The organism is Pseudoalteromonas sp. SR41-7 (assembly GCF_014163935.1).
Taxonomy (GTDB): domain Bacteria; phylum Pseudomonadota; class Gammaproteobacteria; order Enterobacterales; family Alteromonadaceae; genus Pseudoalteromonas; species Pseudoalteromonas distincta.
Genome location: NZ_JACJEF010000022.1, coordinates 1 through 50,652 on the forward strand (window position 1 = coordinate 1; position 50,652 = coordinate 50,652).

The following is a 50,652-nucleotide window of genomic DNA, read 5'->3' on the forward strand; positions in this document are numbered from 1 at the left end:
AAAGAACGTTTGAGTCGCTTTAGCGTCTCAAGGGATGCGAATAATACACCCTTTATTTTTCGAGTCAACACTTTGTTTTAAACTTTCTTTTTAGAAGATTTAAAACCGAAGTTTTATTTAACTCTCTGAGTAGTTCGTGCCTTGCTATGCTTCAGCGTTTCCCGTCTCAGTGGGGTCGCATTATAGGGAGCGGCGGATTTTACGCAAGCGTTATTTGCATAAAATAGTAATTAAAATTAAGCCCCAAGCAAGCGCACACGATAAACACAAGTTACCCACAAAACCCTGTTGATAACTCTGTTTTTGAACTTTAAAACTAAACACTTTTATCCTGATGTGATAAGTTGCGGTCACTTTTTTTAACTCATGTATTTAGGCAGTATCCATGACAGACATAATAAATAGTATAAGTGCCCTTCTATGGGGGCAAGTTCTCGTCTACTTATTAATAGCAGCGGGCCTCTTCTTTACTTTTCGACTAGGCTTTATTCAATTTGTGCAATTCCCACATATGTTCAAAGTTATGTTTGGTTCTCGTAAATGTGCCGATAACGAAATTTCATCCTTTCAGGCTTTTTGTACTTCATTAGCAGCTCGTGTCGGTACTGGTAATATGGCAGGTGTTGCTGTTGCCTTATATCTAGGTGGCCCAGGTGCTATTTTCTGGATGTGGCTTATTGCATTAATAGGTATGGCTACAAGTTTTGCCGAGAGTACTTTAGCTCAGGCTTATAAAACAAAAGATGCAGATGGTAATTTTAGAGGTGGCCCTGCTTATTATATGCAAAACGGTTTAGGCAAACGTTGGATGGGAACTTTATTCTCGTTATGTTTAATTTTAGCCTTTGGTTTAGTATTTAACGCAGTACAGTCAAACTCTATTGCTGCAGCATTTGAAGTAGCGTTTGATGTACCTAAGTATATAGTAGGCATTTGCTTGGTTATTGGTTCTGGCATTATTATTTTTGGTGGCCTAAAAACAATTTCTCGCTTTGCTGAAATGGTTGTGCCATTTATGGCATTAGCTTACCTGCTGGTTGCTCTTTATGTATGCGCAATTAACTTTACTGCACTACCTGATGTGCTAGTGCTTATTATAAAAAGTGCTTTTGGTATTGAACAAGCTGGTGCTGGTGCTATTGGATACGGTGTCACACAAGCAATGATCCAAGGTATAAAGCGTGGTTTATTCTCAAACGAAGCTGGTATGGGTAGTGCAGCTAATGCCGCGGCTACTGCGACGCCTTACCCTCCTCACCCAGCATCACAAGGTTATGTGCAAATGTTAGGCGTATTTATTGATACTATTGTTATTTGTACAGCGACTGCTTCTCTTATTTTACTATCGCAGCAATTAGTACCTGAATCTGGTGTTATGGGGATTGAACTTACACAAGCAGCATTACAAGAACATGTCGGCGACTGGGGTACTTACTTTATTGCTATTGCTATATTGTTTTTTGCCTTTACTTCTATTGTGGCCAATTACTCTTACGCTGAAACAAATTTAATGTTTTTAGAGCACAACTCTAATAAAGGTATGTTTATCTTTAGACTTGTTGTTTTAGGTATGGTGATGTTTGGTGCTGTTGGTGAGCTTGGTTTAATTTGGACGCTGGCAGATATATCAATGGGTTTAATGGCCATTGTAAACGTTATAGCGCTATTTATGCTTTCAGGTGTTGTTGTATGGCTTTCAAAAGACTATAACGAACAACGCAAAAAGGGCTTAATACCCACCTTTGACAAAAGTAAGCATCCTAAACTTGCTAAAGAGGTTGACCCAGAGGCTTGGGAATAGAAAATAATCAGCGAGCTACGGCTCGCTTTTTTAGTTCTAAAAATAACAAATACTACGCTTAATCATCTCATTTCTTATAAATAAAAGTTATATTAATTTTAATACTATTTTATATTTAATTACGTAGTACGTAGTACGTAGGATGTATGAATTAAGTTATCTATAAAAAGGAGATCCGATGGATGACATGACAAAAAAATACAGTATAGACACTACTGATTACCAAGTTGGGCAAGATAATGTACAAAAGTGGGGGTTTGATATCCATAACCCAGTATTTGGTATAAGCGCCTTCTTAGTTGTTTTATTTGTAATACTTACCCTAGTTTTTGACCCTACCGTTAGCCGTGATGCACTAACCTCGACTAAAGACGCAATAATTAATCAATTTGATAGTTACTTTATGTTACTAGCCAATGCCTTTGTGATCTTTTGCGTTATTTTAGCATTTTCTCCTTTAGGTAAAATTCGGTTGGGTGGCGTAAAAGCTCGTCCTGAACATGGTTACATGTCATGGCTCTCAATGCTCTTTGCAGCAGGAATGGGGATTGGCTTACTGTTTTGGGGAGTTGCTGAGCCAACTGCATATTATACTGGTTGGTATCATATGCCTATGGGCGTTGAGCCAAACTCACCGCAAGCACACTCTTTAGCTTTGGGTGCAACCATGTACCACTGGGGTTTACATGGATGGGCGATTTACGCTGTTGTTGGATTAAGCTTGGCTTTTTTTGCATTTAATAAAGGCCTTCCTTTATCTATACGTTCGGTTTTTTATCCATTATTTGGTGATCGCGCCTGGGGATGGCTTGGTCATATCATAGATATACTCGCTGTACTGTCTACTTTATTTGGTTTAGCTACATCGCTAGGCCTTGGCGCTCAACAAGCTACCAGCGGGATAAATTACCTGCTAGGCACTGATTACGGGACCGCTTTTCAAATATCTGTTATTGGTTTAGTAACGTGCATTGCAATTTTCTCAGTTATTAGAGGTATTGAGGGGGGTGTTAAAGTACTGAGCAATGTTAATTTAATTTGTGCATTTATTTTATTATTAGCTGTTATTGCCCTTACTTTCTCTGATGCAATTACTGCTATTTGGTTTACCCTTGGGGCGTACGTAGAGCACTTTGTACCTTTGAGTAATCCATTCAATAGACCCGATGAAGATTGGATGCACTCTTGGACTGTGTTTTATTGGGCATGGTGGATATCATGGTCGCCGTTTGTTGGGATGTTTATTGCTCGAGTTTCAAAGGGACGCACTGTACGCGAGTTTTTACTCGTCGTCATTGGCCTACCAACGCTTCTTAGTTTGGTTTGGATGGGCGTGTTCGGAAATATGGCAATTACACAAGTTATAGATAAAGTTGGCCCACTTGGACAAAATGGTTTAACTGATATCTCAGTGACTTTATTTCAAGTATACGAGCAGTTACCTCTTTCTAGTTTTATTTCTATTATTTCTATAGCACTCGTTTTGGTGTTTTTTATAACGTCGTCTGATTCAGGATCGCTTGTAATAGATGGTATAACTGCGGGCGGTAAAATAGATGCACCAGTGCCACAACGTATATTTTGGGCTACAGTCGAAGGCGTGATTGCAGCAGTATTACTCTGGGTTGGTGGCTCGCAAGCATTGCAAGCGCTTCAGTCGGGCGTAGTTACTACAGCTTTACCGTTTTCAATAGTACTTATTTTAATGTGTGTTGCGCTTATCCAAGGCTTGTTGAGCGAGTATCCAATTTACAAAGCTCAGAGTAAACTGCAATAACAATTTATCCTTTATAAGCGATCCTCAAAGGTCGCTTATAAAATCTTCGCAATTCGTATAACTAAGTGCTTAACGCATTCCCTATACTCCCACCTTAAATTTATTTTAGACACCGCACTTCTATTACATTCATTAATGCCACCCCTCGTTAAAACTTAGGTACAGGAGTAATTGCCAAGAAAATTAAATAACCAGCGTTCTGATTTTTGCTTTGTTATAAACAGGTGCTCTTATACCAATTCAGTTAATTAACCAGCTGGGATAAAAGTAGTAACTGTTAAATACAAACAGGCAGCTTTATAAATGTATGATGGTGAAACTCTAAGATATTAAAAAGAAATAGATTTTAAAGGTAAGTAGGTATTAAAAATAAGATTAGAGAATTTAAGTAAGAATAATTTTTGAATGTTTTAAAATTAGAAGCAATTTAGAATTTAATCTGAGGATTTGAATAAAGATGGTGCCCGAGGCCGGACTTGAACCGGCACGACTTGTTAGTCGAGGGATTTTAAATCCCTTGTGTCTACCAATTCCACCACTCGGGCATCGAGTTTGCTAATTAAAGCGTGTGGAGTAAATTATATGGAGGCGGAACCCGGAGTCGAACCGGGGTAAACGGATTTGCAATCCGGTGCATGGCCACTCTGCCATTCCGCCTAAATGTTTCCAAATAATTTGGAGCGGTACACGAGGCTCGAACTCGTGACCTCGACCTTGGCAAGGTCGCGCTCTACCAACTGAGCTAGTACCGCAAAATACTATTTTATCAACTTTAAATTATCTTGGTTAAAAAATTTAAAGTGGTGCCCGAGGCCGGACTTGAACCGGCACGACTTGTTAGTCGAGGGATTTTAAATCCCTTGTGTCTACCAATTCCACCACTCGGGCATCGAGTTTGCTATTTAAAGCAAGTGGATAAAACTAATATGGAGCGGTACACGAGGCTCGAACTCGTGACCTCGACCTTGGCAAGGTCGCGCTCTACCAACTGAGCTAGTACCGCATCATATTAATTCTAAATTAACCATTTTATAAATTACACTTGGTAATGCAATTAAACCACAAAGTGGTGCCCGAGGCCGGACTTGAACCGGCACGACTTGTTAGTCGAGGGATTTTAAATCCCTTGTGTCTACCAATTCCACCACTCGGGCATCGAGTTTGCTAATTAAAGCGTGTGGAGTGTTGAAATGGAGGCGGAACCCGGAGTCGAACCGAGGTAGACGGATTTGCAATCCGGTGCATGGCCACTCTGCCATTCCGCCCCAGTACGGGGTATTAACCTTAAGATAAACTTGGAGCGGTACACGAGGCTTGAACTCGTGACCTCGACCTTGGCAAGGTCGCGCTCTACCAACTGAGCTAGTACCGCATTTTATTTATCAGTTATTTGAATTAGCACATGATGATTTATGTGAACATTCAGGTAACTGATTAATTACCGTTTTGTTTATCTCGGGGGCTATGCCCTCTCAACACGGACGCATTCTACAGAGATTATTAAACGCGTCAATACAAAAAATGCTAGTTTTGAACTGTTTGCTTGTTTTTTATCTAAAACGGTGCGTTATTATACATTTAGAGTTAATTTTTAGTCAATTCACCCCATGCTGCACGTAAATATTGCATCATAGAACTCAAGGTTAAAAAGGTCGCAATGTACAGTAGTCCAAAACTTAAATAGTTCATCCATGTATCATATTGCCAAATCAAACCGATAATGGCTAACATTTGTGCAGCCGTCTTGATTTTACCCATGTTTGATACAGCGACATTACCACGCTTACCCTGCTCTGCCATCCATTCACGAAGTGCAGATATGATAATTTCACGGCTTATTATAATAAGAGCAGGTATTGTCATGAACATTGACTGGTACTGATCAGATAACGCTACAAGTGCGGCACATACCATTACTTTATCAGCAACAGGATCTAAAAAAGCACCAAAAGGGGTTGATTGCTCAAGCTTTCTTGCTAAATAACCGTCTAGTATATCGGTGATTGATGCAAGCCAAAAAATAAAGGCGGCAGCAAAAAAAGCCCAGCTATAAGGCAAATAAAATATCACCAAAAAAACGGGGATAAGAAAAAGTCTAAATGTTGTGAGTGTGTTTGGAATATTCCACATAACTACTTGGATATGTCTTTTTTGCTATATTCGCATGTAGGGCTAGCCCTTGTCATGCAAATGGTTAAATATCTTCTCAGCCATGTCAGGGCTGATCCCAGGAACTTTCTTTAACTGTTCTATATTAGCAGCTTTTACTCCCTGCATGCCCCCTAAATATTTTAATAATGTTTGCCGACGCTTAGAGCCGACTCCATTTATTTCTTCTAGTAGTGATTGCGTACGTTGTTTTTGGCGTTTATTACGATGCCCTGCAATTGCAAAACGATGAGATTCATCACGTATATGCTGTATTAAATGTAGCGCAGGTGCATCTGAATCCATAGGAATGGTTTTTCGACCACCGTCAATTAATAGTGTTTCAAGGCCAGGCTTACGGCTAGTACCTTTAGCGACACCTACTAATAAAGGCATTTTTGTATGTGGCCAGTTAGAAAAGTACTGCTCCGCGCGCCCCAGTTGCCCCTTACCACCATCAATAAAGATAACGTCTGGAATTTTGTCTTCATCTACTAATTTGTTGTAACGCTTATTAAGTGCAAACTCCATTGCAGCATAATCATCACCACCGGTTATACCCGTTACATTATAGCGCCTATACTCTTTTGTATTTGGGCCTTGTGAGTCAAATACAACACAACTTGCAACAGTGTTCTCCCCCATAGTGTGGCTTATATCAAAACACTCCATTCGGGTAATATCATCAAGTCGCAATGTTGCTTTTAATTGTGCATAACGTTTATTAATAGAGTCTTGGGTACTTTGCTTAACTGCAATACTGTTTAATGCATTTTTATTGGCCAGTTGTAAGTATTGAGCACGCTCACCACGGGTAACTACTTTAAGTGTTACTTTGCGCTCACTTATTTGTGTGAGTGCTTCACCGAGTGCCCCGCTCTCTTCTATTTCAAACGGTAATATGATTTCTTTTGCAATACGCCCTGTTGCTCCTGGCGCTAAATAGTACTGTCCTAAAAATGAAGTCAATATTTCTTGTTCACTCGAATCTTTAGGTACTTTTGGAAAATACGTTTTACTACCCAATACTTTGTGATCGCGGATCATTAATAAATGAATACCATTTAAACCATTTAAATGAGCAAAACCAACTACGTCCATTTCAGCAAAATTACCTGATATAGACTGTTGCTCCTGCATTTTACGAAGTAGCATTATTTGGTCGCGAACTTTTGCCGCCAGTTCAAAGTTTAATTGTAGGCTGGCTGCTTCCATTTTTTTTATTAAATCAGCAATAACTTCGTGAGATTTACCCGTTAAAAACTTACGGACATAGTCAACTTGCTCGCTGTAATCATCATCCGTGACTTTATTCACACACGGAGCTGAGCAACGCTTAAGCTGATATTGCAGACACGGGCGACTTCTTGCGCGGTAATAAGCATCTTCACATTGACGAACAGGAAATATTTTTTGCATTAACCGCAAGCTCTCAGATACCGCTCCCGCGCTCGGAAAAGGTCCAAAGTACTCACCTTTAATTTTACGGCTGCCACGATGAAACGCTAAACGAGGGTGTTTATGGCTAGTTAATAAAATATAGGGATACGACTTATCGTCGCGTAATAATATGTTGTAGCGAGGCTGGTATTTTTTTATTAGATTATTTTCAAGCAGCAGCGCTTCTGTTTCAGTATTAGTGAGTGTGACTTCGATGTCACAAATATTACTCACTAAAACGCGTGTTTTGCTATCGGTAATGTTACTTCTAAAGTAACTGCTCACACGCTTTTTTAAATGCTTAGCTTTACCAACATAAATAACTTGGTTGTCACTATCAAGCATGCGGTATACACCCGGCTCACTTGATAGCGTTTTGAGAAAATGTACGTGATCAAATTCAGACATAAATTATAGTTAGTACGAAACGTCTATATCAATCATTTTATGACGAATTGCTAAATGGGTAAGCTCAACATCACCACCTACATTTAGCTTTTCAAACATACGATAGCGATAGCTATTTACTGTTTTTGAACTTAGGTTTAAACGCTCAGCTATATTTTGTGCTTTTTCACCTTTAGTGATCATAAGCATAATTTGCAGTTCGCGTTCAGATAAGCTCTGAAAAGGATTTTCGTCTGTGCGACCTGTCACTTGCGCAAGTGCTATTTGCTGTGCAATTTCAGGAGCAATATAACGCTGACCGGCATGAACACAACGAATGGCACGCACCATTTCGTCAGAGCCAGCACCTTTAGTTAAAAAGCCATGTGCACCAATTTGCATTACTTTACTCGGAAACGGGTCTTCACAGTTAACGGTAAGCACAATAATTTTTACATCAGGGCAGTAACGACAAATCTTTTTAGTCGCTTCTAATCCGCCCATGCCTGGCATATTCATATCCATTAATACTATGTTTGGCGCATGCTGACGACAAAACTGTACAGCCTCTTCGCCAGTTTTAGCTTCACCAATTACTTTAAACCCTCGTACATCATCAAGAATACGCTTTATTCCTGTTCGTACAAGTTCATGGTCATCAACTAAAAGTACATTAATCAATGGAACATCCTCACTTACCTAACAACATGCAATTTAATTAAATTAATTTGCCACAGTAACATACATAAAGCGAAACAATAACTAATATTATTGCCTCGCCCTAATAGTTTAAGATGACGATTTTTCGCTAAATCTGTCAACCCATAACGCAATGATACCATCACCCGTTACATTACACGCAGTACCAAAGCTATCTTGTGCCAAATAAAGTGCAATCATTAATGCAACCGCGCCTTCATTAAACCCAAGCATGCTTGTTAATAGGCCAAGCGCCGACATAACTGCGCCACCTGGAGCACCTGGTGCTGCAATCATCACTACACCTAACATCATAATAAACGGTAGCATACCCATTAATGAAGGGACTTCCATGCTTGGTGATAAAAACATAACAGCCATTGCACAGGTTACTATGGTGATAGTTGAGCCAGATAAGTGAATAGTCGCGCAAAGTGGCACTGTAAAGTTAGCTACATCTTCTTTAACGTTATTTGCCTTACTTGATTGAAGCGATACTGGAATCGTTGCTGCGCTTGACATAGTACCTAACGCTGTAAAGTAAGCTGGTAGCATATTTTTAACTAATTCGATTGGATTACGTTTTAATAGTATACCTGTCGCTATATATAAAACGCTTAACCATAACCAGTGCATAACAAGCGCTGCAATTAGTACTACGCCAAATGTTTGCAGTGTATCTACCACAGTACCCGCTACCGTCATTTCGGCAAATACACCTGCAATGTAAAATGGTAAAGCAGGGATAATTACTTTTGATAATAATCCGTCAATCACATCACGGCCCTGATCAGACACCTTTTTAAGCGTATCAAGCTCTAATTGGCTCATGCCTATACCAAATACAAAAGCAGTTACTAATGCGGTCATTACCCCCATCAAAGGTGGAATTTCTAAATCAATAAAGCTGCCAATTTCTGTAGCAACTTCTGCCTCGAATGTAATACCACCGCTTAAAAAAGGGATAACAGCACTTACTAATAAAAATGCAAGCGTACCTGCAATAATTGTAGAGCTATAAGCAAACCCGACTGTTTTACCAAGTAAGTGACCAGACCCTTTTGGTAGGCCTGCAATACCTGATGCAATAAAAAATAATATAATAAGTGGAATGGTAAAGGAGATAATTTGACCAATCAGCTCTTTTACTGTGAATAAAAGTTCAACACCAGTTATAGGTACATATAGTCCAACTAGGATACCGGCCACAATACCGGCAATTAATTTTAAGATTAATTTCATTGTGATTGCTTAATTGAATTTAGATACGTGTTTTTATCATGTTTTAGACGCATTGTGTGATAAAACTATTCAAGTTACATTCATATGCACAAATATTAAACAAACACAGCTTAATTCAATACTCTTTTGAACATTTTTTGACTAAACGAAGTTTTACTCTTTAAATTTTAAATTAAGCCCGCACCTATAATAACTAAAGCACCGCTAATAATTGATTTTTATTTCGACTGGTTATAAGCCCAATAGATATATGTTATAGCCAAACTTTACTTTAGTTTTTTTAAACTCACAGTAAAGTGTGTTTATATAGTTAGTAGCAAAGGCTATTAACACGTTGATCAGATTGCATCCAAAGGAACATTATGTCTACTATTTTTGAAGATAACTCACTAAGCATCGGTAATACACCGCTGGTAAAACTTAACCGTGTTACAGGTGGGAATGTATACGCTAAAGTTGAATCTCGTAATCCAAGCTTTAGTATCAAATGCCGCATTGGTGCATCGATGATTTGGGAAGCTGAAAAGTCAGGTCAGCTTGTTGAAGGTAAAGAACTTATTGAACCAACATCGGGGAACACCGGTATTGCACTTGCATTTGTTGCAGCAGCACGTGGTTACAAGTTAACGCTTACTATGCCAAACACCATGAGCCTAGAACGTCGCAAGCTATTAAAAGCATTAGGTGCAAATCTAGTACTTACCGACGGTGCAAAAGGTATGAATGGCGCAATTGAAAAAGCAAAAGAAATTCAAGCAACAGCACCTGATAAGTATATTTTATTACAACAATTCGAAAACCCTGCAAACCCAAAAATTCACTTTGAAACAACAGGCCCTGAAATTTATGATGCGCTTGATGGCAAAGTAGACTTTTTTGTAGCCGGTGTAGGTACTGGTGGTACTATTACAGGTGTTAGCCGTTACCTTAAAACAGAAAAAGGTCTAAACGTTAAGTCTATTGCTGTTGAGCCAACTAACTCTCCAGTTATTAGCCAAACGCTTGCCGGTGAAGAAATTAAACCAGGTCCTCATAAAATCCAAGGTATTGGTGCTGGCTTCATTCCTGGCAACTTAGATATGGACTTAATTGATGGCGCAGAGCTTGTATCTAACGAAGACGCAATTGCAATGGCGCATCAGTTAATGAAAAAAGAAGGTATTTTAGTAGGTATTTCGTCAGGTGCAGCGGTTGTTGCAGCTAAGCGAATTGCTGAAAAGCCTGAAAACGCAGATAAAAATATTGTTGTTATCCTACCTAGTGCAACTGAGCGCTACTTATCAAGCCCAATGTTTGATGAAGAGTTTAGTGAACAAGAACTAGTACAATAAGTAATTTTAAGATTTTTAGAAGGATGCTTTAGGCATCCTTTTTTATTATTTATTATCCAATTTTCTATTTATTGCCTGCCATACCTTTACATCTGCATAGATAAACCACACACTTTAAAAAAACTAATTAATAATAATTAATATGAAAAAAATCACGAGTTTATTAAGTTTGGTCATCTGTTTATTTTTATCAGCCTGTGGTGACGATACCAAAACACTTGGCGACACTCCTGGCGATACAGCAACCGCTTATTTTGATGCGCTTTATAACCAGCAAGACCTTCAAAAAGCCAGCACCATGGCAACCCCCAACCTTACACGTATAATGAAATCCTACGGCACCGCTAAACAGTTTTCCCGTAACTTAGTAAATATGCAATACGATGAAGTCACCATTGAAGTTGATATGACCAATATGAGCGTCCGTGAACAATACGGCGATAACGCTAAAATAAACCTTATTTTTACCGGCTATTTAAATGGTGATAAAATTGACGAAATGCGCAGTGTAAAAATGCTTCGTAAAAAGGGAAAATGGTATATAGATAAAATTGTTGCCGACCCTTACGCTCGTTAAAAATAAATGAATTAAACATAAAAAAGGCCTTACATTCGTAAGGCCTTTTTCGTTTTAGCAGGGCGTGTTGATCTTTGTGGATTGAAATTTGTTCAATCTAGGGGCGATTTAATCGCGGCGCGAGGTTTGTAACCTAGTGGGCTAAGTAAAAACCGAGCAACAAAGAGTTAATCGTCCCTAGAAAGAACCCAAAGGGCAGCGCATGTTTGGCATTTATGCTGCGTTATCGCCTATTTATGGGGAATAACCACACTACATAGGCTCTGCCTTGCCTAAAAACCAAACAGCCTGCTGCAAATTCAACCACGAAAGGTCAAAACGCCCTAGTATTTAAAGTAGTGCGCTACAGCTCACCTGGTTGAAAATTATCAACTGCAATGGCTTTCTTACGTAGCTTATTAGCATGATGCATTGCATCAGCATCCGTTTGCTCTAACAACTTATTTTCAAGCGCATAATTTATAGCACCTTCAATATCAAGCGTTGCAGGCACACTGCCCTTACGCTGCCATTGTTTTAAGTCTTTAAACTGCGCTTGCATATCATGCATAGCTAAAAATGCGCTTTCCATGACCCCTGTACCTGCATTTTCATCTACATAACATAAATGCGTTAAGCGGTTTCTAAATACACCAGGTTGAGTCATACGCTCGCAAATACTTTGTGCTATTTCATCACTTGGTCTGTGGTAATGGTTTCCAAGCGGGAACACTATACGTTTAAGGATAAAATTCACAACCGGATTTGAAAAGTTTTTAAAGAAGCCATTAAACGCTTGGCCAATTTCAAATAATGAGTTCTCAATTGCATATTTTACAAATGGTAAATCAGCTTGTTGGCGCCCTTCATCTTCATAACGTTTTAAAACAGTTGATGCTAAGTACAAATGACTTAATACATCACCCAAACGCGCTGATATCATTTCTTTACGTTTGAGCTCACCGCCAAGCATTAACATTGCAACGTCTGTACAAATAGCTAAGCCTCGGCTCATTCTACTCAGTTGTTTATAATAAATAGCCGTTTCACCACCTACAGGCGCTTTAGCAAAGTAGCTACGTGTTAAGCCATGCACAAATGCCATACCTGCATTACTTGCTGCAAATATTATATGGTTCATTAATAAACCATCAAATTGTTCAAGTGCTGCGTCGTCATCTTCCATTGCAGCGGCTTCCATTTCTTTTAAAACAAATGGGTGGCAGCGCGTTGCACCTTGACCAAATATCATTAAATTACGCGTTAGAATATTCGCGCCTTCAACTGTAATTGATACTGGAATCCCCATATAGCCATGCGCCAAATAGTTATTAGGCCCTACTTGAATTCCTTTACCTGAATGAATATCCATTGCATCATTCATTATCGTACGACCCATTTCAGTCATATGGTATTTAGCAATCGCTGTTACAACCGATGGGCTTAATTTTAAATCAATCGCACCTGCGGTCATTAATCTGCACGACTCAAGTGTGTAAGTTAAACCACCAATACGCGCAAGTGCCTCTTGCACGCCTTCAAATTGCCCTATAGATACACCAAACTGCTGGCGTACCATGGCATATGCCGATGTCATTTTTGAAGCTAAATGCCCAGTTGCTGCACTTAATGCTGGTAGTGATATTCCACGCCCTGCACTTAAACATTCAACAAGCATTCTCCAGCCACGCCCTGCACACTCTTGACCACCAATGATCCAGTCCAGTGGTATAAATACATCTTTACCGTAAGTGGTACCATTCATAAAGGCCATATTAAGGGGATAATGACGCTCACCCGTTTCAACACCCGGATGATCGGTTGGTATAAGCGCACACGTTATACCTAGCTCTTTTTTATCACCTAATAAAGCGTCTGGATCATACATTTTAAATGCTAAGCCGAGTACAGTAGCCACTGGTGCAAGCGTAATGTAACGTTTTGACCAATTTAAACGCAGGCCCATTACTTGCTCGCCATTGTGCTCACCCATACACACAACGCCTGAATCAGGAATGCTGCCAGCATCAGAGCCCGCCTCTGGGCCCGTTAATGCAAAACAAGGAACATCTGTACCATTAGCTAAACTTGGCAGCCAACGATCTTGCTGCTCTTTAGTACCATAGTGAAGAAGTAACTCACCTGGACCTAAGCTATTAGGCACCATAACAGTGACTGCGGCTGTTAAGCTTTTAGTCGAAATTTTTGACACTATCGTTGAATTAGCAATTGCCGAGAACTCACGACCGCCAAATTTTTCAGGAATGATCAGCGCAAAAAAACCTTCTGTTTTTAGGTAATCCCACACTTCTTTTGGTAAGTCTTTGTCTTTTTGTACAATTTGATAATCATCAAGCATCGCCAATAAGGTTTCTACTTGGTTAGCCATAAATGCGTTTTCTTTATCGCTAAGCTCTGGTTTAGGAAAGCGGTGCAGTTTTTGCCAATCTGGGTTACCACTAAATAACTCACCATCCCACCAAACATCACCTGCTTCCATCGCCTCTCGCTCTGTTTGCGATAATGGCGGAAGCACCTTTTTGAACATTTTAAACGTAGGACGACTAATCAAATTTAGGCGAATATCTTTAACCGCAAAAATAACCACCACCACGACCAGCAATATTATAAATATTAACATGCGCACATTCCTTACACATTGAATGAAAATAGTAACTTAATTATGACCCATCTTAATTTAAATACAATCATTGCACGACGAGTCGTGAGCCTTAACGCATCCATTTTATTGTTTTAAACATCACTGCTATTATCAACGTTTTAATAACAATAAATTAAAGGAATAGCATGACCCCCTTTCGATTTAAACTAAGTATGAGCGCCTTAATGGTAGCAAGTACTCTTGCTTTAACGGCCTGCGATGCAGAAGTAACGATAGACACTACCGATTCAGCACACACTAAAAAAGCTGTAACAGCTAAAGGTGCAAAAACATTTATAACAAACACAGAAAAAGAACTAAGTGCACTTTATTTAGAATCGAGCCGTGCAGAGTGGATTTACGCAAACTTTATTACTCATGATACGTCGGCTCTATCGGCTGAAGTTAACCGTAAAATGACCGAAACAGTCGTGCGTTTAGCAAATGAAGCTGCAAAATACGACGAACTAGAGCTTGATTACGATGCTCGCCGTAAGCTTGATAAACTAAAACTCGCACTTACACTTCCTGCCCCACAAGACGCTGATAAAACAGCGCAACTTTCACAAATTGTCGCAGAGCTTGGCGGGCTATACGGTAAGGGTAAATACTGTAAAGAAGACGGCAGCTGTTTAAGCCTTGGCGACATGACTTCAAAAATGGCCACCAGCCGAGATTACAACGAACTACTTGATTTATGGCAAGGCTGGCGTGAAATATCAAAACCCATGCGCCCACTTTACGAGCAACAAGTAGCACTTACCAACGAAGGTGCGAAGGAGCTTGGTTATGCCGATACGGGCGCTATGTGGCGCAGTAAATACGATATGCCTGCTGATGACTTTACCACTGAGCTTGACCGTATTTGGGGCCAAGTTAAACCACTTTATAACTCGCTACACTGCCATGTTCGCGCAAAGTTAGGTGAAAAGTACGGCACCGACAAAGTACCTCAAGATCAGCCAATACCAGCACACTTACTCGGTAATATGTGGGCGCAAGCATGGGGTAATATTTACGATGTAGTTGCACCAGAAAACGCCGACCCGGGTTACGACGTAACCGAGTTATTAGCTCAAAATAATTACGACGAACTTAAAATGGTCAAAGGGGCTGAAAACTTTTTTACCTCAATGGGTTTTGATGCGCTACCAGAGACATTTTACGAGCGTTCATTGTTTGTAAAACCAAAAGACAGAGATGTGCAGTGTCATGCATCAGCATGGAATATCGATAGCAAAGACGATTTACGCATTAAAATGTGTATTCAGCGCACAGGCGAAGAGTTTTCAGTTATTCACCATGAATTAGGTCATAACTTTTATCAACGCGCATATAACAAGCAGCCTTTATTTTATCAAGAAAGTGCAAACGATGGTTTTCATGAAGCCATTGGAGACACCATTGCCTTATCGGTTACACCGGGCTACTTAAAAGAAATTGGCTTACTAGAGCAAGTACCTGATGAATCAAAAGACATTGGTCTATTAATGAAAATGGCACTTGATAAAGTGGCTTTTGTGCCATTTAGCTTAATGGTTGATCAGTGGCGTTGGCAGGTATTTTCAGGTGAAGTAACCCCAGAGAACTACAATAAAGCTTGGTGGGAATTACGTGAAAAATACCAAGGAGTGCAAGCTCCTATCGCACGTAGCGAAAACGACTTTGATCCGGGTGCTAAGTACCACGTTCCGGGTAACACGCCTTATACACGTTACTTTTTAGCGCATATTTTACAATTTGAGTTTCATCGCAGCTTATGTGAAATTGCCGGTAACGATAAAGCCATTCATCGCTGCTCTATTTATAATTCAAAAGAAGCAGGGGATAGGCTAAACGCTATGCTTGAAATGGGTTCATCTCGCCCTTGGCAAGAAGCGCTTGAAACTGTAACAGGTAAACCGCAAATGGATGCCACAGCAATGCTCGATTACTTTGCACCATTACAAACATATTTAGATAAACAAAACGAAGGCCGCAACTGCGGCTGGTAAATAGCGCTGAATAAAAAGCCCGCTCAAATGAGCGGGCTTTTTATTCATATTCTAATTTTAGTTAAATTAGAACTGTAAGCTTACATTTGCAAAGTAAGCATCATAATCAGAATCATCCCAGTTATTGCCGTAACCTGCTTCTAAACCAACATTGTTGTTGAAAAAGTGTTGAGCACCAAGAGTGTAATCATCATTTTTATTAACTGTAACAAAAACCGATGTTGCTTTGCTGAAATAGTAGTTAGATGCTAATTCCCAGTTACTTGAACCGCCATCAACATCTTCAAATTTACCTTCAACAGTCAAGTAGTTACCTTGCTGTAAATCAACAAAGTACTTAGCTGCTACTGCACGGTAATCAAACTCATCATCTGCTGTTACTGTAAAGCCAATATAATCAGTGCTGTTTAACTGGTGGTTATATGCCAAATCAAACACAAACTGATTGTCAGCATCTTCTACATCAACAAACGTAGCTTTTAATACAAGGTTTGGGTTAAAGAAGTAACCAGCTGAAAGTTCAATTACATCCGTGCTTGAGCCAAAATCACTATCGAAATTATTGTACTGTGCACCTAATACAAAATCTTCTACAAAATACTCACCGCCAATGCTGGTAACATCTCCAAAATCATTATCACTGTATGCACCATAAACATTTGTTTGCTTATTGATGTATTCAAATTGATCGTAAGGACCTAAAGTCGCTTTTGGAGAAAAATAATAAGTTGAGTCAACAGTTATTGTGTCATCACCATCTACATCCACGTATCCTACATGGCTGATTGATTGGTAAGTATCTGCAGCTATTGCAGTGGTTGCAGCGCTTGATAATAAAATGCTCGAAATGATAACGGCTAATTTTTTCATTTTAAATTCCCTATAAATATTACTTTTTATGCCTCAGCTGTCTAGCTAAAGTCGGGGCGCATCCTAACGTCAAAAAAATGAACAAAAACTGAATAAGAGGGCAAATTAAAACCGCTTGAAATGTAAATAATTACAAGTGAATGTAAACAACAGGTATCAAAAAAATCTACGTAACAATAGTCTGTCATCATTTAAACTCAAAAAGTAACAAATAAGGTACAAGTTGTCGCTAAATTAAACACAACTTAATTATTCGATAAACCTCATCAATATAACCTCCCCTCACTAAATTTTTCTAATTTCTCAAAATAATGACTATATTAAATTCATTATTTCTGAATTTATAATAAAAACTAGGTTTGTATAAGTGCATATTTTTATCTGTTTTTTCCAATAACCATTATTTACCAGCAAAAAAAACTCCAATACTCATTATTTTATAGCTATTATCATCGACTCTACTTAATGGCTTTAATAACAATCTAGCCATTTATGGCAACTCTATTTATAACTTAAAGGGGTTATTTAGATGGGCATAATAAAAGCCGTAATTATGGTTGGTAAAAGAACAAACGTTTATAAACAACAAAGCCCGCTAAATTTAGCGGGCTTTTGATATTACTTTTGTATTAACTAAGTACGGGACTTAATTAAAACTGGAAACGCATGTTAGCAAAGTACGCATCGTTGTCAGAATCATCAGCGTTGTTTTCGTAACCCACCTTTACACCAATATTTTTATTGATAAAGTGTTGAGCACCAAAGCTGTAAGTGTCTTGCTTGTTGTAGTTAGCAAATACAGATGTTGCTTTTGAGAAGTAGTAGTTAGTTTCTGCTACCCATTGGTTTTCTGCGTCATCAATGCTTTCGTATTTACCTTCAAAAGTAAGGTAGTTACCTTGCTGTAAATCAATAAAGTATTTAGCAGCAACTGCACGGTAATCAAAATCGTCGTCTGATGTAAGTGTAACACCTACGTAATCAGTGCTGTTTAGCATGTAGTTGTAAGCTAAATCAAATAATGCGTAATCGTCGCCGTCTTTGTTTTCAACTAGTGTTACTTTTGCAAGTAAATCAGGGTTGAAAAAGTAACCACCCGTCAGTTTATAAAGCTCACTGTTAGAACCTGAATCTGGGTCTAGGTTTTCGTAAGATGCGCCAACAACAAATTCATTAATGAAGTATTCACCACCAACTGATGTTAAATCGCCAAAGTCGTCATCAGCATAGCCACCATATACGTTAGTTTGTTTATTGATGTATTCAAACTGATCGTACGGACCTAAAGTTTTTTTAGGAGATAAGTAGTAAATAGAATCTACAGCAACGGTGTCGTTGTTATCGCTATTTTTGTAGCTTAGGTTACTAATTGAATTATAGCTGTCTGCAGCAGCCGCAGTGCTAGATAATAAAATGCTCGAAATAATAACTGCTAATTTTTTCATTGTAAGACTTCCCTATGTACATTGCTTTTTATGCTCTAGCTGTATTGCTAAAGTCGAGGCACATGCTAACGTTAGGAAACTGAATGAAAACTTAACTAACCAGTTGTATTTATTAAGTTAATTGTAAGGAAGTGTTGTAAACTGTAAAATTAAAGTAGTTGCAACATCTAGTCAACAACTACTTAAAACATGTACCGTATTAAAGCGCGTGTTGGCTAATAATTCGGTAAACATCGTTAATATTATCGCCAGACTTAAACTCTTTACTAATTGGTGTTGGATCTGAGCCAACCCATATTTTTAGCTCGGCATCTAAGTCAAAATGGCCTGCACTTTCTTTACTAAACTTGGTAATTTTAGAGTAAGCAATACTCACCATTTCCATTTTAGAACCGGTCATACCTTGCTTATCAATTAAGATTAAGCGCTTATTAGTAAAAATAAACATATCACGTACTACTTTATATGCTTTTTCTACTTGCTCGCCGTCAATTAATGTATTGGCGAGGATTTTTTCTAAATCAGAATCGTCAACTTCGCTTGCATTACCCATAAGTCCGCTAAGTAAACCCATTATACTTTCTCCTGTTTAAATATTTGATTCTCTAATGTATGACCATTAACTAACTGCCGGTACTGCCAGTGTTGTTGATGACAAAAATTCAGTAGTGCAATATCAAGTGGATCGCTCGTTGGCTGATACTCAACTACATATTCTTTATGTTGGCTCATATACACACGACTCACACCTGCAATTGCTTGAAGCTGTTGCTCAACATTTTGATAAGCCTCGCTTAGCATTAATGTATAAAAGTGTTTATCGGTATTATTAGTTTTTGTTTGATGCTCGCTTAGTACGCCTTTATCTAAATGAAGTACCTGTGAGCATAGTCGCTCAAGCTCAGTTAAATCGTGAGAGCTTAAAATAAATGTAGCCTGTTCACTTAATTCTGATACCAGCTCACGTACTTCTCTGGCATGAATCGGATCAAGCCCTGCGGTTGCTTCATCAAGCATTACAATTTGTGGTGCGCCAATAAGTGCTTGCGCTATCGTAACGCGCTTGCGCATACCGTGCGATAAATCCCCCGCACGCTGCTTTGCAATTTCTTTTAAGCCAACTAAATCAAGTACACGTAGCGCCTCAGTTTGGCTTTGCTTTGCCCCCATACCTTGTAGCTTTGCATAAAAGGCGAGTTGCTTATCTATATTAAAACGAGGGTCAAGTTGCGCGTCTTGCGGTAATGCACTTACTTTATTAAATAAAGCAGCACTACCAGGTTTATGCCCTAATATTTCAAGGCTGCCTTTACTTGGCGCAATATAGCCGCACAACAAACTAAATAAGGTAGTTTTACCCGCACCATTTGGTCCAACAAGTGCCACTGGCGCGCCTTTATTAATCTCAAAGTCCACATTATTAAGCGCAAGTTTTGCACCATACGATTTACTCAAACCGCTAGCTGTAATTAATGGTCTCATAGTGAGCTCCTTGCAAAAATACGTTGAGCAACGCTTAGTAATACCGCAGTTTGCACAAGGGGAATAGCCACAGCGCTCAATAATGGTAAATTTTGCCCCGCTAATAGCTCTATTTGCACACCCGGAAATAAATAATCAAGCAAGCCTAATGCAGGTATTTGCCATTGCAATATACCAACTACAATACCGCCTGCTGCAAAATATAAAATTGCCAATACAATAGATAAACGCGATGAGCGAGCAAAGGTATTAATTAACGTCATTAGTGCTACAAATGGGCACAAAGTAATCACTAATATTAAAAATATAGAAAGCGCACGGGCAAAACCACCAGCCAGTAAACTTGGCTCTCTAAAACCCAATACCGCGAGTGTAGCCACAAGCGTTATACCCACCAAACATGCTAATACTCCTAGCTGCCCTAGAAAACGGCCAAACAGTATTTCAAAGCGAGTGGAGCGCAGTGATAAAAACCTTAGTGTGCCACGCTCTCTATCGCCTACCGTTTGGTCGCTACAAATAAATAAACCAAAAACGGGAAAGCTATAAAGGGCTATTAACCAATACATAGCAAATTCGGCCTCAGGCCAATCCAATAATTTACTTAAACCAATAGAACCTGATATATCACGGGCTATTTGCTCAAAATCGGGCGCACTTACAATGCCTACTGCCTGCCCTATTGGGTAGCGCAGTATTATTAGCCACACCAATGCAAAGGCAGCTAATGCAATAAGTCCACGTTTAGTTAAAAACATACGTACAAGCTCAAATCCCGCTATTTGCGTTAATCGCCCTACGTTTATCGGTAATGGTGTTGCCATTGACTATCCTTAATGACTTTTTATTTTCTGTGTATTTATCCACACTAAGTGTAAACACCTTGAATTACCAGCAAAAAAAAGCCCACCTATAGTGAGCTTTGTAACAATACATTTAAATGTAACAGCATAAATCGCGAGATAAATTATAAATGCTGCTTATAAACCTCAAGTGCTTGGCTTAAATCGCTAATTAAATCTTCAACATCTTCAAGGCCAATATGCAGGCGAATAACCGGCCCTAAATCCCAGCCTGTATTTGAGCGCAGCCCTTTCATAGTTAAATTAGCCGTTACTAAGCTTTCAAAACCGCCCCACGAAAAGCCCATTTTGATATGCTCAAGGCTATCTAAAAATGCATCAATCGCTTTTTGATTGCCGGTTTTCATCACAAATGAAAACAACCCATTACTGCCATCAAAGTCACGTTTAAAAAACTCATGCCCTGGGCAGCTTTCAAATGCAGGGTGTCGAATATGATCAACAAGCTCATGTTGCTCAAGCCATTTAGCTACTTCTATTGCTGCTTTTTCATGTTGATTTAAACGCACACCCATTGTACGCAAGCCTCTAAGTGCTAAATACGCATCATCGGCACTGGTACATTGCCCTAGTAAGTATGAGTTTTCGCGCAAGGTTGGCCAATACTTTTTATTAGCAACAGCCACCCCCATCATCACGTCTGAATGGCCAACAATATACTTTGTTGCAGCTTGAATACTAATATCAACACCGTGCTCTAACGGGCGATAATGCAGACCGTTACCGTAGGTATTATCAAGCATGGTCATTACGTTGTGCTCATTGGCTACTTTTACCATAGCGGGCACATCTTGCACTTCCATCGTAATAGAGCCTGGAGATTCTAAAAACAACACTTTAGTATTTGGCTGAATGTAATCTTTAATACCTGCGCCAATGGTTGGCGGGTAATAGGTTGTTGTAATGCCCAGCCCCACTAAAATTTTATCGCAAAAATCGCGAGTTGGTTCGTACACGTTATCAACCATTAAAATATGATCACCGGTTTTTAAAAACGATAAAAATACTTGGCTGATCGCCGCAGCGCCACAAGGGTACAATGCACACCCTTCGCCGCCTTCAAGTTCTGTAATCGCTTCTTGTAGCGCAAAGTGTGTTGTTGTTCCTCGGCGCCCATAAAATAACGTTTTATCGCCACGGGTTTTAGCTGCTTCTTTTAAATCGGCTACAGTATCAAATACAATGGTAGATGCACGCTGTACAACAGGGTTTACTACGCCATGTGTATAGGCTTTTTTTCGCCCTGATGATACCAGCTGAGTGTTTTTATTACTTTTACTCGACATTGTTAATCCTTAAGGGTTTGTGCGCCAATGCTCAATTAAATAACGAGAGATAGAATCGGTTCTAGGCAGCTTTAAATGCTCGCCTTCTTCGTGCCAATTACCAAATTGCTCTAAGTCTTCACGACTAAACCATTTTGCATCGTCTAGCTCTTCTTTATCTACGTTAATTTGCTCAGATGTCGCCTGTGCAAAAAAGCCAAGCATAATTGACGATGGGAACGGCCATGGCTGAGATGCAACATAACGTACGTTATCAACTTCTATGCCTGCCTCTTCTTTAACTTCACGCGCAACAGCTTGTTCCAGTGTCTCCCCTGGGTCTACAAATCCAGCAAGCGACGAATACATACCTGTGGGCCACGCAGCTTGGCGACCTAATAAACAGCGTTCTACTCCGTCAGCAAAGACTTTAGTAACGACCATAATTACCGCAGGATCGGTGCGCGGGAATGTAGGATGCTTACAGTTTTCGTTTTCACACACTCTAGAGTGCCCGGCTTCCACTGAACGGTTTTTACTACCGCAGCGCCCACAAAAACGGTGCGTGGCATGCCAATAACATAGCCCTCTCGCAAGGGCTGCTATTGAGGCATATTTAATGGTTACTTGAGGCCCATATTGGCGAATATCAAAAAACTGAGCGCCCTCTATTAAAGGCGAAAGTACGCTTTCATCCAGATCAGAAACATCCAATGCAAACACACCATGTTTAGCATTGTTTAAACCAACAAAAATAGCACTCGTTAAATCTAAATGTGCCACTTGTTGATACGTTAAATAGCTTACTTTAGGGGTATCTTCAATAAATAGGGTTTGATTATTTTTAACTAAAACCCATTTACTTTGCGCCGACATTTGCGCTTTAAGCCAAGATGGGTCTTTACGAAAATTTGAGCCTCTGTCTAGTGGCATGTTGCTGTAATGAAGCATGTAAGTCCTTGGTAACTCGTTATGCTTTAAAATTACCATAATCATTTAGCAAACCCAATTGATTACAGTAATAAAAAAAGCCTATATAAGGCTTAATTCATCTATTACGGCTTTGTATTAAAATCTCTCATGTTGCAGGCACTTAGCTTGCACTTTTCTAACTATTTTTGCTGTTAAAGAAGTAAAGTATTATCAATTAAATGAAATTGCTCTGCGCTTTGTTTTAATACCTCAGCAGTTAACCGGTCAGCACCGTATACATCGCACGGTACATTATATTGATTTTTTAAATGCCCAAGTAACAAAGCAAAGTCACCATCGCCAGAGAGCAAAATAACTTTATCAAGGTTTTTACCCTGCTCTAACATGTCTATTGTTATGCCTACATCCCAGTCACCTTTTGCACTGCCATCACGGCGTTGAATAAATGGCTTTAGCTTTACCTCAAAACCAATCGCACGCAAAATATTTTGAAACTGATTTTGCTTTTCATCTCCTCGATAAATAGCATACGCAAAAGCACACTCAATATTGTATTGCGCCTCCATCATTCGCCAAAACGCATTGTAGTCAAAATTTTTCCCGTAACTCTCACGGCACGTGTAATAAATATTTTGCACATCAACAAAAATACCGACCCGTGGTTTCGTGCTTTGCTGCTCGTTTTGTAAAGTCATTTAGTGTCCTAGTGAGGATTAATAGCAATAAAAGTAATGTTATAAAATAAGTGTACCTTGCAATTTATATTTAAGTAACCTAAATTAGTTACATACCCTTATGTAACCAATATTGGTTACATATTAAAAAGTAACCATTTTGAGATTTTTATGATTGGTGTGATCAGCGGCGATATTATTAAATCGCAAACAATCCCTAAGCAGCAATACGATGCCATGCTTTATCAACTAGAGCAAAGTTTGCGAAACATCTCGGGGGAGCAAACACTTTGGAATATATACCGAGGCGATGCCTTTCAGTTACAAGTTAATAATCCTCAGCTCCTTTTTAAAAATGCCATACTTGTATATTTACACCTTAAATCGTCAGGTTATGAACTACGACAAAGCTTGGCACTTGGGCAAATAGATAACCCACGCAGCGATATAAAAACAGCAACCGGTTCTGCTTTTACTCTTTCGGGGCAAGGCCTTGATAAAATAGGCAATCAACGCTTTGTTTTTAATATTAACGAGCAGCAGCTCGATGAAAGCTTAAATCTTAATTTAGCCTTTGCCGACGTATTGCTCACTAAAATCACACAAAAACAATCAAATGCCCTGTATGTCTATTTAACATCACCAGACAACAGCCACGCGGCACTGGCAAAAGAGCTTAAAACAAGTCGCGAAAACGTAACCAAACTACTAAATTTAGCGCACTACCAACTTATAGAGCGCTTTATTAAGCACACACAACACGTTATAAAAAATATAATTAAAGGAGGTGAATAATGGAATTTTCACTTTTACTGGTAGCGCTTATTATTGGCCACTTACTCGCTGATTTTTACTGGCAACCTATGAGTTGGGTAAACGACAGAAATACCCGTCACTTTAAAGCCAGTAAGCTTTATTTTCATGTACTAGTGCATGGTGTAACAAGTGCACTCATTATTACCGTGTGGGAATACATATTCGGGTGGCAGCAACTAAGCAGTGTTTTAATTGCCACGGCGAGCATTATGCTGAGCCATTACTTTATTGATATAGCTAAATCGTATTCTAATAAAGGCGTGGTGCCTTTTTTACTAGATCAAATAGCGCACATACTCGTTATTATTGCGCTCAGTATTTGGTTAACTGATAACAGTAGCTTTATGGCTGCAATTAATAATATGCTCACTGATCCCAACATACTGTGGGTGGTATGCGGTTATTTAATTATTTTAAGTCCCAGCGCCGTATTTATAAGAATGATGTTAGAGCGTTTAACAAGTAACTTTTCAAGTACTGGTAGCTTACCACTTGCAGGGCAAAGCATAGGTATGTTGGAACGCGTACTTATGCTGAGCTTTATATTACTTGACCAATTTGCAGGGCTGGGTTTTTTACTTGCGGCAAAGTCGGTATTTAGGTTTGGTGATTTAAGTGCAAGCAAAGATAAAAAACTTACCGAGTACGTCATGCTCGGCACATTACTTAGCGTAAGTGTTACTTTATTTGTAGGTTTAGGTATTAACTATTTAATCAGGCAGGCAATACAGTAAGTACAAATTACAGGCAATAAAAAACGCGCTGCTTCTATTTAATTAAAGAAGGGAGCGCGTTTTTTGTATCTGCCTTTAACTAAATTCTAAATTAATTAAACGCTAGTGCAATCACTAATAATGATTAATCGTTATTGGTGCGACGACGGCGTTGGCCATTACCGCCAACAGATTCACGCTTTGCCCATGGGTTTTGCGCGCTGTCATCTGTTTTAGCTGCTGGCTTTTTAGAACCACCACGGCGTGGGCCGGTACCATTACCACCATTGTTCGGCTTTTTGCTGTTAGGCTTGCTGCTATCAGATTTAGGCTTATTAAAAGGCTGCTTTTTCTTAGGCTTTTTAGCCGGCAGTGGGCGAGCATCTAATGCGCGTTCAGCTACTGGGTTAATAGGCTCAAAACCGTCTTCCTCAGCACGTGGAATAAGCTCACCAATAAAGCGTTCAATACCGTATAAATCAACAGCATCATCAACCGTTACAAACGAAATCGCATGACCCGACGCACCAGCACGGCCTGTACGGCCAATACGATGAACATAATCTTCATATACGTTTGGTAAGTCGTAGTTAACAACATGCGGTAATTCAACAATGTCTAAGCCACGTGCAACAATGTCTGTTGCTACTAATACGCGTACTTCACCACTTTTAAAACCATCAAGTGCTTTAACACGTGCGCCTTGTGATTTATTACCATGGATAGCCGCGCCTACAATGTCATCGCGTTCAAGTTGTTTAACTAAGCGGTTAGCACCGTGCTTTGTACGGCTAAACACTAATACTTGTTGCCAATCGTTAGTCCGAATTAAGTGGCTTAGCAATGCTGTTTTACGTGTTTTATCTACCGCGTAAACGCACTGAGTAACACTTTTTGCAGTGGTATTTTTTGCTGCAACTGAAATTTCAACTGGGTCATTAATTAACCCTTTTGCTAATGCACGAATTTCATCTGAAAATGTAGCCGAAAACATCAAGTTTTGACGTTTAGCAGGCATTTTAGCAATTAAGCGTTTAATGTCGTGAATAAAGCCCATGTCTAACATGCGGTCAGCTTCATCGAGTACAAGCACTTCAACGCTATCAAATTTAACTGCATTTTGATTATGTAAGTCGATTAAACGACCCGGCGTTGCTACTAAAATATCAACACCTTTACGAAGACGCTGCATTTGTGGGTTAATTTTAACGCCACCGTAAACTACAAATGAACTCACATCAGAATGCTTAGCGTACTCTTCAACGTTTTCGCTTACTTGCAAAGCAAGTTCACGTGTAGGCGTTAAAATAAGCGCACGTACGTGATTGCTTTTAGCTTTAGGACCCGACGACAAGCGCTCAATAAGTGGTAATGTAAAACCCGCTGTTTTACCTGTACCTGTTTGCGCTGCTGCCATAACGTCACGGCGTTCAATAATTGCAGGAATTGCTTGAGCCTGAATCGGCGTTGGCGTTTCATAGCCCTTTTCTAAAACCGCATTAACCAAAGACTGTGATAAACCTAAACCTTCAAAACTCATATAAACTCTCTTTTAAATAAGGCTACATTAGCCAGTTGCGCGCATTATACCTGTAGTAGCTAAGAATGCATGCCATTATTTACGTTGCAGGCAATTGAGCATAGTTTATTAAAGTTAAACCTGTGATTAAGTTGCTCAAAAATGCAAAAAACGGCCATAAGCCGTTTTTTGTTTATACTTAATTACTCTAAGTATTAGAGTTACTTAACACCTAACTCACGCAAACGTTCTTGCAAGTAGCTATCTGCCGTGTAGCGCTCTGAAAGCACAACATCTGGATGCGGGTGTAAAAATAACGGTAATGAAATACGCGATTTAGTAGATGCTTTACCCGTTGGGTTAATTACACGGTGAATTGTCGATGGGAAATACCCGCCCGACGCTTCTTGTAGCATGTCGCCGATATTAATAATTAAGCTGCCAAAATCACATGGCACGTCTAACCAACCGCCATCTGTTTTTTGAACTTGTAAACCAGGCTCATTAGAAGCTGGTAATACAGTCAATAAATTAATATCGCCATGGGCTGCTGCGCGAATAGCACCAGGCTCTTCATCACCCGTCATAGGCGGATAATGAAGGATACGTAACAATGTTTGCTCAGAATCGGCAATCATGTCTTTTAAATCAATCGAAAACTTAGCACGCACATCAGCTGGTGCTTCAGCCTGAACCCAGCTTAATAATGTGCCAGCAAATTCACTTGCTAAACGGTAGTATTCACGTACATCAGCTTCAAGCTGGGCAGGAACGCGACCTTTAGGGTACACATGAAAGTACTCTTTAATGTCTTTTATTGTAAAGCCTTTCGCTACTTCTGATACTGAAGGCGGAAAGTAACCGTCTTGAGTTTCTTTAGAGAATAAAAAGTCGTGCTTTTGCTCTGAGTTAAAAAAGTCTTGCCAATTTTTGTAAATAGACTCAACTAAAGACTGTGGGATTGGGTGGTTTTTTAAAACGCCAAATCCAGTATTTCTTAACGATTCAACAAATTGTGCAGCCGCATCGGGAGCTTTATAATCAACAGTAGGTAATTGCATTGTACGTTCCAGTGAATAGGTTGTGTGAAGTGAGTTGCTTTTAATAGTGCTAAATTACTTATATAAAGTAGCAAAGCCTTCATTATAGCGCTATGCGAGGATAGACAAATGACCTCAAAAACATAAGGACATATGTCCGCAAGGCATAGTCACTGTCACTTTGTTTGATCAAGATCAACTAATAAAAAAACGTTGAATTTGCAAGGTTTAGTAACTATCTCTGGTTTATTATTAGAATATATTTTATTTGTGTAAATAAGGCTCCCCATGCGACAAAAAGTATCTTTTAAAAGCGGCGATTTAGAACTTGCCGGCCAACTTGAACTTCCCTCTGGTGACGTTAAGTTTTACGCGCTATTTGCACACTGCTTCACATGCGGTAAAGACATTGCAGCAGCTACACGGATTAGCCGTGCACTCACACAACAAGGTATCGCCGTACTACGTTTCGACTTTACCGGTTTAGGTAATAGTGATGGCGACTTTGCTAACAGTAACTTTTCATCAAACATTCAAGATTTAGTATCTGCGGCAAATCATTTACGTGAGCATTTTGCTCCGCCGCAACTACTCATTGGCCACAGTTTAGGCGGGGCTGCGGTACTTGCTGCTGCTGAGCATATTCCTGAAGTATCGGCTATTACAACCATTGGCGCACCGTCAGATGCGCAGCACGTAGCGCATAACTTTGAAGCACACCTTGATGAAATTAACGCAGCAGGTGAAGCTAAAGTTAACTTAGCTGGTCGTGAATTTACCATTAAAAAGCAATTTATTGACGATATAGCCAAGTACGATAAAAGCCACATAAGTAAACTTAAGCGCGCATTATTAGTAATGCACTCCCCTATTGATGCGACTGTAAATATTAGTGAAGCTGAAAAAATTTATGCATCAGCTAAGCATCCTAAAAGCTTTATTAGCCTAGATAACGCCGATCACCTTTTAACAAATAAAAATGATGCCGACTACGCTGCACAAATAATTGCAACGTGGGCAAACCGTTATGTTAAGTACGACAAAACTAAATACACGGCAAGTTTAACGGGTGGTAATGTACTTGTTGAAGAAAAAGACCATGTATTTACTCAGCACGTAAGTACAAAAGATCATACTTGGCTTGCAGATGAGCCAATAAAAGTAGGCGGTAAAAACTTAGGTCCCGATCCGTATCATCACTTATTAGCGGGGCTTGGTGCCTGTACGGCCATGACACTACGTATGTACGCTACACGTAAAAACTTACCACTGGAGCATGTTAAAGTAGAACTTGATCACACTCGCGATTACAACAAAGATTGCGACGATTGTGAGCAAACAGGTAACCTTGAAGCCATTACCCGTAAAATCACCTTACGTGGCGACTTAACTGAGCCAGAGCGTCAGCGTTTACTCGAAATAGCCGACAAATGCCCAGTGCATAAAACACTACATAATAACCCGGTTATTGTTAGTGAACTGGTAGAATAACTGCCGTGAAATTAATATAGCGCAGGTAACACTGCGCTATGATTTAACTTTTATATACCTAACTTTTACTATCTAAAAATCCCTCTACTTCTTTACTCATTCTATCCACCAGCCATTTTGGCCCGCCATCGTACATATCGTTATGGCGTGATTTTTCTATTAGTGTTTGTGTAACAGGAAACTTATCCAGCTCTGAATCGTTTAACAGCACATTCGCATCAGCGGGATAATCACTACCACGAAGCGTTAGTACGCGAATGTTTTTATTGCGTGGGATCAACATGCGGCGATGATCGAGAGTAATAATTTGGCTTACTTCATTAGGGTAAATAGAGCCGTATAACGCCGAAATATCCCCGCCGTTTGAGTGCCCAAATAAGGCGAGCTTTGTAAAGTCGTACGCTGGGTATTTACTCGATAGCTCATTAATTAAAAACTTAAGCGTTACTACGCCACGGTGCCAGTTTTCCATGCGAGTGGTTAAGTAAGGTTGCTCACGATTAAGGTAAGGGTCACTTTTCAATTCATGTGCAACGGCTACTGTTAAGTATCCGCGCTGATTAAACGCATTACTAACAAACGTATATTCATTATGGCTAATACCGTAGCCCGCATTAATAAACGCCACAGGGCATTTTGCTTGCGCTGTACACTTAGCATTATTAGCTGGCAATGTAATATTGATAGGAATATCGCGATTACGGCTTTCATCGGTTATAACGTTGTCATTTGCATAGCTTGTTGTGCTCATAACTAATGTGCTTAGAGCTAGTGCGCTTAATATAAAAAGCTTTTTAAGTGTTTTTTGCATATTTAAATTTATATAAATTATTGTTTTTAATTAAAAATAACTTTTACTTTATAGCTTTGCATTCTCTATTGTCAAACTATGCGATAATAGCCCCCATTGTTTAAATATATTTAGTAAAAGATCCAATAAATGAAATCATACAATAGCATTCAAGAACGTATAGAAATTTTAGAAGACAAACTAACTGCAATACATGACGAAATAGAAACACTAAAAGCACCTGCTAAAAACAACAATGAACGTATTATTTTTAAGTTTATTGAAACAGGCAGCACAGGTAAAACGAAGGATTTTGTTCGTGAGTTAGGTATTAAATCACCACGTGACGGTTTGTTTTCGTCAGGTGATGTTACAAAACTAATTAAAGATGGCGCTGAAGATATTTCACCTGCGTTATTAGAAATCGCAAGACAGCTTGCCAGTGCACGTAATAAAAATGGCCCAAGCCGTTAATTACGCAGTCACGCAGTATCTAGAAGCCCAGCCAAGCTGTCGCTTCTAGATATGTAATCATATTAAACTAAATTAATCACAAAGCTCTATATTAAGGCTGGTAAGTAAATTAAGTGCTTCGAAGCGATCAAACTTAGCATTCGCTAAAATATTATTATTCAAATCTATATTAAACGCTGTCGCACCTACAAAATCACATTTTGTTAAGTTAGTTTGAAAAAACTCACTATCGCGAAAATCTGTTCCTCTAAATTCACTACCGCTTAAATCAGCGTGTCTAAAATCAACATTTTTGGCAAAGCAGTGTGTTAGTTTGAGGGCTTTGAGAGTTAATTCAAAAAAAGAACTATTACTGAGCTCGCAATAATTAAAACTCACCGGTGCGTTAATACTAAGCGCTGGCCAATCTACATCAGCCCATTGCAAACTATTTAATTTACAGTGGCTAAAACTTACATTTTCAAGCGAACTGTAGTTCCATTTAAGTGACGATAAATTACAGTTTTTAAAACTACATTCTATAAATCGGCAATTTTTAAACTGCCCGTCTGAAAAGTCGCAATCGATAAATATACACTCTTCAAACTCAGAGTTTTCAGTTAATTGCTCTGCGTACTGTAAAGCATTAAATTGTTCATCAAAATACTGGTTATTATTACTTAACAACACAATTCACCTATTAAATTTAACCCGTGTAGCCATTACTTTTAGGTAAATCTTTTTTAAGCGCAAGCACAGCGATAAAAATCAAAGCAAGTAGTGGAAATAGCGCTAAACAGCCACCCACAAAAGCTAAAACACCCGGCATAGTACTTTTACGCTTACCTATTTTGTAGCTAATTACAGCAAAAATAGGAATACACAGCACAATAATAAAAACTAAAAACTCACCAAATAAGGTTGCATTGATCGACATAATAATTCCTTTTTCGTCTATTCGTTTAAAACACACTCTGCTATAAATTTAACCATAAAAAAACCCTTAAGCATATAACTTAAGGGTTTTTAAATTCAGCTCAAAAGCTAAGTAATAATTACTCTTCGCTTGATACTTCTTTTTCTACAACACTAATTGCAAGCTCAGCTAACGAATCAAGGTTAGGTTTACTTGGCGCGTTGGTTAATAAACACGACGCTTGTGTTGTTTTAGGGAAAGCAATAACGTCACGAATGTTATCGGTACCACATAAAAGCATTGCTAAACGGTCAAGGCCAAATGCTAAACCAGCATGTGGTGGTGTGCCGTATTTAAGTGCATCAAGTAAAAAACCAAACTTGTCTTGTTGCTCTTGCTCGTTAATACCTAAAATTCTAAATGCGGTTTCTTGCATATCTGCATTATGAATACGTACCGAACCACCACCTACTTCGTAGCCGTTTAATACCATATCGTAGGCGTCTGAAATAGCAGAGGCTGGGTTTGCTTCAAGCTCACTTGCAGTGATATCTTTTGGTGCAGTGAATGGATGATGTACAGCATGTAATGTGCCTTCGTCATCTTCTTCAAACATTGGGAAATCTACAACCCAAAGTGGTGCCCAGCTATTAAGGTTAGTGATTTCTAAATCAACACCAATCTTAACGCGTAGCGCGCCCATTGCTTCATTTACTGTGTTGCGCTTATCGGCACCGAATAAAATAATATCGCCAGACTGTGCATTAGTACGCTCAAGTAATTTTGTGATTACGTCTTCGCTTAAAAACTTAGCCACTGGCGATTGAACACCTTCAGCGCCTGCAGTGTGGTCGTTTACTTTCATCCACGCCATGCCTTTAGCGCCGTAAATACCAATAAACTTAGTGTAATCGTCAAGTTGTTTACGAGAAAGCTTAGCGCCACCCGGTACAGTTAACACAGCAACGCGACCTTTTTCGTCGTTAGCCGGACCTGAGAAAACATTAAACTCTACGTCTTTAACTAAATCTGCAACATCAACTAATTTCATCGGGTTACGTAAATCTGGCTTATCAGAACCGTAAAGGCTCATTGCCTCGCTGTAAGGCATGATTGGAAAATCGCCTAAATCAACGTTTAGCAATGTTTGCCACATTTCGCGGATCATTTTTTCAGTCATACCACGTACTTGATCAGAGCTCATGAACGAGGTTTCTATATCTATTTGGGTAAATTCTGGTTGGCGATCGGCGCGTAAATCTTCATCACGGAAACATTTAACAATTTGGTAGTAACGGTCAAAACCCGACATCATTAACAATTGCTTAAACAACTGTGGTGACTGTGGTAAAGCGTAAAAACTACCTTTATGAACACGACTCGGTACTAAGTAATCGCGCGCGCCTTCTGGCGTTGCTTTAGTAAGTACAGGTGTTTCGATGTCTAAAAAGCCGTTTTCATCTAAAAAGCGACGAACAAAGCTGCTTGCTTTAGCACGTAATTTAATACGGTCACTCATTTCTAGACGACGTAGGTCTAGGTAACGGTATTTTAAACGACGCTCTTCTGAGTTTACTTGATTAAAATCAAGCGGTAATGGCTCAGAGCGGTTAATAATATTAAGCTCTTTACCTAAAATTTCGATCTCGCCAGTTGCCATATCTTTATTTACTTGGCTGTCTGGGCGTGCACGAACAATACCTTTTAACTGAACACAAAATTCTTGGCGAAGTGTGTTAGCCGAACTCATTAACTCTTCAATGTCAGAGTCGAATACAACTTGTACTAAACCTTCTCTATCGCGTAAATCGACAAAGATAAGTCCACCAAGGTCACGTCGTTTGTTGATCCAGCCACATAGTTCTACTTCTTGATCTACGTGAGTTTTATTTAGCTGTCCGCAATATATAGAGCGCATAGTTTTCCTGTCAGATAAAAGGCTTAAACGGTTAAAGTTATTTGTTTTAAGGCGTGTGATTTAAAAAACAGGTCACCACAATACAAATAAAGCCGCTAGCAATCTAAAAATAATCAAATTAAGCCCTGCATTATACCCAAGTAGTATCAAGATGCTAGGGCGTGTGCCGCTTTTGCCCCTGAATTTACAGCAGCTCGTTTTGTTATTTGCTACACTATCGCCACTTTATAATAAGGCGCTAGTTTGTATGTTATATATTGGATGCCCGCAGTGGTCGAGCAATGCATGGAAAGGCAATTTATTTTCAAGCCAATGTAAAAACGCCGATATGCTTAGCCAATACGCTCAGCATTTTAATTCAGTCGAAGGCAATACCAGCTTTTACGCCGATCCATCGCCAAGCACCGTGTTGCGCTGGGCAAATAGCGTTCCCGACGATTTTAAATTTACTTTTAAGTTTAATCGTCGCTTTAGCCACGAGCTGCACCTAACTAATGTTCAAACCGAGCTTACTGATTGGCTTAACTTGTTCTCCCCTATTTTAGAAAAAACTGGGCAGATCATGCTGCAATTACCTAAAGCATTTGGTCCTGGTGACTTACCCAAACTCGCCCAATTTATTAGCCTATTACCAAAAGAGGTTAATTACGGTGTAGAAGTACGTCATACTGCATTTTTTCAAAAGGGTGAAGCCGAAATAGCGCTTAACCAATTATTAATAGCAAACAACATAAATCGCATATCGATGGATACTCGCGCCCTATTTGCGGTAAAACCAACAACCGAAGCGCTACTAGATGCACAACAAAAAAAGCCCCACTTACAGGTACATGCAATAGCTACTGGCTCAGAGCCTATGGCGCGCTTTGTAATAGCCGATTTACAAAATGACTATAAACCCTTTTATAAACCGTGGCTAAGTAAAGTAAAACAATGGCTTGATGAAGGAAAAACGCCCTATGTGTTTTTTCATACGGCAGATAACCGAGAAGCGCCATTATTAGCAAGGCAGTTTTGCAAAGACCTTGGTTATGATCACAAAGCATTAAACCCATTTACTGGCGAAAAAGAAGCCCACCAGCCAGCACTTTTTTAAAAGTAAAACGACAGAGAAATAATAATGAGTAAATACGCACATTACTTTACCGGCTACCCAGCTAACATTGTTGAGCAAGTATTAAGCCTTATAAATAACAACAAGGTATGTGACTACTTACTTAAAAAGTATCCGCAAGCACACACTATTACCAGCGATAAACTACTTTATAGCTATGCAACCGAGCTTAAAAAACAATATTTAAAAAATGCGCCACCATTTGGTCGTGCGGCGTTTAAAAAACAAGGCGACATGGTGACCAATGCACTCGGTACACATACGTATCGAATGCAAGGTAAAACCCGTAAACACGATTTAGCGATAAACAGCGACTTGCTCCGCGCTCCCGAGCCGTTATTAAAAGCGTTAGTGGTACATGAGCTCGCCCACTTTAAAGAAAAAGACCACAACAAAGGTTTTTATCAACTTTGCTGCCATATGGAGCCGAGTTATCACCAGCTAGAGTTAGATTTAAGAATTTTTTGTGTGGTAGTCGCAATGGGAGAAAATCCTTATTTAAAATAAGGATTTTAGCGTTACTTAAATGAGTATAAATAACGCCATACTTAAGTTAATGTTTTCTTCCATACCCAGTCTTTTATCTCCGTAAGCAGCTCACAACTTAACGCCAGCCCTTAATAAAAAAAAGTTTAAAACTACATAATTGCCCTACATTTGAGAACTACACTCTTAAAAGTTAATTTAATCTTTGGAGTTTTTAAATGATGAAAAATACCCATGCCATTTTACTCAGTGCACTGTGCTGCTTAACCTTAAGTGCCTGCAACGAGCAAAACAGCCAATCACTTGAACAATCAAACCTCAATGATTTTACTCTAACCAGCTCAAAAGTAAGTGATGGCGGTAATTTGCCTATTACTTATACGTGCGATGGGCAAAGCATTAGCCCTCCACTTAACTGGAGCGGTGCACCTGACACAACCAAATATTATGCATTAATTATGGATCATAAAGCGCCAGAGGGAATGCATTGGTATTGGACCATGTATAATATTACCGCCGATAAAACACAAATTAAAGCGGGCGAAACTCTCGGTGAAGTAGGCTCTAATAGCGTAAACGATTTAAACCAATACGCACCGCCTTGCTCTAAAGGTCCGGGTGAAAAAAGCTATACTTATACTGTGTACGCGTTATCTGCACCGGTTACCTTTAATAGCGATACAAAAGTAGATCGCTCAGCATTACTCGCTGCTGTAAAAGATATTACGCTCGATACTGCAAGTATGACGGTTAAATACTCGCGAAGCGCCAATAGCGCCGAGCACAAACCTAATGCAAGACCAAAACCAAATGAGCAACCAAAGCCTGATAAATCATATTTAACCGCTAAAGTAAAATCACCTCGTTGCGATGCTATTACACAATCAGTAAGTCATGCAGGGTTTGATAAAAGCGTATCTGTTACGTGCGATGAACACTATGCTTATATTGCCTCATCTACTTATCCTGATCATGAAGTAATGACTGGTATTACAGGTACTAACGAGCAAATACCCGTTCCAGCTAAAGACTACGCCGCACCTATAAAACTAAATCCTAAAAAAGCAAAAGCAATTACTACAATTGATGCAGCCGTAGGTGTTGCCGTTAATGGCGTACCAATATACGACTATTCTTCGCAAGGCGAACTAGACGTAAATAGCTACGATGAGAAACACGACACTTTAGCACTCGGACAGTTAGATATATGCGGCGGACACGCAGGACGAGGTGATGACTACCATTACCACGTATCGCCAACGTGTATGATTGACACAATGAAAAACCAATCAAGCGATGCCATTATTGGTTGGGCTTACGATGGTTACCCGCTCTATGGTAGTAAAAACCCAGACGGCAGTGCAATTGCCAAAGGTGACCTTGATGTATGTAATGGGCAAGCCGACGACACATTTGGCTACCGCTATCAAACATCAGCTACGCCGCCGTATATCATTCAGTGCTTAGTAGGTGAAGTAGATACCGCAAAATTACCAAGAGTGTCACCACTGAGTGGCGATACTCAAGGTATAAGAGCCGACTTACGCCCGCCACAAGGGGGCGTTGAAAACTTAACGCACACAATCTCTGAAAACGGCAGCCGTACAATGAGCTATTCATACAAAGGCGAAAACTACTTTACTACGTACAGCCCTGCATCACAGGGAAAAGACTGCTATAGCTTTAAACAAAAAACCATCAGTAATGGTGGCAAAGTTCAAACAGGTACATTTTGTAGAGGTCCGCAACCAAATCACCTGACTCCAACAATCACTAAGCAAAATACAAATCCTGCCATTACAGGCAAGCATAACTTAAAGCTAGAAGCATGGGCTGATAACTGGTTTACAGCCTACATAGGCGAGCAGTTACTTGTTGAAGATTCTGTGCCTATAACCACAGAGCGTTCATTTAATGCACAAAGCATTACGTTTTCTGCAAACTACCCTATTGAGCTTAATTTAATAATTAAAGACTTTAAGCAAAACGACACTGGGCTTGAATACATCGGCGCTAAAAATCAGCAAATGGGTGATGGCGGTTTTATTATGCAACTTACCGACACCAATACAAATAAAGTGGTTGCGGTAAGCAATAAAAGCTTTAAATGCGAAATACTTCACAAAGCGCCGCTTAACAAATTATGCGAAAGCGAAACAAACCCTGTTGCGGGCGAAGGCGCTTGTACGTTTATGTCAAAAGAAGCACCAACTGACTGGCTGCAAAGTAACTTTGACGATACGAATTGGGCTAATGCAGTAGAGCACAACTTTGCCGATGTAGGACCAAAAGACGGTTACGACGATATTAACTGGGATGAAAATGCAAAATTCATATGGGGCGAAGACTTAGAAACCGACAACACCCTTATTTGTAAAGCAATTATTGAGCAACCTCAATAAAAGGTAGTAATTATGTATTTTTTAAAAAAATTAAAATGGCTAATGCTCGCGTGTATTTTAACAAGTATGAGCGCTCAAGTGAGCGCCCATGTATTAAAAAACACAACAGCCCAAGTAATTTTAAGAGACGGGCAAGTTGAGGTTAAAGTATTAACTAATGCTGAGCACTTAATTTCAGCGCTGCAAAGCGAGCAAGCATGGCTTATGGGCGATATTGATAAGCTTATGCCTACAAACTTAAGTGCAGAGCAACAAGAAGAGTTTGCAAAAAATGCACTTAAACAAAAAACGAGCTTACGTGTAAATCAACAAGTTATCGTGTTTGAACGCGTCACTTTTACCACCAGCAACAACAACGAAGCGCACGACCTAGAAATTGTTTTTCAAGCGAAGCACACATTTACAACAGTAGATGAGCTTGCCATATCGTTCCCTAAAAGTTTAGGTGCAGTTCACGCAAGCTTTGTAAAACCACAATATAAGTTACTGGGTGCTGGCGATACCGCAAAAATAAAGTTCTAGTCCAAATATCAACATACCTAAAAAGCTTACTTAAAAAGGATTTTAGTAAGCAACTCCCTAAATACGCTAATTGTAGGCACATAATCAATATGCAATACTGCTTGGTACGTTAACGTCATGATTTTTACTATTTGCCAATCAGTGAAATTAATACATAAATTCTTTTTAGCTTTTTTTATCACTAATATCGCCCTTGTTGGACTTATGTTTGTGTTTATATACATGACCTTTTCGTCAGGTTTTAACGACTTTGTTGAACAAGAAGAAACAAAGCATGTCGCAATGGTTAAGCATCAACTTATTGAGCTTTATAGCGAATTAGGCAGTTGGCAACCCATTACGCAAAACACGCAATTATGGCGCTCTATTGTAGAGCCACAAAAAAAGCCAGGCGAGCCTAAAACGAATAAACACACAAGCACCCCACCCAAACCAAATAGCAGCAATGCAACGCCCTCTTTATTGTGGGTACACTTACCTGCAGGTTCCCTTAAAACAGGGCAACGTATAAGTTTGTATGATCAAAATAAAAAGGTTGTTGTTGGTAGAGCTAATTTAAACGACAACCCACATATAGAACCTATTTTATTAAACAATAACGTTATAGGCTGGATAGGTTTAGTCCCTTCAAAACTTGTACAAAGTAGCCCAGCTAAAGCGTTTTTAGCAGCGCAATTTCATAACTATTTTATGATCACGTTACTCGTTATTGCGCTCGCATTTATTATGGCTATTGTGTTATCTCGCCATTTAATAAAACCAATAAAGCAAATAGTGACTGGCACAGATGAGTTAACAAAAGGAAATTTTGCCAGCAGAATAATTCCCTCTAGTAAAGATGAGCTAGGTACCCTATCCAACAACTTTAATGCCTTAGCCCACACGCTTGAGCAAAACCAACAAATGCGATTTCAATGGGTGTCAGACACATCCCACGAATTAAGAACCCCACTTACCGTACTACGCTCGCATTTACTAGCCGTTCAAGATGGCGTATTTACAGCCGACACAAAGCGCATTAATTTACTCATAAACCAAGTAGATAACTTAAGTCACATTGTTGACGACCTAGCCCAACTAGCACAAACAGATAGCGTTAATTTAACCTATAACAATGCACGCATTGATTTAATCACTATTTTTGAGCAATCAATTGAAAACTACACCGCTCGCTTTAAAGAGCATGAATTAAATGTAGATAGCAAAAGCTTAACCAAAGCCGGCAAATGTATAATAAATGGTGATAAAGAACGCCTTATACAATTATTTTCAAACCTGTTAGAAAATACCTGCAGATACACGCATAAAGGCGGGCAAGTAATAATACTTGCCAACAAAACACCCAATAACATTGAGCTTATTTTACAAGACTCAGCCCCAAGTGTTTTACCAAACGACTTACAAAAATTGTTTGAGCGTTTTTATCGCGTTGAAAAATCTCGAAGCCGAGAGCACGGCGGCTCCGGCTTAGGGCTTGCACTTTGCAAACAAATAGTAGAAGCACATGGTGGTCAAATATCGTTGCACAACTCACCACTTGGTGGGCTAGAGGTAAAAATAACGCTGGCACTTTTAGGTTAAAATAATGGCATCACAAAAAATACTTATCGTTGAAGACGAAGAAAACATTGCAGAGGTACTTATTGCCTACGCTAAGCAACAAGATTACGAAACTGAGCACTTTAATAGCGGCAAGGGTGTAGTTAGTTTTGTAAAACAAAACGCAGTAGATTTAATACTTCTTGATTTAATGTTGCCAGATGTTGATGGCATAGAGCTATGTAAGCAAATTAGAGCCTTTTCAAGTGTGCCTATTATTATGCTTACCGCAAAAAGTGAAGAAATAGACCGCTTACTGGGTTTAGAGATCGGCGCCGATGACTACATATGCAAACCTTTCAGCCCCAATGAAGTTGTAGCACGCATAAAAGCCGTACTAAGAAGAACCAGCCAGCCTAAAACCAACATCATCAATCATAATAATTTTCAATTACACAAAGACGATTACGAAGCGCGCCTAAACGGCAAAAGTATTGGCTTTACTGCCGTCGAGTTTAAAATATTTTTACTATTTATAAGTCACGTAGGTCGTGTTTTTACCCGCGAAGATATTATTAATAACGTATACAGCGACACAACCGACATATCCGATCGCAACATTGATACACATATTAAAAATATACGAAAAAAGATTAACGACGTTCAAGCAGGACTAAACCCAATAGCGGCAGTTTATAGTGTGGGTTATAAGTTTAAAGAGTAGGTTTAGCCGCTTAAAATAACAGCATTAAAAACGAGGAAAGTATGATTCCCAACGCATTAATTTTTCGATAAACAATGATTTGCTTCCGCGCACTTGAGCTATAACTAAAAACGTTAGTAGTACATGAGCTCGCTAACTTTAAAGAAAAAGACCACAACAAAGGCTTTTATAAACGTTGCTGCCATAAGGAATCGCAGTATCACCAATTGGAATTAAATTTAAGGATATTTTGTGTGATTGTAGCGGTGGGAGAGAACCCTTATGGCTAGTAATCTCAGATTAATTTCCATTGTTACTTTCCTCTTTCCAGGTTGAAAAGTACTTATTCTTCAATACTCTTAGGGCATTTTCAAATCTACAGTGTGTAGCTTTCCACTGTTCTAAGAGCTCATTTATTTCTTCAGTACTATTGATGAGGGCATTTTGAGAGATAGCTATATTCCTCTTAAAATTATTTACCTGTCCCGAGCATTTAGTAGCGTATATATGAATAAGTTCAGCACTCTCACTATCAAATTTATCAATGCATCTTTTTACAACAAGTGACGTTGAATGTGCCTTCCAAGCGTAAGCATTGGTTCTATATGATAAGGTAACAAACCCTAGCTCATTTTTTTCTGTTAAATCCTGTGTAGCTTCACAACCTAGTTTTTCAAGTTCATCAAAAGTATTAATGAAAAAAGATAGTAGCTGTTGCTGCTTTTCATGCTTTATGCGCTTTTGGAATGCATCACGTTGGTCTTTTTGGGACTTAATAGCTAACTTTTCAGAAGCAAGCCTATCCTCTGCTGCCTGTTTATTTGCTAGAGCTTGAACTTTATTACTATCCGATTGAAGATAAACGGTATATATAATCGCAGTAAAAGATAAAAAAGAAAGTATCGGACCGAGCACTCCACCAAAAAAGCTACCAAAGTGTGACCAAGTCTCTGATGTCCCTCCGTACCCTACACCTAAACCTTTGAACCAAAGTGTAAATATGCCAACCATTGAAGCTATTGCTAGTCCAATTAAGAAAATTAATACTCCCTTAAAAATTTTACTATTTTCTTTATAGATAACTGCCATGTAATACTCCCCTCCTTTAGGTTTTAATTTTACTTTATTATAAACAAAAAACGCGATATCGAATCGCGTTTACTATTTAAGTAACTTATTAACTACCGACTACTAAAAATTGATAGAGCAGTGGTTGGGTTTCCTGTCACTCAACCCAACCTACGTAAATAAACTTAAAGCCCTAGGCCTGCCATAAAATCATCATCGCCATCATCTTGCTCTACTGCTTTAGATGATTTTTCTTTGTCCGCTTTTTTACGTGCTTCGTTTTCAATTATGTCATCTGGGTCTAGTGCTTCTGCAATATCAAAGTCGTGTAATTTAATGAACTCTGTTTTATCCATCGCTAATTCCAAGTAAAAAATATTTTGTTTACTTGTGGTGAATGTTACGCGGCGGGCTTGCGGGCGATCCATTGTGGTATCTACCGATATTTGTACTTGCTTATTTATTGCCATCATTTTTGGCTGGTTTTGTGTAATAGACGTATGTAATTGCTCGCGTACTTTAGACGTAAAGTCGCCAACAATTTGATTCATCAACTCGCCTAGTACATTTGATACGTCGTCTGATAAATGGCTATGCGCTATTTCATCTTCTGGCATTCCCATGTTGCGCATGTAATCGCCATAAATTTCCATCGCCGCTTGCGACGTAAAGTTGGTAATTACGAGCCCTGTAAAACCGCCGTCAAATAAAACAAAGCAGCCAATATCTGGTCGCATGCATGTACGCGTTATTTTTTGCACCATGGCTGAGTAGCTAATACCATTACCGCTGGCTGATGTGAGTACGCCTGTCACTGAATGACAAAGGGTTGCTAATATATCGTCTGTGCTGATGACCTTACTTTTGCTCATTTAATCTTCTCTTTTATACTTATTATTCATAATTCTAGTCAAGCTACTGAATTTATCACTGACTATCCAGTATAAAATGTTAAAATAGCGCCATTATTTACAAAGAGACTGCCTTCGTGACCATAAAAGACAGTATTTATGCCTCTGAGCAACAAGTAAAAGATTTTAGCTTTGACCAAAATGTAGTCGAAGTTTTTCCAGATATGATCCAGCGCTCTGTGCCTGGCTACGCAACTATTGTAAGTACAATGGGTAAACTTGCGGGTGAATACGCGCAAAGTAACTCAAATCTTTATGATTTAGGCTGCTCTTTGGGCGCAGTAACACTTAGCATGCGACGAAATATTCGCACCGATAACTGCCATATAATAGCGGTAGATAACTCTCAAGCTATGGTTGAGCGTTGTAAGGTACATTTACAAGGTTTTAAATCAGATGTGCCTGTTACTGTTACTTTAGGCGATATTAACGAGCTTGAGATTCAAAACGCCTCAGTAGTAGCAATGAACTTTACGCTGCAGTTTATTCCGCATGCTCAGCGCCAAGCCGTGCTTGAAAAAATATACGCTAATTTAAAACCAGGTGGTGTATTGCTGCTAAGCGAAAAAATTAAAGCTGAAAACGAGCAATGCGACAATTTATTGATTGATTTGCACCACGACTTTAAACGACACAATGGTTACTCTGAGCTTGAAATAAGCCAAAAGCGTACCGCCATCGAAAACGTTATGCGCCCAGATACACTAAGCGCTCACTTTACTCGCTTAAAAGATATTGGTTTTAGCCAAACTCAAGTGTGGTATCAATGTTTTAATTTTTGCTCAATGGTAGCAATTAAATAAAGAGAGTCATCCATGTCTCAATGGTTTAACCAATTTTACGCATCTATCGCACAAAGCCCACTTAGTCACTGGCTAGAAACCCTTCCTGCACAATTAAAACATTGGCAGTTAGAGGCAAGCCATGGCGATTTACCTAAATGGCAAAAAGTACTTAAAAACTTGCCTGAGGTGGCTACAACACACGTTGATATTTCTACTAAGGTAGAAATTGGCGCCCCAGGGGAGATGAGTGATGGCGAGCAAAAGCAAGCCATGCATTTATTAAAACGCATGATGCCATGGCGCAAAGGCCCATTTAGTGTGCACGGTATTGAAATAGACACAGAGTGGCGCAGTGATTGGAAGTGGGACCGCCTGCTTCCTCATATTGAGCCATTAAAAGGCCGCACTGTTTTAGATATTGGTTGTGGCTCAGGGTATCATTTATGGCGTATGCGCGGTGAAGGCGCAGAGTTTGTCGTGGGTATTGATCCATCTGATTTATTTTTATGTCAGTTTCAGGCAATTAAACACTACAACCCAGATGAAAACGTACATTTACTGCCACTAGGCGTAGAAGCATTACCCGAGCTTAAAGCGTTTGATACTGTTTTTTCTATGGGTGTACTTTATCATCGTCGCTCACCTATCGACTTTTTAGCGCAGTTAAAAGCGCAGCTTCGCCCAGGCGGCGAACTCGTACTTGAAACCCTAGTAATTGAAGGCGACGAAAACACGGTATTAGTCCCAACCGACCGCTACGCTAAAATGCGCAACGTTTGGTTTATTCCAAGTACTGCAGCATTAAAGCTGTGGATGGAGCGCGTTGGCTTTAAAGATGTGCAAATAAAAGATTGCGCTATTACCACGCTTGAAGAGCAACGTAAAACCGACTGGATGGAAAACGAATCGTTAATCGATTTTTTAGATCCAAACGATACAAGTAAAACAATTGAAGGCTACCCCGCTCCACTTCGAGCCATATTAACCGCAAAAGCATAGCTGTTAATTTAACGCCTTTAATACTAAAAAAACGCCTACGGGCGTTTTTTTGTTTATTTAAACAACAAACAGCGGACAAGTGTCCTTGTTAATTATTTCAAAATTACATTTACGCTAGCCGCGACCTTGCAATTGTTGTAAAATACGCGCGTTTCTAAGCAACCCAAAACAACTATTTTGAGGAAAACCTGTGAGCGAACAAAAACAGTCTCTAAGCTATAAAGACGCGGGCGTAGATATCGACGCTGGTAATGCACTTGTTGAGCGTATTAAAGGCGTAGTTAAAAAAACTCGTCGTCCTGAAGTAATGGGCGGAATTGGTGGTTTTGGCGCACTTTGCGAAATTCCTGAAGGCTACAAGCAACCAGTATTAGTTGCAGGCACAGATGGTGTTGGTACTAAACTACGTTTAGCAATCGACTTAAAAAAACACGATACGGTTGGTATTGATTTAGTTGCAATGTGTGTAAACGACTTAATTGTTCAAGGTGCTGAACCCCTGTTTTTTCTAGATTACTATGCAACTGGTAAACTAGATGTAGACACAGCAGCTGACGTAGTGACAGGTATTGGCAAAGGTTGTGAAATTTCAGGTTGTGCCCTAATTGGTGGCGAAACAGCTGAAATGCCAGGTATGTATGATGGTGAAGACTACGACATGGCAGGCTTTTGTACAGGCGTTGTAGAAAAATCAAAAATTATTGATGGCACAAAAGTAGCAGCAGGCGATCAGCTTATTGCACTTGCTTCAAGCGGTCCTCATTCAAATGGCTTCTCTTTAATTCGTAAAGTACTTGAAGTGTCAAAAGCTGATACCAGCGCTGACTTTGAAGGTAAAACATTAGGCGAAACTCTACTTGAGCCTACGCGTATTTACGTAAAACCTTTACTTGAGTTATTCAAAAACGTTGACGTACATGCGCTTTCGCATATTACTGGCGGCGGTTTTTGGGAAAACATTCCACGCGTATTACCCGCTTCAGCAAAAGCTGTAGTTAAAGGTGATAGCTGGCAGTGGCCACCAATTTTTAATTGGTTACAAGAAAACGGCAACATTACTACACACGAAATGTACCGTACATTTAACTGTGGTGTAGGCATGGTTTTAGTAGTCCCTGCTGACAAACTTGAGCAAAGCTTAACAATGCTAAAAGACTTGGGCGAAAATGCATGGCACCTTGGTGAAATTCAAGATGCAGCAGCTGGCGAAGAGCAAGTTGAAATTGTAGGTGGTGCTAAGTAATGGCACCGACTCGTCTGGTAGTTTTAATCTCAGGTAGTGGCTCTAATTTACAAGCCATCATAGATGCCTGCGAACGTGGCGAGATAAAGGGGCATATAGCGGCTGTTATTAGTAATAAAGCAGACGCTTATGGCCTAGAGCGTGCAAAACAAGCAGGTATTGCTACAAAAGTGCTCAGTCATAAAGATTTTGACTCACGCGAAGCGTACGATGCGCAATTAATGAACGTTATCGACTCTTTTATGCCAAATCTAGTTGTATTAGCTGGGTTTATGCGTATTCTTACTCCTGGCTTAGTGCAAAAATATGTTGGAAAAATGTTGAACATTCATCCATCTTTGTTGCCTAAGTATCAGGGGCTGAATACCCACCAAAGAGCAATTGATGCAAAAGACGATGTTCATGGCGTAAGTGTTCACTTTGTTACTGAAGAATTAGACGGCGGTCCCGTTATTCTTCAGGCGCAAATACCTGTACTCAAGGATGATACAGCAGAAACATTAGCAAAACGCGTGCATGAGCAAGAGCATATAATTTATCCTTTGGTGGTCAAGTGGTTCAGTGAACACAGACTTACTATGGAAGCAGATTATGCAGTTCTTGACAAAAAACAACTTCCTGCACACGGCGCGCACTACCCACAATAAAAAAATAAGTGCCCTGTTGTTATGTGCGGGCGCTTTACTTCCAACTAGCCTAATTGCAGGCGAATTGACCCAGTATCAAGCTAATTACGATATTTTACGCAAAGGTAAAAATCATGGTGAGGCTGTTCGTGAGCTCAAAAAAACGGGCGACGATACTTATGAACTTACATACCACAGCAATATTGAGTGGATGATTTTCTCTGACTCTCGTGAAGAAACATCAAAGTTTACCTTCAAAGATGGCAAGGTTACCCCGCATCATTACAACATGATTCGTACAGGGACAGGCCCAGATAAAGATTACAAAATTGATTTTGATACAACAAACAAAGTAGTGACTAGCAGCGCTAGTGAATACCCACTTAAATGCGAATGGACTGATGAATTTCAGGATGCTATTTCGTACCAAGTGCAAGTGCGCGAAGGATTGAAAAAAGGCAAAACAAGCTTTTCATTCCCCCTTATAGATAAAAAAGGTAACCGCCGCGACTACAACTTTGAAGTAGTTGAAAAAGAGATGATCTCCTTACCTATCGGTAATGTAGAAGCCATTAAAGTGAAGCGTTTATACGATAACGATAAACGCCAAGCAATTGCATGGTTCGCGCCAGAAATGGATTACATGCTGGTACGTATGTGGAAAGGCGAAAAAGGTATGGAGCAGTTTGAAGTTCAAATGAATTCATTTACTGTTACTGCGCCTACAGCTGTTGCGCCTGCTACAGCACAACAACCTCAAGAAGCTAACTAAATTTAATTAAACCAAAGTTAAGTTAAGTTAAGTTAGTATTTAAAATAGGTGGGCTAAATTAGCTCACCCATTTTAAACAATGCAAATTCCCCAGGCTCCATTTTTTGCCAGCGCTCATCATTCGTCAAAGGCCTTGTAGCTATAACTGTTACTACATCGTTTGGTGTGGTCTCTTGTTGAAAATCAACCACCATGTCGGCATCAATCAACGTTGCTTTACCAAATGGCGCACGGCGCGTTATGTAGTGTAAGTTATTAGTGCAATACGCTAAAACAAACACCCCATCGGTCAATAACATATTAAACACGCCTTTTTCACGTAGCGTATGCGAAAGCTTAGCCGCATATCTAAAAACCGACGCCATATTACTTGGTCGCTGCGGGTACTTTTCACGAATTTTGTCAAGCAACCAACAAAAAGCGAGTTCGCTATCGGTGTTACCCACTGGGCGATAGTACTGCGGTTTTAAATCATGATAATTAGATAGCTGCCCGTTATGAGCGTAAGTAATTTCACGCCCCCATAACTCTCGCGTAAAAGGATGAGTATTTTCAAGGCATACTCGCCCGCGATTACCTTGGCGAATATGGCTAATAACCGAGACACTTTTAATGGGGTATGCTTTAACGAGCTTTGCAATTTCAGATTGATAACTCGGCTCAGGATCTTTAAAGGTTCTACAACCTTTACCTTCGTAAAACGTAATGCCCCACCCGTCTTTATGTGGTCCCGTGTTTCCGCCACGCTCTAAAAGGCCTGAAAAACTAAAACAAATATCGGTAGGCACATTGGCTGACATGCCAAGTAATTCACACATTAATAAAATAACCCTTAAAAACCATACATTAAAATAAATAGCGTTATATTTGTGTATTAAGCGTACACTAATTTGCAGCCCGCTATAACGGCTATACTTACTTAAAAAATGTCATTTTGCTATTAGATTTATTTATTTTTACGTTAACACTACTTACGGTTAATGCTTTGACTATACGATAGTTATTGTGCGTTCCTCTGTCGGGTAATTAAATATCGTATTTAAGTTACTTTCTACTACAATTTAACATCGTTATGTACTTGAAAATTACTGTTACTAGCGCTACTCTAAGTGAGGTGGTCTGACCTCTATTAAGGAATAAAAATGACACTCATATTTACACTGGTTCTAATCGCGTTGCTTTGCACTGCGGTTTACCACAGAGCAAGTTGGAACACAGCACTTGGTGTTTCGGCTATAACTTTATTAATTGGTACCTTTGCGGGTGCTTTTGGTTTAATTAGCTGGTTGATCTTTTTGATCATCGCGGTTCCTCTTTCTGTTACTGGCCTTCGTCAGCAATATATCATCAAGCCTATTTTTGCTACGTTTAAAAAAGTAACGCCAAGCATGTCTGATACTGAAAAATCAGCTATTGATGCCGGTACGACGTGGTGGGAAGCTGACTTATTTTGCGGTAACCCAGATTGGAAAAAACTTCACCAATACCCAGTTCCTAAACTTACTATTGAAGAGCAAGCCTTTGTTGATGGCCCTGTTGAAGTAGTATGTAGCATGTTGGACGATTGGGAAGCAACGCACGAACTAACCGACCTTCCTCAAGATGTATGGCAATATCTAAAAGATAATAAATTCTTTGCCATGATCATCAAAAAAGAATACGGCGGTTTAGAGTTTTCTGCATTTGCACAGTCTTGTGTACTTCAAAAACTAACAAGTAAATCAACATTACTTTCGTCAATTGTTGGTGTACCAAACTCTTTAGGCCCAGGTGAATTATTACAACACTATGGTACAAAAGAGCAAAAAGATCATTACTTACCGCGCCTAGCGAGCGGTCAAGAAATTCCATGTTTTGCATTAACTTCGCCAGAAGCGGGTTCTGATGCAAGCTCAATTCCAGACTACGGTGTGGTATGTAAAGGGCAATGGAATGGTGAGGAAGTTGTGGGTGTTAGTTTAACGTGGAATAAGCGTTACATTACACTTGCCCCAGTGGCTACCGTACTTGGTCTTGCGTTTAAGTTACAAGATCCAGATGGGCTAATTGGCGACAATAAAGAGCCAGGCATTACCTGTGCACTTATTCCAACGGACACTCCTGGAGTTGAAATTGGTCGTCGACATTTCCCGCTTAACGTACCATTTCAAAATGGTCCTACTCGCGGTAAAGATATTTTCGTACCACTTGATTATATTATTGGTGGTCCAGATATGGCTGGTCAAGGCTGGCGCATGCTGGTTGAGTGTTTATCGGTTGGTCGTGCAATTACATTGCCGTCAAATTCTGCCGGTGGCATTAAAATGATTGCCGTTGCAACGGGTGCGTATAGCCGCATTCGTCGTCAGTTCCGTTTACCTATTGGTAAAATGGAAGGTGTTGAAGAGTCACTAGCAAAACTTGCTGGTTACGCTTACAGCTCTGATGCTGCGGTTAGTATGTCTACGGGTGCGGTTGATTTAGGCGAAAAGCCATCGGTAGTTTCTGCCATTATTAAATACCACCTGACAGAGCAAATGCGTGATGCAACTATTCATGCAATGGATGTACTTGGCGGTAAGGGCATCATGCTTGGGCCAAATAACTATTTAGGTCGTGGCTACCAAGGTGCACCTATTGCCATTACCGTTGAAGGTGCAAACATCTTGACCCGTAATATGATTATTTATGGTCAAGGTGCAATTCGCTGTCATCCATTTGTACTTACCGAACTAGGTGCGTGCGAAATTGAAGACCGCGAAGAAGCGCTTAACGTATTTGATAAAGCGCTAATGGGTCATATTGGTTTTACTATGTCGAACCTTGTACGTACTAAGTGGCTTGCACTTACCGGCGCACGTTTTACAAGTGTGCCGTACAACGACGAAACTGCTGAATTTTACCGTATAGCGTCACGCTTTAGTGCATCACTTGCTCTTATGTCAGACATTAGCATGGCAGTATTTGGTGGCTCACTAAAACGTAAAGAACGTATTTCAGCACGTTTAGGTGACTTACTTAGTTACTTATACTTAGTGTCTGCAACGCTTAAGCGTTACAACGACGAAGGCCGTAAAAAAGAAGATTTTGCTCTAGTAAAATGGAGTTGCCAAGATCACCTTTATCATTGCCAACGCGCACTTGCTGATTTAATTAATAACATGCCTTCGGCTCCACTACGTGCCGTGTTAAAAGTATTGTTATTCCCGTTTGGTCGCCCGGTTCGTAAACCAACTGACCAACTTGAGCATAAACTTGCGCAACTACTACAAGTACCTAGTGAAACGCGTAACCGTTTAGCAAGCTACGTATACTTAAAAAATGAGCCGCTTAACCTTGTGGGTCGTCAAGAGCAAACGCTTAAAGACATCCTAGACGTTGAGCCATTATTTGAAAGAGTATGTAAAGAGAAAGGCCTTAAACTGCCATTCTTTCAGCTTGATAAAGTAGCGCAAATGGGGCTTGAAGCAGGCATTTTAAGCCAAGCAGAGGCTGATAAACTAGCTGCTGTTGAGCAATCTCGTTTAGATGTTATTAACGTTGATGACTTCGACCCTGCTGACTTACTTGCAGGAAAAGCCGCACGTAATAGCGTTAAAAAAGAAGCTGATGCTGCTTAACTAAGCTAAGCATTTACAGACCAAAAGCCAGCATATAACGTGCTGGCTTTTTTGTGCACAATAAAAAGTTTTAACAACGTGATGGAGTAGTTTAATTCGTTAGATTGTTTAAATAATTATACAGCTTGGTATAACAGGCAGCTCTAACATCTAACCAACCCTAAAAGCTCTGTATTGATTAAATACCCCTAATTCACCTCTATACTCCTGTAAAAACTTAAACCCTCTCAAGAGCTCTACAAGTACAACACTATAAAGTTAATGACTATACCAATTAGCAATAATACTTAGAGCCTCCCTAGCAGTGTTAAAAATCTCTGATATACGACTGCATAGATGCAGGAGATAGATCAATGCAGGATCATTTGCCGAAAACAACTGAATAACGAATTATTCCTTATTATCGACATGCTTTTCTTACATCAAAATAGATTACTTAATTAAGCGAATTGGGGTTAAACCTGGCGTTAAGTTAACTACGGTAAAAGTTTCAAAGTTACGAAAGAAGGGATACAGCGCAATGCACAAGCACTTAACCAGAGCATCGGCAGATTGATATAGGTATTGATACGGATAATAAGGAATATAAGCAGGTTCGTACAAGGAATGTGTTTGATAGCTGATAGCTGATAGCTGATAGCTGATAGCTGATAGCTGA

44 protein-coding genes, 8 tRNA genes and 1 pseudogene are annotated in these 50,652 nt (G+C 39.6%); 22 read left to right on the plus strand and 31 right to left on the minus strand.

Going from position 1 to position 50,652, the window contains the following annotated elements; genetic code table 11:
* Window positions 1-385 precede the first annotated feature (385 nt).
* Entirely contained in the window at window positions 386-1,801 is a 1,416-nt protein-coding gene (locus tag H5092_RS19500) for a sodium:alanine symporter family protein (protein WP_182694390.1), read from the plus strand.
* Between the two features lie 178 nt (window positions 1,802-1,979).
* Window positions 1,980-3,578: a BCCT family transporter gene (locus tag H5092_RS19505; RefSeq protein ID WP_182734740.1), complete on the plus strand. Its 1,599-nt coding sequence runs from the start codon at window positions 1,980-1,982 to the stop codon at window positions 3,576-3,578.
* A 458-nt stretch (window positions 3,579-4,036) separates the two neighbouring features.
* Here H5092_RS19505 and H5092_RS19510 read toward each other — a convergent pair.
* From H5092_RS19510 to H5092_RS19565, 12 genes are all read right to left on the minus strand, one after another.
* Window positions 4,037-4,123 (minus strand) — tRNA-Leu (locus tag H5092_RS19510).
* A gap of 38 nt (window positions 4,124-4,161) precedes the next feature.
* Window positions 4,162-4,235, minus strand: a tRNA-Cys gene (locus H5092_RS19515).
* A gap of 19 nt (window positions 4,236-4,254) precedes the next feature.
* A tRNA-Gly gene (locus tag H5092_RS19520) sits at window positions 4,255-4,330 on the minus strand.
* A 49-nt stretch (window positions 4,331-4,379) separates the two neighbouring features.
* A tRNA-Leu gene (locus H5092_RS19525) sits at window positions 4,380-4,466 on the minus strand.
* 39 nt (window positions 4,467-4,505) lie between these two features.
* Window positions 4,506-4,581 (minus strand) — tRNA-Gly (locus tag H5092_RS19530).
* A gap of 64 nt (window positions 4,582-4,645) precedes the next feature.
* Window positions 4,646-4,732 (minus strand) — tRNA-Leu (locus H5092_RS19535).
* A gap of 37 nt (window positions 4,733-4,769) precedes the next feature.
* Window positions 4,770-4,843, minus strand: a tRNA-Cys gene (locus tag H5092_RS19540).
* 31 nt (window positions 4,844-4,874) lie between these two features.
* Window positions 4,875-4,950: transfer RNA gene (locus H5092_RS19545), tRNA-Gly, on the minus strand.
* 212 nt (window positions 4,951-5,162) lie between these two features.
* On the minus strand, window positions 5,163-5,708 hold the full coding sequence (gene pgsA, locus H5092_RS19550) for a CDP-diacylglycerol--glycerol-3-phosphate 3-phosphatidyltransferase (protein WP_182734742.1): 546 nt from the start codon (window positions 5,706-5,708) through the stop codon (window positions 5,163-5,165).
* Between the two features lie 42 nt (window positions 5,709-5,750).
* Window positions 5,751-7,574, minus strand: coding sequence for an excinuclease ABC subunit UvrC (gene uvrC / locus H5092_RS19555; RefSeq protein WP_039488521.1), 1,824 nt, complete (start codon window positions 7,572-7,574; stop codon window positions 5,751-5,753).
* 9 nt (window positions 7,575-7,583) lie between these two features.
* Window positions 7,584-8,234: a UvrY/SirA/GacA family response regulator transcription factor gene (gene uvrY, locus H5092_RS19560; RefSeq protein WP_002963136.1), complete on the minus strand. Its 651-nt coding sequence runs from the start codon at window positions 8,232-8,234 to the stop codon at window positions 7,584-7,586.
* Between the two features lie 108 nt (window positions 8,235-8,342).
* Window positions 8,343-9,494 carry a dicarboxylate/amino acid:cation symporter gene (locus H5092_RS19565; RefSeq protein WP_182693064.1) on the minus strand — a complete coding sequence of 384 codons (1,152 nt, stop codon included), beginning with the start codon at window positions 9,492-9,494 and terminating at the stop codon, window positions 8,343-8,345.
* A 362-nt stretch (window positions 9,495-9,856) separates the two neighbouring features.
* On the opposite strand from H5092_RS19565, the gene cysK reads away from it, so the two are divergent.
* On the plus strand, window positions 9,857-10,825 hold the full coding sequence (cysK, locus tag H5092_RS19570; protein ID WP_002963138.1) for a cysteine synthase A: 969 nt from the start codon (window positions 9,857-9,859) through the stop codon (window positions 10,823-10,825).
* Between the two features lie 142 nt (window positions 10,826-10,967).
* Window positions 10,968-11,402, plus strand: coding sequence for a hypothetical protein (locus tag H5092_RS19575; protein WP_002963139.1), 435 nt, complete (start codon window positions 10,968-10,970; stop codon window positions 11,400-11,402).
* Between the two features lie 343 nt (window positions 11,403-11,745).
* On the opposite strand, the gene H5092_RS19580 is transcribed toward H5092_RS19575, so the two are convergent.
* A complete protein-coding gene (locus H5092_RS19580) occupies window positions 11,746-14,022 on the minus strand; it encodes an acyl-CoA dehydrogenase (RefSeq protein WP_182734744.1) in 2,277 nt (758 codons plus the stop codon).
* Between the two features lie 167 nt (window positions 14,023-14,189).
* On the opposite strand from H5092_RS19580, the gene H5092_RS19585 reads away from it, so the two are divergent.
* Window positions 14,190-16,037 carry a M2 family metallopeptidase gene (locus H5092_RS19585; RefSeq protein WP_182734746.1) on the plus strand — a complete coding sequence of 616 codons (1,848 nt, stop codon included), beginning with the start codon at window positions 14,190-14,192 and terminating at the stop codon, window positions 16,035-16,037.
* A gap of 66 nt (window positions 16,038-16,103) precedes the next feature.
* Here H5092_RS19585 and H5092_RS19590 read toward each other — a convergent pair whose 3' ends face one another.
* From H5092_RS19590 to H5092_RS19625, 8 genes are all read right to left on the minus strand, one after another.
* Window positions 16,104-16,907, minus strand: a complete 804-nt coding sequence (locus tag H5092_RS19590) for a putative porin (RefSeq protein WP_182734748.1) — start codon at window positions 16,905-16,907, stop codon at window positions 16,104-16,106.
* Window positions 16,908-17,557: 650 nt separating this feature from the next.
* A complete protein-coding gene (locus H5092_RS19595) occupies window positions 17,558-18,352 on the minus strand; it encodes a putative porin (protein WP_002962833.1) in 795 nt (264 codons plus the stop codon).
* A gap of 199 nt (window positions 18,353-18,551) precedes the next feature.
* Complete coding sequence (locus tag H5092_RS19600) at window positions 18,552-18,926, minus strand: PH domain-containing protein (RefSeq protein WP_007377979.1); 375 nt, start codon at window positions 18,924-18,926, stop codon at window positions 18,552-18,554.
* Entirely contained in the window at window positions 18,926-19,834 is a 909-nt protein-coding gene (locus H5092_RS19605; RefSeq protein ID WP_007377980.1) for an ABC transporter ATP-binding protein, read from the minus strand. The genes H5092_RS19600 and H5092_RS19605 overlap by 1 nt, the downstream gene beginning before the upstream one ends.
* Window positions 19,831-20,658 carry an ABC transporter permease gene (locus H5092_RS19610; RefSeq protein WP_182734750.1) on the minus strand — a complete coding sequence of 276 codons (828 nt, stop codon included), beginning with the start codon at window positions 20,656-20,658 and terminating at the stop codon, window positions 19,831-19,833. Before H5092_RS19610 ends, H5092_RS19605 begins: the two co-directional genes overlap by 4 nt.
* A 143-nt stretch (window positions 20,659-20,801) precedes the next feature.
* The gene (locus tag H5092_RS19615; protein ID WP_024605559.1) at window positions 20,802-21,983 is read right to left on the minus strand and encodes a cystathionine beta-lyase; all 1,182 of its coding nucleotides are present in this window, start codon (window positions 21,981-21,983) and stop codon (window positions 20,802-20,804) included.
* A gap of 9 nt (window positions 21,984-21,992) precedes the next feature.
* Entirely contained in the window at window positions 21,993-22,913 is a 921-nt protein-coding gene (gene nudC / locus H5092_RS19620; RefSeq protein ID WP_182734776.1) for an NAD(+) diphosphatase, read from the minus strand.
* 173 nt (window positions 22,914-23,086) lie between these two features.
* Window positions 23,087-23,590: an NYN domain-containing protein gene (locus tag H5092_RS19625; RefSeq protein WP_002962844.1), complete on the minus strand. Its 504-nt coding sequence runs from the start codon at window positions 23,588-23,590 to the stop codon at window positions 23,087-23,089.
* Between the two features lie 150 nt (window positions 23,591-23,740).
* On the opposite strand from H5092_RS19625, the gene H5092_RS19630 reads away from it, so the two are divergent.
* Together H5092_RS19630 and H5092_RS19635 are read left to right on the plus strand one after the other, a co-directional pair.
* Complete coding sequence (locus H5092_RS19630; RefSeq protein ID WP_182734752.1) at window positions 23,741-24,364, plus strand: hypothetical protein; 624 nt, start codon at window positions 23,741-23,743, stop codon at window positions 24,362-24,364.
* Window positions 24,364-25,119 (plus strand): DUF3307 domain-containing protein, encoded by a 756-nt coding sequence (locus H5092_RS19635; protein ID WP_182734754.1) that lies wholly within the window; start codon window positions 24,364-24,366, stop codon window positions 25,117-25,119. Before H5092_RS19630 ends, H5092_RS19635 begins: the two co-directional genes overlap by 1 nt.
* Before the next feature lie 124 nt (window positions 25,120-25,243).
* Here the strand turns inward: H5092_RS19635 and H5092_RS19640 are convergent, their stop codons facing one another.
* The gene (locus tag H5092_RS19640) at window positions 25,244-26,638 is read right to left on the minus strand and encodes a DEAD/DEAH box helicase (RefSeq protein WP_024595752.1); all 1,395 of its coding nucleotides are present in this window, start codon (window positions 26,636-26,638) and stop codon (window positions 25,244-25,246) included.
* A gap of 200 nt (window positions 26,639-26,838) precedes the next feature.
* On the minus strand, window positions 26,839-27,678 hold the full coding sequence (locus H5092_RS19645; RefSeq protein WP_008172584.1) for an isopenicillin N synthase family oxygenase: 840 nt from the start codon (window positions 27,676-27,678) through the stop codon (window positions 26,839-26,841).
* 267 nt (window positions 27,679-27,945) lie between these two features.
* On the opposite strand from H5092_RS19645, the gene H5092_RS19650 reads away from it, so the two are divergent.
* Complete coding sequence (locus H5092_RS19650) at window positions 27,946-29,148, plus strand: bifunctional alpha/beta hydrolase/OsmC family protein (protein ID WP_033040721.1); 1,203 nt, start codon at window positions 27,946-27,948, stop codon at window positions 29,146-29,148.
* A 58-nt stretch (window positions 29,149-29,206) separates the two neighbouring features.
* Here H5092_RS19650 and H5092_RS19655 read toward each other — a convergent pair whose 3' ends face one another.
* Window positions 29,207-29,959, minus strand: coding sequence for an alpha/beta hydrolase (locus tag H5092_RS19655; protein WP_182734756.1), 753 nt, complete (start codon window positions 29,957-29,959; stop codon window positions 29,207-29,209).
* A 129-nt stretch (window positions 29,960-30,088) separates the two neighbouring features.
* On the opposite strand from H5092_RS19655, the gene H5092_RS19660 reads away from it, so the two are divergent.
* Window positions 30,089-30,412: a hypothetical protein gene (locus tag H5092_RS19660; protein ID WP_010555318.1), complete on the plus strand. Its 324-nt coding sequence runs from the start codon at window positions 30,089-30,091 to the stop codon at window positions 30,410-30,412.
* A 72-nt stretch (window positions 30,413-30,484) separates the two neighbouring features.
* Here the strand turns inward: H5092_RS19660 and H5092_RS19665 are convergent, their stop codons facing one another.
* The 3 genes from H5092_RS19665 to aspS form a co-directional block, all read right to left on the minus strand.
* The gene (locus H5092_RS19665) at window positions 30,485-31,081 is read right to left on the minus strand and encodes a pentapeptide repeat-containing protein (RefSeq protein ID WP_182734758.1); all 597 of its coding nucleotides are present in this window, start codon (window positions 31,079-31,081) and stop codon (window positions 30,485-30,487) included.
* 16 nt (window positions 31,082-31,097) lie between these two features.
* The gene (locus H5092_RS19670) at window positions 31,098-31,328 is read right to left on the minus strand and encodes a hypothetical protein (RefSeq protein ID WP_076924392.1); all 231 of its coding nucleotides are present in this window, start codon (window positions 31,326-31,328) and stop codon (window positions 31,098-31,100) included.
* A 118-nt stretch (window positions 31,329-31,446) separates the two neighbouring features.
* Window positions 31,447-33,225 (minus strand): aspartate--tRNA ligase, encoded by a 1,779-nt coding sequence (gene aspS / locus H5092_RS19675; RefSeq protein WP_182734760.1) that lies wholly within the window; start codon window positions 33,223-33,225, stop codon window positions 31,447-31,449.
* 247 nt (window positions 33,226-33,472) lie between these two features.
* Between aspS and H5092_RS19680 the strand changes: the two genes are divergently transcribed.
* The 7 genes and pseudogenes from H5092_RS19680 to H5092_RS20760 form a co-directional block, all read left to right on the plus strand.
* Entirely contained in the window at window positions 33,473-34,321 is an 849-nt protein-coding gene (locus H5092_RS19680; RefSeq protein WP_182734762.1) for a DUF72 domain-containing protein, read from the plus strand.
* 24 nt (window positions 34,322-34,345) lie between these two features.
* Entirely contained in the window at window positions 34,346-34,846 is a 501-nt protein-coding gene (locus tag H5092_RS19685; RefSeq protein WP_165724193.1) for a M48 family metallopeptidase, read from the plus strand.
* Between the two features lie 197 nt (window positions 34,847-35,043).
* A complete protein-coding gene (locus tag H5092_RS19690; protein WP_182734764.1) occupies window positions 35,044-37,227 on the plus strand; it encodes a YHYH protein in 2,184 nt (727 codons plus the stop codon).
* 12 nt (window positions 37,228-37,239) lie between these two features.
* Window positions 37,240-37,749, plus strand: a complete 510-nt coding sequence (locus H5092_RS19695; protein ID WP_182692507.1) for a hypothetical protein — start codon at window positions 37,240-37,242, stop codon at window positions 37,747-37,749.
* Between the two features lie 222 nt (window positions 37,750-37,971).
* Window positions 37,972-39,330 (plus strand): ATP-binding protein, encoded by a 1,359-nt coding sequence (locus H5092_RS19700; RefSeq protein WP_259398404.1) that lies wholly within the window; start codon window positions 37,972-37,974, stop codon window positions 39,328-39,330.
* A gap of 4 nt (window positions 39,331-39,334) precedes the next feature.
* Window positions 39,335-40,012 (plus strand): response regulator, encoded by a 678-nt coding sequence (locus H5092_RS19705; RefSeq protein WP_182734768.1) that lies wholly within the window; start codon window positions 39,335-39,337, stop codon window positions 40,010-40,012.
* A 104-nt stretch (window positions 40,013-40,116) separates the two neighbouring features.
* Window positions 40,117-40,281, plus strand: a pseudogene (locus tag H5092_RS20760) (metal-dependent hydrolase); the annotation flags it as partial.
* 10 nt (window positions 40,282-40,291) lie between these two features.
* Here H5092_RS20760 and H5092_RS19710 read toward each other — a convergent pair.
* Together H5092_RS19710 and H5092_RS19715 are read right to left on the minus strand one after the other, a co-directional pair.
* Window positions 40,292-41,080, minus strand: a complete 789-nt coding sequence (locus tag H5092_RS19710) for a hypothetical protein (protein WP_182734770.1) — start codon at window positions 41,078-41,080, stop codon at window positions 40,292-40,294.
* Between the two features lie 164 nt (window positions 41,081-41,244).
* Window positions 41,245-41,931, minus strand: a complete 687-nt coding sequence (locus H5092_RS19715) for a DUF3334 family protein (protein ID WP_002959987.1) — start codon at window positions 41,929-41,931, stop codon at window positions 41,245-41,247.
* A 116-nt stretch (window positions 41,932-42,047) separates the two neighbouring features.
* Here H5092_RS19715 and cmoA point away from each other — a divergent pair, with 116 nt between their 5' ends.
* The 5 genes from cmoA (at window position 42,048) to H5092_RS19740 (ending at window position 46,395) form a co-directional block, all read left to right on the plus strand.
* A complete protein-coding gene (gene cmoA, locus H5092_RS19720; RefSeq protein WP_165735693.1) occupies window positions 42,048-42,773 on the plus strand; it encodes a carboxy-S-adenosyl-L-methionine synthase CmoA in 726 nt (241 codons plus the stop codon).
* 12 nt (window positions 42,774-42,785) lie between these two features.
* Window positions 42,786-43,754: a tRNA 5-methoxyuridine(34)/uridine 5-oxyacetic acid(34) synthase CmoB gene (gene cmoB / locus H5092_RS19725; RefSeq protein ID WP_101217174.1), complete on the plus strand. Its 969-nt coding sequence runs from the start codon at window positions 42,786-42,788 to the stop codon at window positions 43,752-43,754.
* Window positions 43,755-43,944: 190 nt separating this feature from the next.
* A complete protein-coding gene (gene purM, locus H5092_RS19730) occupies window positions 43,945-44,997 on the plus strand; it encodes a phosphoribosylformylglycinamidine cyclo-ligase (RefSeq protein ID WP_002959993.1) in 1,053 nt (350 codons plus the stop codon).
* Complete coding sequence (gene purN, locus H5092_RS19735; RefSeq protein WP_182734772.1) at window positions 44,997-45,644, plus strand: phosphoribosylglycinamide formyltransferase; 648 nt, start codon at window positions 44,997-44,999, stop codon at window positions 45,642-45,644. The genes purM and purN overlap by 1 nt, the downstream gene beginning before the upstream one ends.
* A 16-nt stretch (window positions 45,645-45,660) precedes the next feature.
* Window positions 45,661-46,395, plus strand: coding sequence for a DUF3108 domain-containing protein (locus H5092_RS19740; RefSeq protein ID WP_165724206.1), 735 nt, complete (start codon window positions 45,661-45,663; stop codon window positions 46,393-46,395).
* Window positions 46,396-46,448: 53 nt separating this feature from the next.
* Here the strand turns inward: H5092_RS19740 and H5092_RS19745 are convergent, their stop codons facing one another.
* Window positions 46,449-47,213, minus strand: a complete 765-nt coding sequence (locus H5092_RS19745) for a class II glutamine amidotransferase (RefSeq protein ID WP_182734774.1) — start codon at window positions 47,211-47,213, stop codon at window positions 46,449-46,451.
* A 324-nt stretch (window positions 47,214-47,537) separates the two neighbouring features.
* Here H5092_RS19745 and fadE point away from each other — a divergent pair, with 324 nt between their 5' ends.
* On the plus strand, window positions 47,538-49,994 hold the full coding sequence (fadE, locus tag H5092_RS19750) for an acyl-CoA dehydrogenase FadE (RefSeq protein WP_002960075.1): 2,457 nt from the start codon (window positions 47,538-47,540) through the stop codon (window positions 49,992-49,994).
* Window positions 49,995-50,426: 432 nt separating this feature from the next.
* On the opposite strand, the gene H5092_RS20545 is transcribed toward fadE, so the two are convergent.
* Window positions 50,427-50,652 (minus strand): hypothetical protein (locus H5092_RS20545; RefSeq protein ID WP_220492574.1); only part of this gene is annotated, 226 nt, incomplete at its 5' end.

Bases quoted from the DNA above. Each gene is read 5' to 3' on its own strand.
- H5092_RS19500 (WP_182694390.1), top strand. From the start codon at position 386: ATGACAGACATAATAAATAGTATAAGTGCCCTTCTATGGGGGCAAGTT.
- H5092_RS19505 (WP_182734740.1), top strand. From the start codon at position 1,980: ATGGATGACATGACAAAAAAATACAGTATAGACACTACTGATTACCAA.
- pgsA (WP_182734742.1), bottom strand. From the start codon at position 5,708: ATGTGGAATATTCCAAACACACTCACAACATTTAGACTTTTTCTTATC.
- uvrC (WP_039488521.1), bottom strand. From the start codon at position 7,574: ATGTCTGAATTTGATCACGTACATTTTCTCAAAACGCTATCAAGTGAG.
- H5092_RS19565 (WP_182693064.1), bottom strand. From the start codon at position 9,494: ATGAAATTAATCTTAAAATTAATTGCCGGTATTGTGGCCGGTATCCTA.
- cysK (WP_002963138.1), top strand. From the start codon at position 9,857: ATGTCTACTATTTTTGAAGATAACTCACTAAGCATCGGTAATACACCG.
- H5092_RS19575 (WP_002963139.1), top strand. From the start codon at position 10,968: ATGAAAAAAATCACGAGTTTATTAAGTTTGGTCATCTGTTTATTTTTA.
- H5092_RS19580 (WP_182734744.1), bottom strand. From the start codon at position 14,022: ATGTTAATATTTATAATATTGCTGGTCGTGGTGGTGGTTATTTTTGCG.
- H5092_RS19585 (WP_182734746.1), top strand. From the start codon at position 14,190: ATGACCCCCTTTCGATTTAAACTAAGTATGAGCGCCTTAATGGTAGCA.
- H5092_RS19590 (WP_182734748.1), bottom strand. From the start codon at position 16,907: ATGAAAAAATTAGCCGTTATCATTTCGAGCATTTTATTATCAAGCGCT.
- H5092_RS19595 (WP_002962833.1), bottom strand. From the start codon at position 18,352: ATGAAAAAATTAGCAGTTATTATTTCGAGCATTTTATTATCTAGCACT.
- H5092_RS19600 (WP_007377979.1), bottom strand. From the start codon at position 18,926: ATGGGTTTACTTAGCGGACTTATGGGTAATGCAAGCGAAGTTGACGAT.
- H5092_RS19605 (WP_007377980.1), bottom strand. From the start codon at position 19,834: ATGAGACCATTAATTACAGCTAGCGGTTTGAGTAAATCGTATGGTGCA.
- H5092_RS19610 (WP_182734750.1), bottom strand. From the start codon at position 20,658: ATGGCAACACCATTACCGATAAACGTAGGGCGATTAACGCAAATAGCG.
- H5092_RS19615 (WP_024605559.1), bottom strand. From the start codon at position 21,983: ATGTCGAGTAAAAGTAATAAAAACACTCAGCTGGTATCATCAGGGCGA.
- nudC (WP_182734776.1), bottom strand. From the start codon at position 22,913: ATGCTTCATTACAGCAACATGCCACTAGACAGAGGCTCAAATTTTCGT.
- H5092_RS19625 (WP_002962844.1), bottom strand. From the start codon at position 23,590: ATGACTTTACAAAACGAGCAGCAAAGCACGAAACCACGGGTCGGTATT.
- H5092_RS19630 (WP_182734752.1), top strand. From the start codon at position 23,741: ATGATTGGTGTGATCAGCGGCGATATTATTAAATCGCAAACAATCCCT.
- H5092_RS19635 (WP_182734754.1), top strand. From the start codon at position 24,364: ATGGAATTTTCACTTTTACTGGTAGCGCTTATTATTGGCCACTTACTC.
- H5092_RS19640 (WP_024595752.1), bottom strand. From the start codon at position 26,638: ATGAGTTTTGAAGGTTTAGGTTTATCACAGTCTTTGGTTAATGCGGTT.
- H5092_RS19645 (WP_008172584.1), bottom strand. From the start codon at position 27,678: ATGCAATTACCTACTGTTGATTATAAAGCTCCCGATGCGGCTGCACAA.
- H5092_RS19650 (WP_033040721.1), top strand. From the start codon at position 27,946: ATGCGACAAAAAGTATCTTTTAAAAGCGGCGATTTAGAACTTGCCGGC.
- H5092_RS19655 (WP_182734756.1), bottom strand. From the start codon at position 29,959: ATGCAAAAAACACTTAAAAAGCTTTTTATATTAAGCGCACTAGCTCTA.
- H5092_RS19660 (WP_010555318.1), top strand. From the start codon at position 30,089: ATGAAATCATACAATAGCATTCAAGAACGTATAGAAATTTTAGAAGAC.
- H5092_RS19670 (WP_076924392.1), bottom strand. From the start codon at position 31,328: ATGTCGATCAATGCAACCTTATTTGGTGAGTTTTTAGTTTTTATTATT.
- aspS (WP_182734760.1), bottom strand. From the start codon at position 33,225: ATGCGCTCTATATATTGCGGACAGCTAAATAAAACTCACGTAGATCAA.
- H5092_RS19680 (WP_182734762.1), top strand. From the start codon at position 33,473: ATGTTATATATTGGATGCCCGCAGTGGTCGAGCAATGCATGGAAAGGC.
- H5092_RS19685 (WP_165724193.1), top strand. From the start codon at position 34,346: ATGAGTAAATACGCACATTACTTTACCGGCTACCCAGCTAACATTGTT.
- H5092_RS19690 (WP_182734764.1), top strand. From the start codon at position 35,044: ATGATGAAAAATACCCATGCCATTTTACTCAGTGCACTGTGCTGCTTA.
- H5092_RS19695 (WP_182692507.1), top strand. From the start codon at position 37,240: ATGTATTTTTTAAAAAAATTAAAATGGCTAATGCTCGCGTGTATTTTA.
- H5092_RS19700 (WP_259398404.1), top strand. From the start codon at position 37,972: ATGACCTTTTCGTCAGGTTTTAACGACTTTGTTGAACAAGAAGAAACA.
- H5092_RS19705 (WP_182734768.1), top strand. From the start codon at position 39,335: ATGGCATCACAAAAAATACTTATCGTTGAAGACGAAGAAAACATTGCA.
- H5092_RS19710 (WP_182734770.1), bottom strand. From the start codon at position 41,080: ATGGCAGTTATCTATAAAGAAAATAGTAAAATTTTTAAGGGAGTATTA.
- H5092_RS19715 (WP_002959987.1), bottom strand. From the start codon at position 41,931: ATGAGCAAAAGTAAGGTCATCAGCACAGACGATATATTAGCAACCCTT.
- cmoB (WP_101217174.1), top strand. From the start codon at position 42,786: ATGTCTCAATGGTTTAACCAATTTTACGCATCTATCGCACAAAGCCCA.
- purN (WP_182734772.1), top strand. From the start codon at position 44,997: ATGGCACCGACTCGTCTGGTAGTTTTAATCTCAGGTAGTGGCTCTAAT.
- H5092_RS19745 (WP_182734774.1), bottom strand. From the start codon at position 47,213: ATGTGTGAATTACTTGGCATGTCAGCCAATGTGCCTACCGATATTTGT.
- fadE (WP_002960075.1), top strand. From the start codon at position 47,538: ATGACACTCATATTTACACTGGTTCTAATCGCGTTGCTTTGCACTGCG.